Here is a 57,220-nt window from a genome sequence, read left to right as displayed (position 1 = left end):
CGGTCACTTCCTAGATAAGGATGTAAATTCATATAAGTCCAAGCTAGAAGCAACAAATCTTAGAATGAATATTTCATTTGGAGGTATATACGCAGAACAAGCAAAAGCCCTATCTAGTCTTTATAAACATATGCTGGAACTTGAACTGTATGCTGAGTCCATACGTGAACCAAGCGAATGGAATGAATACCGAGACAAAATCAGAGCTGCTGCGAATCACTATCACACAGTAAGAATATACATCCCAGAATCGATGGATAACTTAATTCTAAATGTAATCACAGCGGCTCATGGTGTCCTTACCCAATCTCTTGACGGGCACACTCCCTCAGAGTTCGTGAAAAAGTTTCGTGAAGCGAAGGAATCTGCACTAGTAGCAATGAGGCGTCTTATGTCGGTAGAGGAATATTCATCCTAGTGCTCCAAACAAGGTGCTGAAATCGCTCATTTCATTCACTGTGACGGAGTTCCGTCACCCTTTAGCTTAATCGTTATGAATAGGGACACCATTGATAAACAGTCTTTTATCTCAATCTGCTGAACTTGAAAGTAAACTCTTGGAGCTTTTATCGCTCGCTCCTTTCGATGATTCGGAGAGAATCATGGCGAGCAGAGTCATGTGTAGTATTGTATTCGAGCATGCGGAAAGTGCAAAGATGCTGATTTCAGCTGGTAATTTAACCTCAGCGACGGGACTTGTTCGTCTTCAATATGAAGCCGTAGCCCGGGCAATGTGGCTCCTCTATGCGGCATCTGACGCCGATGTTTCAAGGTTAACCAGCGAGCTGACACAAGATACGGCCGGCAGAGCGAATAGGCTTCCGATGCTCAGCGAAATGCTTGAAAAATTGCAGGGTAAAGCTCCCCAAGGCCCAGTGGATATGCTGCTTGAATTCAAGGACTACTCTTGGAAGCCACTTAGTTCGTTCGTACACGGCGGTATTCATGCAATCCATCGCCACAGTAAAGGTTATCCAATTCCTTTACTCGAGCAGATAGTCCGAATATCCAATGGTGTGTCGGTAATGGTGGGTATGCTATTGATCATATTGCATGGCGGTACTGAGCATCGGGGCAAAATACCATCGATTCAAAGAGAATTTGCGGACTGCCTACCTGACACCAAGTCGCAAATCTCATAAAAAATGCAGACAAGGGACGCTCCCGCTGCAAGCGTTGAGTCTGTATAAAAACCCACCAACTTCCACCCGATTTGAGATTTCTTAGCATCAGCTTTTTACCATAAATTTCCCCCAGCGAACACCTTAAGAATTAATCAACAAGACAGCGCTATAAATGCTGGTACTAGGCGACCAATATCACGCAAAAATCTCTAAAGCCGCGGGGGATCTTGGGCGGCCTAAGCCAATATACGGATAAGCTATTTGAACTCAGCAGACTAAGCCATATCCAATCCAGTATGCACCAGAATTTTATGGCGCTCGGCCTCATTACAGTTGGTTTCGGAATCAGATAACCAGGTATGAATATGTAGGATGGCAATTCATTGTAACCATCCTTATCATGGTACTGAATTTCATTTCGCTTTTTCATGTATGTGAACCACCTACGAACTTTCGTCACTAGCGCTGGCCAAGTGCTAGATTAATACTTTAACAACACACAATTCACGCTCTTTTTTAGACCGCCATAAGCAAATGATCATTCGTTAACCCTTGGCGCTTCGACTCCAAACTTCTTAGCTAGGAGTCCATTCGCTTGTGCTCTTAAATACATATGCCTTGAACGCAGGAGTGCGCGCCGCCTATACGAACAAGGGGCCAACAGAGCACGCTTAAGCGCCTCCTCCGCCTTATCTCGTCGGCATATAGCTCGACCATAGGCGTCTTGTAACTTTGAGTAGTACGTCAGTTTCAGGCAATCACGACAGTAGAAACGATTTACCGTCGCCAGATAAAGCACTAGGCGCCGACGGGAACACTCCGGGCACAAGAACCACCAGCGCTCCCCACCAAAATTTGGGAGCGTCGTCGTCATTTCAACAAACTGCGTATAGTTCAAATTTCCGCTCACGGGCCATTTTAATTTTATACCGCTGCTTCGCATACGCCACTCCAGTGCTCCTTTCTCATTTCTAATTCTACCTACCCAGCTTAAAACCCCAGACGCTCCTGAACACAGTACCCAATCGCGATTCATCTGACGGAGATCAATGCGACATGTGTTTTCAACGTAATTACTAATACGGGCTCTAGGCCCACTGCCAATTCCACCCACTCTGCCCCCTTTTCATCGAAATGATTAGCAAAAGACCTATATTATTTGTTCAACTCGCCTTTCCGATTTGAACTCCAGAAGTCTAAATACCAATCTGGCACATTCCGCTTTGAATACAGGTCTCGCTAACTCCGCGCACTGCATGCACCCCTCTCACCTACCCTGACCTCGCAACAATCATGCTACGGCTCCATTGTTCTCGTATAACTCTTGAAGTTTGGCCAACCCTTTTCCAGTTATTAAGGTAGTAACCGAGTGCTGCAAGCCCTGATTTGGATGGTTCCAGCTTCTTAGCTTCACGTAGAGGTAGCCCCGTTCAATCATTAATTGGTAAGGTTCGTTTTTGTCATTAATCCATCTATTTTGGCGCAGAAACGAGAACAAACGTTTACTGCCTGTATTAAGCACTTTGGCAGCCTTGCCCACAGAAATAGCGTCGTCAGCAAGCACAACTCTGTCGTAAAAGTTGACTTTAGGACGGTTGGTCTCAAGCTCAGCTGAAAGGCGCTCCTGCGCTGCCTGCGCCGCGATGCGCATGACCTCGGTTTCTCTCATCATATCGATTAGATCAAGCCTAGTAGGTACCTTAGGCTGCTGCAGCTTGCCAGTATGGTAATTAATAAACACTTGATTAACCCTAAGCTGAAACACAGAACTGATCCATCCTGCGTAACTAACCGCCAACAACTCATGAGCGAATGTGCCGGGCGCTATTCCTCCCTTGATCGTATTGATCGGATTTTGGGCTAAGCCCTCTGACGGGCTTAGGGTTTGAAGCACCAGAACAAGGTCTTGCGCCTGTTCGGTTGCCAGCCACTTTGAGGGTCGCTTGTGATCAGCCAGCCCACTTGCGTGGTGAAGTGCATTTAAATTGAACCGCCCCTCGTTGTCGGTAGTTATCTCAACACCCGCAATCACAGGAAATCTAATAATATTACTCATTACAAAAGCCCCTTCGCCCAATCACTGTCTGCGTGTTTATCGATAAACCCGTTAACACTCCCATTAATAGGAACCACGCCGCCCGACTTGCTGCGAGCGATCAGCTCATCATTCCAGCGTTCATTGTTCAGGTATGTTGACGCATGCGGGATATAATCTTTCTTATCAAGCGACCAATCGCCAATACTCAGTCGTTCGGAAATATTGTTCCTAATATCGGTGGCTAACTGCTTGTTGGGTTTAAGTTTTCTCCATGCTTTCTCGGCCTGCTTTTTCCCGATATTTGTTGGATAGAGACCCCAAAACTCTTCAAACATCCGCTGTTCTTCCTCTCTAGCGACGATTTGAGATTGGCTCTGCGAATCGCCGGGCTTCCAACCGAAGGAATCAGGAATCAGATTAAGGGAATCAGGAATCGGGTTAAGGGAATCAGCATGATCACTCCCGTATGTGCACGTTACAGCTCCGGATTTATCTCGATTAATCGTGAGACTTGTAAAATCAATGATTTGGCGAGCCCCCTCAGTAAAAGGTGGTACTGACGGCCCCTTATCTCGCTCATTCTTATGCGGATTCTGATGAACGAGAAAGTTGGGTATGTTGAGGTAGATTTTCTCGCCGTCGGAATAGAACCGAACAAATCCAGATTTATCCAGATCAATAGCGAGTTGATCGATGTCGCAGTCATCATAGGGAAGCAACTGAGCTTTTACCCGCCGACCTCTCCACTCCAGATTCCCTGCACAATCGGCCAGCGTCCAAAGTCCGCAGAAAAGCAAGCGGCCTAGCGGCGAGTTGCTTTCCGCTAGAGCGTCGTTAGTAAAGAATGCTGGCTTAATATTCCTAGCTCTGGCCATTGTTTACCCCCACTAACCCACCGTCGGTCTTTACTAGGTGCCAAACATGTACATCAGAGGTGCCACCATAGCGGTTCGTAAGAGGTATAGCGGGCCGCTGACATAAGGCATAAAGTCCAACCCGAGCCAAAACACCATGGTTTAACTCACCAAGGCGGTTCGGCGGCCAACATACAGCACAATCGCGTGCGATTTCATGGGTGTAAGCACCTTCAGGGCGGTCAACCAAATAGTTTAGAATCCGGATTTTCTGTGGGGCAGTTACAATCCGCAACGCAAGGGAAACTCGGCCGCTAATTGTGTCCGGCAGCACTTCGTGATGCAAAACCTGCAGGTTGGTGATAGAGTTGGTATCGGTGGTACTTGCTGAGCCACTATTCTCATGGAGTCCGGCGGTTGCACCCGCTGGACTTTCATTCGCACTAAGCTCGTTCGCTATTTTTGTCATTGAGCCAACCCTCCTTGGAGGATAGCCGCATGTGCTAATTGTCGCTGACCAGCAGAGTAGTAATTCCTGCTTTCAATTAAAATATCCGGGCTCGGAATAATCTTCTTTTTCTTCCAGCGCCACCAAGTAACATCACTGCGGTTTCCGCACTCTCTGCGAACTTGAGACTCAGGGAACATAAGTACCCCGTCATCTTTTGACTTCTCAGCTTCTAAATTGGATTGAGACATTCGATACTTCCCATGTGAGTTGGACACGGGTATATCTTGGTCAGTGAAGCCTTGCTAATCCACGTATAACTACATGAAATATAATAACAATTTAAAAAAGGCTGCAGCCTTTTCGTGATTTGCAAAAAGTCTGGTAGCCTTTTTACAGTCCCCTCAATATTTTACGGGCCTCCTCTATCGCATCGGTCACTATTTTCAATAATTCTCCCGAACCCTCCTTATAATACTTAGCCGCCTTCCTAACATTTAAATCGGCTGCTTCCTCTCTCATTCTTAAAATGCGTCCGCTGATGTCAGCATGAGGATTAGCTCGCACATCACCAGTGATCCAAACCCGAATGTCATGCTTTCGTTTCTCTGCACGCTCTTTGGTTTTCTCTGTTCCCGTTTTTTGACGCACCTGCAAACCTCTAATTGTTTTAGCCTGGTCAGCAACAACGTCCAAATAATTAATTTCTGCCACCGACATACCTAACTGATACATGGAAACAGCCAAGCCAGCAAAATCATCTTGCCTCATTGAATCTATTGCTCCCCAATGTGCGAGGGCAATAGCGACATCGACTGGTTGATTAGTTCCAAACATATCGCTATGTAAACGTTGTTTGGGGCAATTTGCCTTATAGCGTACTAATTCATTGCCGATGTTTTTTACCACTTTGAACAAGTATTCCTCCGCCGACATAGGTATTGGTTTACCGTCAGAATCAAAAAAACCTGGGGGGTGGAACGGTATTTTTAATTGAAGGTATGTAAACTCTCCGTCAATTTCGACATGGTGGATATTCTCTTCGCTATCAGGATTATTCATCTTGCACCCTACGTAACACCCCAAAACCCCGGTAAGGTCACTAGGTAGGCGCCTTACCAGTTGGTCGACCTATACCGGAGATAACCTCAATAATTAGCTACGAATAGCGCTAACAATAGTAGCGAGAGCCAAGGTTTCCATTGGTAACGTTCACACTAAATGCCACGTCCCCGCACTCGAATCGTGCTCTGCAACACCTACCGCAACAAGCGACTTCAAGCCTTCCTCTACGGATTTAATCGGTTTGCGCTTAAATAGCTCGGCTAAACTGTCCGTCGTATGTGAGCGCTGCGCTAGTTCCTCACGGAGTAACCGCAACTGCTCAGGGATCGCTTTTGGAAAAGTTGCCTTACCTTTACTTGAGGCAACCTCTAATTTCGCCGCCACATTACGATGGGTAATATCTGCCTGTTGCAGGCGTGAGTCGGGAGCTTGGAATTCAGCCCGAAGCCAATGTACAAGTCCTTGGGCTTCGTCTTGAATACGCCGTTTATTAAGCTCGACCATACGTATTAGCAGCTCTTCCTCTGCTTTCATTTGATCAAATCGTTTATCCGGCAGCAGTGTCGTGGCACCTGGTCGGCCAACCAATCTATCAGCTAAGTCGGCCCAGCCGTAGGCGTTAAAAACCGCCCTATCAAGCTCGTCATGCAGTTCCAACAGAACAGAAACTAGGCCTTGGCGATGAAGAATCTTTTCTTTTTCCGACAGCTCTTCATCAGCCCTAAGTTTTTCGAGTACGTTGTACATGCCTGTTAGGGTAAGACCGGGGTATTCCGATTGCTGTTGTTTTCTAAGGGCATCGAGTTTCCCAGCTAAAACCCCTATTCCATTTTCCTGAGAATTTGTTGCGGCGGGAAATGGGAATGTCTCGAAACAACGAGTTTTGTTGTACCTGGAATCATTCCCTACGCCCAATCGACCGCCAGCGGAAAGCGCCCAAGCAATATGTAATCGACTTGACAAAACTCCTAGAACGTAACTTGAGTCGGAGCCTATATTGACTAACATTTGGTCTGGAAGCACCTCCCCATCGAGAAAAACAAATAGCCGATGCTTAGCTGTCATAACCGTAGCAATATAACGTTTCAATCCTCGTAATGAAGCCCGAAGATCGTCGTTGTTTCTCCTGTGGAGCCACCACTTCTTCCTAAGGTCCGAATCTCGGTTAACGTCCCGTTCGGGTTTAACCTTGTTTAGTAGCCATTGATATAGTTTAGGGTAGCGATCTAATACTTGTTCGGAGCTCAGGCCGTAGCAATCGATAACATATAGGCCTCTAGATGTGCCAGACACATCTTTACCATTTAGGTAGGGCCTAATTGGCGCGTCACGCTCAAACTCATGCCGATCACTAGAATGAACCAACATTCCTGATCCATGCGGAATCACGCCTGTAGCGCTAATCATAGAGTTCGCGGTTAAAGGCTTGGTTGACGAAATATCTGCACCTATAGTCAGAGTACTGTAGATATGTCCAATTCGCGTCGAAAATACAACGTCATAAAAATCTCCGGACGAGACCTCCTTTTGAGCAATATTTAGCACGCCAGGCTTGATTCCTGATTCACATGCAGTCATTGATATTCTAACAGCAGCACCATTATTACCATCAACCCATGGGTGATCAGGAACCGCAAATACAAGCGAAATTGCTTTCGTAGCATCTTTTAATCGAGGCTCTAAGACTCTTCGATTATATGTTTGACTAATACTGTTAGTTGTTATGAAGCCAAACCTTTGAATACGATTATCTCTTAGCTTGTTTGCCGCAATAGCCCACCAATACATTACAAAGTCGACTGAGTCCGGGACCTCTCCTTTGTATGCTTGACGTAGTGCATCAACATAACCACCCCCAAGTGCGGATCGAATTCTAAGTTTGCCTATAAAGGGTGGGTTCCCCAATATATAGTCGGCTTCTGGCCATTCCGCCTGACGAGGGTTATCGTAGCTGTAGACAGGTGCCCTACCTGCCTCATCGGGAATCAGCTCACCAGTAGTGGGACTTCGTTTCATACTAATACCATCCCAGATTGTCACTGGATCGCCATTTACGTCTAACTCAAGATCACGGCTGTCGTAGGTTATTAGTGCGTCGCGACATTCAATATTTTTGAAATCGCGGAGGATGGGCTCAGGTAAATCCAGTCTGTCGTTCAACCGGTAATGCCACTGAAGATAGCCAATCCAAAGTACCAATTCAGCAATCTGTGCGGCGCGGGGGTTAATCTCCAGCCCCAAGAACTGATGCGGGTCTACGGTTAGGCCATCACCTTCCAGAAGTGCCTGCCCCTGGGTTAGCTCCGAAAGGAATCCGAGGACCTCCCCTTCTAATCGCTTCATGTGTTCTAGGGCCACATATAGAAAGTTCGCGCTGCCGCAGGCCGGATCTAAAACACGGATTTGGCAGAGTCGATAATGAAAGCCCTGTATTTCTTGTAACGCTTTATCTTGTTTACCTTGACGCAATAGGGTTTCTGCAGCGCCGCGAACATCACCCCACTGCTCTCGCAGGGGGTCTATCAAGGTAGGCATCACCAAGCGCTCAACATAGGCCCGCGGCGTGTAGTGGGCGCCTAGTTTGTGGCGTTCACGAGGATCTAGTGCCCGTTCTAATAGAGTTCCGAAGATTGCAGGTTCAACAAATCGCCAATCAGCCTTGGCTGCGTCAATCAGTAATTGAATTTGATCAACATCGAGTGGAATAGGATCAATATCTTTGAACAAGCCACCGTTAAAACGCTTAATGGTTTTCATCAAGCGCTCACTATAGCCACCGGTGTTCATGGTTTCCCAAAGCGCCTTTACGGCATGCGGGAAAGCTTCAGGATTACGGTCTTTCACGTCCACGAGCAGATCATGGAACGATGATTCAGGGAGCAGCTCTACGTCTTCCGCAAACATGGTAAACAAACAGCGCTTTAAAAAGCTAGCAACCCGCTCAACGTCATATCCACTCTGCTCTAGTGACTTCGCCAGCTCTGCAAGCTTGGTACTGACTTGCTTAGTAACCAGAGCTGCACGCTTGCTAGGGTCAAGCTTTTCAGGGTCCAGCCACAACTGGCGCAGTCGATTCTGAATCTCTGGGTCGTGTAGATCATCAAGGCGAATTTCATAACTACGAGGATCAGGGAACGGAACGTAATTGCCACCTGTCCGTGTAAACTCCGAAAAAGTGTAAATTGCATTACCAACGTCTACCACGACGATAAACGGGGGCCGGCCATGTTCAATCTCGCTCTGAGGCAGCCCTCGGATATAGCGCTCGGCTTGGGCCACAGCGGCGTTTATCGCGTTCTGATGGCTTAACGAGGCCAGCTCCTTACCAGTTTGCTTTCCTTCAAGTATGAAGCAGTCACGGCGATAAAGGTCTATAAAACGGTTGTCGGTATTGCCATCGACACGGGCAGAAGCAATAAACCGCTCAAACACATAAGAGTTCTTGCTAGTATCGCCCTCCCCAGGTTCCGGCAGCGGGAGTTCAAGCAATGTACATAGGTCGCGCATGAAGGATTGGAAGTTCGAGCGCTCACTCCCTGAGTTACCTTTCCAGCGATTGAGAAAATTATCTATGGCAATGGGATCTGCAATGACCTCCAAGTTAGCTACTCCTTAGCAACGCGTTTTTATTGCCAATGATTCTACCTGTATTCAAACCGACTTGGGTACGCATACAGCGCTAATTTTCAACATCAGAATTCAGTACAAGTAATGCGCATTCATTCAAAAACAAAGCTCGGTTGAAATGACAATACCAGGCCATGACTGCGCCGCACCTTTAGCTGCACCGACGGAAAGTCGGCGCCAACAAATAACACTGCTATTTCATTGATTTATCTTGAAGTAGGTTTAAGATCGAGAGAAATGGATTTTCACAACTATAATAGGGAACGTATCTTGCTACCTCAAGTAATCTTTATGGCCTGTAACCCGCTAATAAGTCATTGTTTTTAGAGATTAAGCCAACTGTAGTATGAAGCAAAAATCAATAGACCAGCACAGCTAGCAGCCTAGGAATAACTAATGCCATCACAAGCCTATAGACGGTTCATACATAATGCCGTTGACGTCGATCGTCTAATTACATCGCACGGCACGCTATGTAGTGGCACAAGTGGAAAGAAAGCGCTTGGCCATATAACCAGAAGTGGCATAGTCATGTTATGTGCAGCGTGGGAACTATATGTCGAAGACCTCCTCATTGAATGCTCAAAATATTTAGCTATTCAAACAGAAAAACCGCTCAACCTTCCAATGCCTGTACAGAAGCACTTAGCAAAAAAAATACGTGAGAATAAAAACGAACTAAAACCATTAGAGCTTGGTGGATCTGGTTGGCGCGATGTTTATGTTGCTTACTGCCAAAATGAAGTGCGGGCAATAAACACCCCCAAGACAACGATACTCATACCGATTTACCAAAAATTTATCGGACTCACAGATATTTCAAGCATGTGGACCATTGGCGGGCAATACATAACCGACTTTGTGTCAGTGCGTGGAGATATTGCACACAACGGTAGATCATCGTCTTATATCAATCTTTGGGAACTGATTCAGTACAATGACTGCATAAAACTTACCGCCAAGGAAATGGATAATAAAATTTGTGATTACGTGTTTCAGCTGGTCTCTTACACCAAACAGCCATGGCGTAAAGTCAGTTGAAATGATCCATAACAAAAAACGCACTGGCAGCAATGCGAGTCTATTTTAGGCCTCAACGATTCATGACTGGTGTCAGGTGTAAGCCAGTAGGCACTCATCACATTAAGCCTGCATTTACAGAATGAGGCCGCGTTTACCGCGAGTGGTAATAACATTGGAGATGAATTTAATGCCTTTTGGCAAATCAATCCGCATATTCCTACCAGATGCGACCGTGACAGGGATTCGACACGCAGAAATACTGAATCGTACCGGGCAAGCGATTGCTTGCCCAAGAAGTCGTCTCGACGAGCTAAAAAAATGGCCTGAAACCGTTAAGCCTGGAGTCTATTTCCTGTTTGAAGCTAGATTGGGCGACTCCAAACCAATGGCCTACATTGGAGAATCAGAGAATGTTGCCGAGCGATTACTCGCACATGATCGGAAAAAAGATTTTTGGAATGAGGTCGTTATCTTTTCAAATAAAGATGACAACCTGAGTAAGTCACACATCAAGTATTTAGAATCGAGGCTAGAGTCGCTAGCCAAAAATGCTGACCGGTACGAGCTAGAAAACGGAAATTCTCCAACACAATCAAGCCTATCTCGTTCTGAGCGCGATGCGATGGAGGAGCTGCTCGAAGATATTCGATTGTTTCTCGGCACACTTGGCTATCCAATCTTAGAGCCCCTTATCCAATCACCTCACTCCGCATTAATTACTGATGGCCCCTTAATCCCCAGCGGTGCGTCGAGTGATGAATTTACCTTTAAGGTACATAAGCTTGTCGCGAGAGGAATACAATCAAACGAAGGCTTTGTGCTTAAAAAGGGCTCTATTGCCTCCAAGACAAACACCGATAGCTTAAGCCCAAAGCTTGTTAAACTGAAGGAACAGCTTGTTATTGATGGAAGACTAGTCAGAGAAAATGAGCACCTCCGGCTTACAAGGGACCTCCTCATGAGTTCATCAAGCTATGCAGCTGCACTAATTGCCGGTACGGCGCGCAGCGGCCCGCAAAGCTGGTATTCCGTGAACGGTAAAAGCCTTAAGGAATTAGAAGACCAAGCTGCAGAAAGTTTAGAAGTACAGCTTCGCGGGGACAACACTTAGCCGCGCGCCGCTGACACCTCAAAACGTCCTGCTACGCTGGCAATTATGTATTGCCTAGCAGGCATTATATGCCGCTTAGAAAAGGTTGCGAAATTGAGACATATTAATGAGTAAAGCAACATTCCCGCCTACATTTTTACTATTGAAACAGGAAGGCTACCTGATTAGCTCATCTCTTACGAATGGGCTGACAGCATTGAGGTCCGCTCATGTGCATAACAAAGGAGCGTTTTACACATCATTATTTAATCTGTCAGTTGGTTTTGAAAGACTGTTCAAAGCAATTGTTATTATAGACCATATGTTATGCAACCAACTCTCCGTGCCAACCAAAAAACAGCTTCAAGCTCGTGGGCACAATATCATCGACCTGTACGACGAATGTTTGAAAATCGGCATAAGCAGAAACTCAATAATTCCAGCTAGACCCCAACTCGACTCAATAGATAATGAGCTATTACAGCTGTTAAGTGATTTTGCCAGCGCTACGCGGTATCACAATTTAGATGCACTAAGCGCATTTGGCACAAACCACGATCCGCTGGCCAAAATAAATGAAGTACTTATCTCGATTCTCGCTACTGACGTATCACAAAACAAAAAAGACAAGATACACAAGGACACTAGTGCCGTGGCAAACCAGATTGATGATATTACTGTTACATTAATGCATGGACTTGACCAGCGACCGCTAACCACCTCTGATGCACTAACTCTGCCCGAACTGCACCAGCAAGCTGTCCAATTCGCAGTGCTCCGCCTTGTAAAGCTGCTTTCACCAATTAGAGACCTTCTGGGAACGGTTAGCCATGAATCTTACGGTCTGGGCCCTGTTCCCGCAATTCCACAAATGCAGGAATTTTTAGAATGGCTATGGAATGATCGTCAATATGTACTCAGAAAGAAAAAATGGCCGTAAACTAGAATCTTACGTGATATTTGACGCACCATAACTAGCCTAGTAACCAAGGATGTATCATCGCAACTAAAGAAGACTTAGCAGATTGGATCGCCGCCGGACTTAAAGCCAATGGCGTAGCGCGCGCCTACTCGAAGTAGCTAAATATATCTGTGTTAACTGAGAGTCTGAGCTTCGCCGCTCAGGAGACCTTTTCTACAAATGGCAATATGACATGCGATGGGCCGCAAATCAGCTGCGAAATAGCGGCGTAATGAAATCGGTGTCCGGATCACCAGCTGGAGTCTGGGAGCTAACGTAATAAGCCCACTAGGCTAGTCGAGTCTCAAAATCATTAATTTAGCCGCCTCTTTGCTACTAACAACCGTATGAGCTTATGCATCATGCCCATTAAAATAGATAAGTTGGAAATTGCTGATCAAATGCTTGAATCTGCCATTGAGGAATTTCTCGATAAAAAGAGGTTCTTCACAGCGTTCAATTCTGCGGGAGTAGCCTCAGAAATCTACGCTAAGGCGATTCGATTAAAAGGCAGTACAGAATCTCAGCGCGAAGTAATTGATGCCGCGATGGCCTTAATGCAGAAATGGAATGTCCCAGACTCATCGCTCAGAGAAATGAAAAAAATTGCCAACCGCCTAAAAAACGGCATAAAGCATTTTGATTCCGAAAATGATAGGTATATTGAACTAGCCCCTGAAGAGGAGGCTATGTATATGATTGCCGAAGCGATGACCAACAGTGAGAAGCTATATCGGGCTCAGACTCACTTCCATCCAAAGGTTTACCGAGTTCGAACGAGTTAAATCCATCGAAATTGTCGCTCAGTGACGTCGCGAAGAGGGTTAAACAATGATGATCAGACAAGCGCAGCAACACACTCACTTGATACACTTCATTTGCTTCGCGTTTCAGGCCGCGTGATTCACCCGCTACGCCCTTAACTTTATTACGTTTCCGTTAACGGGAACGCAATAAGCAGCCCAGGCATCCATTAAATCAGTCCGCTTTTTAATGAGGTCACCTCGCTGATAGGCCGCCTCCGCTCCATCTTTCAACTTATGCGCGAGGGCCATTTCAGCGACACGTCGAGGAAAGTTGGTTTGCTCTGCCACCCAATCTCGAAAAGTCGACCGAAACCCATGGACAGTGATGTCTTTTCGCTCCATGCGGTGAAGCACCTTAATCATTGCCATGTTCGAGAGCGGCCGGCCAACTTTTTGACCGGGAAATACGTAAATATCGCCGGTGATACCGTTCTTCATTTCGTGCAAGATTGATAATGCTGGTTTTGACAATGGTATGCGCTGTTCTTTTTCTCCCTTCATACGCTCGGCAGGTATCGTCCAGACAGCTTTTTTTAAGTCAAACTCTGACCAAGTTGCCTCAATGGCTTCTGAAGTACGCGTCGCCGTTAAAATAACCAACTGTAAAACCTTAGCTGCGCTCCCCGGCTGCTTTTTGAGTGCGGCCATAAAGACTGCGGCCTCGTCATAAGGGAGCGCATTGTGGTGCTTCACTTTTTTCAGCTTAGATGGTTTCGGTAAAACCTTGTCTAAATTCCCCTTCCAGCGCGCCGGATTATTACCACTTCCATACTTACGCACATTTGCCCAATCAATAACTAGCTCAATTCGATTACGCACCCTTGTAGCAGTCTCAGTCTTTTCCAGCCAAATTGGCTGGAGGATCGCCAAAACATCGTCTAACTCAATATCCGCAGCCGGCTTATCACCGATGACAGGGTAAGCGTAAGTCTTTAGCGTGTTACGCCACTGCTGTTCATGCTTCCGGTTTTTCCAATGCGGTGACATATCGTCAATATAAGTTTCGGCGCAATTTCGAAAAGTCATTTTCCGCGCAGCTTCCGCTTTTCTCTCTGCTGATGCTTTGGCTACGTTATCCGCCTTTTCATCGAGAGGATCTATACCGGCCTTTACCTTTAGCCTGAGCCTGTTCCGCTCCTTCCTTGCCTCTGACAAAGATATTGCAGGAAACCCACCTAAACCCTTAAAACGGCGCCGCCCGTTAATCTGGTATCGATATATCCAGCTCTTTGTTCCGGCCTTCGCAACCTGAAGGTATAAGCCCTCACCATCGCCATACGTCCCCGGATCACTTAGCTCTTTTATTTCCCGTGGATCTAAATTCATCTATTTAAACTCATACCCGCCACTTTACCCGCCACTTTATACGCAATACTTTGAGTTATCAAGAAATGAAATGAAACACCTCAATCAGAATAGTCAGCTAAAAATACCGCTATATATAGCGATAATACAGAGTTAATTGGTTTTATTTTGTTTCAATCTATTTCAAAGTATGTAGGACTGCCCCTCCGCCACTTTTATCGCTCCTCGCTACACCAATCTTCCTTTGCAAGTTACTCCACACACAGTATGATGAGACCTGTTATCATTAACGTTGTTTGCAATTAATGTATAGCAATTAGTGTTTAGCAATTAACGGAGTAAAACATGCAAGATAAATCAGTCTTCCAGACACACGGGCACGCGTTACCCGCCCTGGAAACTAGTAAGGTACTTCGCAACACCTATCTATTGCTCGGTATGACCCTAGTTACCAGCGCAATCTGCGCAGGGATCGCAATGGCAATGAATATCGGCCATGGCATTGGGCTTGTTTTGTCTATTCTCGGTTTTGTAATGCTATTTGTTGTTAATAAAACAGCAGACTCAAGCAAAGGCATAATCGCTATATTTGTGTTTACCGGTTTATTAGGCGCTGCTTTAGGCCCGATGCTTAAAATGTACCTTGCCCTGCCCAATGGCGGCGAGCTTGTTATGCAGGCGCTTGGCGGTACCGCATTAGTATTCTTCGGCTTGTCTGCCTATGTGCTGACCACCCGCAAAGACTTTTCCTTCCTAGGCGGCTTCTTGATGATCGGCCTGCTGGTTATGGTCGTTGCAAGCATTGCCAATTTGTTCTTCCAAGTTCCCGCAGCGTCACTTGCCATATCTGCGGCCGCTGTATTTATTATGTCTGGCCTGATCCTGTTTGATACCAGCCGCATTATCCACGGCGGGGAAACAAACTATATTCGTGCAACTGTCGCACTGTATCTAGACATTTATAACCTGTTTGTTCACCTACTACATTTACTGGGCATATTCGGAAGTGATGACTAATCACCAACCTAACCACCATGTAAAAACGTCAAAACAGAGGCCCTAATGAGCCTCTGTTTTGCAATTCTGGTTACGGGCCAACCCTATTCAGACCAATCGAGTCATACCGCACTTAAATTTTGCAAGGCTGTCATTGAACGCAAACACCGAATTTACCGAGTGTTTTTTTTCAACGATGGCGTTCACTGTGCAAATAGCTTCATAACGCCACCCCAAGACGAGCTGTCTATTCCGGTTCAGTGGCAATCACTTCAAAAAGAGCATGAACTCGACTTAGTCGTCTGCGTTTCTAGCGCCCTTCGTCGCGGCGTCGTTGATGAAAAAGAGGCGCAACGTTATGAAATCGACGGTCACAATATGAACGAGAGCTTCAATATCGGCGGCCTTGGTCAGTGGGTTGATGCATGTATAAATGCTGACCGTATTGTCCGATTCGGAAATTAAATGCATTTTTTATATTTATTTACTCGCCAAGCATACGGACACAGTCTCGCTCGCGAAGCAGTTGATATGGCTTTGGCCACGGCCGCATTTGATCAAAAAATCAGCTTGGTATTTTTACAAGACGCGATCTTTCAACTGTTAACCGCCAAAGATGCAACGATTATTGAAGCAAAACCCCATTCTGGCATCATAAATGCCCTGCCCTTGTATGACATCGAAAAGATTTTCTATCTTAAAGAAGATCGCGAGGCACGACAGCTAAGTCAAAACTCGCTAGTGGCACACGCGAGCGAAATTTCAGCCGCCAAGCTGCACGAATTATTACGCAGCGCGGACCGAGTACAGAGTTTCTAATGCATCTCCATATTTTAAATAGCCCTGCCAGTTACGACAGGTGTAAAAGCAGCTTATCAGATACCGACGCCATTATATTAATTGAAGATGCGGTCACGCTAAGCCCGTCGATACTGGGCAGCACGGGACAAGATATAGCATTTTACGCACTGAGAGATGATCTCCTACGCCGGGGAATTACCCCAAACCAGAAAATAAATCTTCTAGATTTCCCAGAGTTCGTAGATTTATGCGTAGCCCACCCACAGTGCATCAGCTGGTAAGATGGGCGCTCTCATTGTAAACGGCCAAAAGATCGCCACTGACAAAGACGGGTTTTTAAAGAACCTAGAGGATTGGTCGCCAGAAGTTGCCTCGGCTTTAGCGGAAGATAGTGCGATATCACTAACTGAGCAACACTGGGAGCTAATTCAGCTAGTCCAGAGCTATTACAAACAGTTCGGCCTATCGCCCGCGATGCGGCCACTGATAAAATACGCGAAACTTGAATTTGGATCTGACAAAGGCAACAGTCTGTATTTCTTGACGCTGTTCCCTGGTAGCCCAGCAAAAATTCTGAGTAAAGTTGCAGGCCTACCCCGGCCGGATAACTGCCTTTAATCCTAAGAGTAGCAATATGTCGCTAGAACATCCCTTTGCGCAATACGTACGCATTTTAGGTAAAGGCAAAACCGGTTCTCGATCACTCACAGAGTCAGAAGCTCGTCATGCCATGGGCATGATACTGCGAGGCGAAGTTGAAGATGTCCAGCTCGGCGCCTTTCTGATGCTTTTACGGGTGAAAGAGGAAAGCTTTGAGGAACTCGCGGGATTCGTAAAGGCCGTAAGAGATACCATCTCGGCGCCAGTAATTAGCGTTGATTTAGACTGGGCGAGCTACGCGGGGAAACGGCGCCAATTACCTTGGTATTTACTGTCAGCTCTCGCACTGGCAGACAGCGGTCTGCGCATCGTTATGCATGGTGCATCGGGCCACACCGCGGACAGAATTTACAGCGAACACGTCTTAGCAGCTCTTGGTGAGGTCCCCGCGTCGTCCTGGCCTGATGTAGAAGAAAAGCTCAATCGATCCAATTTCGCTTACATGCCCTTAGCTAACTTTTCGCCAATGCTGCAGCGCATGATCGATCTTCGCAATCAATTTGGTTTACGCTCTCCAGTACATACTTTATCCCGTCTACTAAATCCGTTATCTGCGCCCTTTTCTATGCAGAGTATTTTTCATCCCGCCTACGCAGAAAACCATCAACAGGCCGCCGCCTTACTCGGGCAAGCCCATGCGGTGGTATTTAAAGGTGAAGCCGGTGAGGCGGAACGCAAACCTGAAGCGGTATGCAAAGTTAAGATGGTTCACAATGGCGTGCTGTCAGAATCTGAATGGCCAAAGCTACTTGATGGACGTCAGGAAAAACTCGATTCCCTCAATATTACAGAGCTAGTATCAGCTTGGCAGAATGACATTGTTAGTGAATATGGCTACCTAGCCATTATTGGTACTATCGCGATTACCCTGCAACTGCGCGCCCCTGAATTAGATCAACAGCAATGTATGCAACAGGCTGAAGTAATTTGGCAGAACAGAGACCGCATGCGAATCAAGTCCCGCTGAAAAGCGCTATCCAATCGGAACGACTATGAGCTTAGCACCCATCGACGTAAACAACTATTCCACCATTCTCGAAAAGAAGGCGAACGAGGTTTCTGCGCTTTTTGACGACCTTGCATTACCCTCGCCAACCATATTCCCATCTGAGCCGGAGCACTACCGATTGCGGGCAGAGTTCCGTTTATGGCATGACAACGGTGACGCTTATTACGCCATGTTCGACCCGGCTGAGCCGAAAATACCTGTACGCATAGATCAGTTTCCTATCGCGTCAAAAGCTATTTACGACCTGATGCCAACACTTTTGGGCGAGCTGAATGGCAACATAATTTTAAGCAAGCGGCTTTTCCAAGTTGAGTTTCTGAGCACCTTAAGCGGCGATATGCTTGTCAGCCTGATTTACCATCGTCGTCTTGACGAAGAGTGGGAAGCCAGCGCCCGTGAATTGGCGACGAAGCTGGATATTCAAATTATTGGTCGTAGTAAAAAGCAAAAACTTGTACTTGAGCGCGACTACGTGGTCGAAGTTTTGCCTATAGGCGACGAACAGTATACCTACAAGCAATTTGAGGGAGGCTTTACCCAGCCAAACGGCAAACTCAATGCCACCATGATTGGCTGGGCAAAATCTCAGGTAGGCGATAATCAAGATCAAGATTTACTGGAACTCTATTGCGGTAACGGCAACTTTACCGCGCCACTTTCTAAGCACTTCAGAAAAGTGCTGGCCACAGAAATCTCGAAGACCTCGGTTAAGGCTGCGCATGAAAATTTCGACTTAAACGGCATTACCAATACCAACGTGCTCCGTATGTCGAGTGAAGAACTTACCTCAGCGCTCAATAAGGAGCGCAGCTTTCGACGACTAGCTGATATCAACTTGGATGACTTCAACATTAAAACGGTTCTGGTAGATCCGCCACGCGCGGGTTTGGACGAAAATACCCGCCAACTGATTTCCAATTTCACGGATATTGTCTATATCTCGTGCAACCCAGAAACGCTACACCGAGATTTGCAAATATTAACCAAAACTCATGCGGTTCAGGCCTTCGCCCTCTTCGACCAGTTCCCGTACACTCATCACATGGAATGCGGCATATTTTTAAAAAGTAGAGACAAGCCATGACAGTGAAGCTAACCGATTTAGAAATCAGTAATGCACTTAAAGAACTAGTGGGCTGGGAATTAAGTGACGGGAAATTGTGCCGAGTGTTTGAATTCAAGGATTTTATAAGCGCGTTTTCATTTATGACCCGCGTAGCCATTCGTGCAGAGAAAATCGACCACCATCCCGAGTGGAGCAACGTGTATAAAACCGTTACTATTGCTTTGACAAGTCATGATGCCGGTGGCCTGACCGCAAAAGACTTAGCACTAGCAGAAGCGATAAAAATCGAATTTGATCGTTGAGTACCGATTCATTTCTGAATGCTAGTAAAAGTCCACGCCTAACTGCTGAAGATGTCGACTAAGATAATCGTCTAAGGTCGCAATATCTTCAGGATGAATGTCTAAAACCAATAAACCCAAATCTTCGCACAACTCCGCACGTCGCATACGGGCGGATATCGCATCAGAATGGTCACTGGCACCCCAATACTCAAGGCAAACCCTGTTATCGGGCAAATAGAAGTCACTGACCTGCAGTTCATCTACAGGCAAGGGTCGATAAATGCTATACCGTACACCAGCTAAATAAAGCCACTGCGCAATATGACAATGCTCACGGGTTTTACAGGCAACGCCATCTAAAGCAATCCAGCCATCAGCCTTATCGTCGAATAAGTCTTCGGTGGCCTTCTCTTCTATCCGACACTCTTTGAGCAAACGAAGAAAAGCCTCACGACTCCGAATCTCTTCAGGCCAGAGGACATAACTTAAGCTACTCTGCTGATTTTCAAAGAGCTGTCCGCCAATCGCACTGCCAGTCGGGGTTAATTCCCAACCGCGCGAACTAGGCTTTAACCAAGCTAATTCAACAAACACCCGATTTAACTGCCGGCCACTGAGGCCTTCCATTCTGCCAAGCGCAGCCGCAGACAATAACTTATTACTCTCCATCGCCTTGAAAAGTTGGTGTTCCAGCAAATTTTGTGGCCACACAATATAACGGCCGTAGCGCTTACTGCTTTGGTAGCTACCGCCTTCAAACTCACCCTTGCTTGTTAGCACCCATCCATCTTCAACCTTGCGTATCCAGCCATAATCCTTAAGTACAGAAAATAACTGCTGAACAGGGATTTCTCCCTGCTTGGCTATTGCTGAAGTAGATAGCTTGTCTGATGACATTCTAAATCCGCCTAAGCCCTTGGATAACGCGCAGCGAGGCCTTGATACACATCGTCGGCAAACTGGCTGGATGTCACGTCCGACTGAGCCAATATCTCGACTAAGTGCACATTATCTTCCTCTCCCTGCCATACCTTTTTATAGCTTCCGTCTTTATAACCATGATCTTGACGGAAAAAATTCAATACATTTTTGCCAACATACTGTTTATACAGATCATCAAAACTCAGCTCAGAGGCCGTCATCAAATCCCAAAACAGCGGAACCGAGAAACCTTTGGTACGTAAACAGTACTCTGCAAGCGCCTCAGTGGCAGCGAGCACATCTAAACCAGAAGGCTGATGATCTGCAAGTTCGGACTCAATCGCGCTGGCCATGCTAGCTATATCAACGCCATCTTTAAATAACGCACTCATGCCAAAGTGCCAAATATCAACCACTTCTAACTGAACCTGTGCCAAATCAGGATGTTGCTTCTTCCACCACTTATAACCGTAATGATCCATTAGCTCGCCACACTCTATCCAAGCGGCACGATACCAAGCAAAACCTTGCTTCATCCAATCGCTATGTACTTTGCTATTCATGCGGTTTTGCAAATCCAGCATAGTGATAAATGCTGCTCGACGCGTTGAATCAGACACTATTAAATCCACCCATCAAAAATCCGAGTGCACATGATAAACAAGGAAGAGGTATTAAGCAGCGACTATTTGCGGCTTTGTTGTATGGGTGGGTAATCCAACTTAGTAGGCTATTGCGATAAATTCTCGCCCAGTTCGATGAAATAACTCAACAAGTCTGCATTTAGAACTTCGCGATAATCTTCACTGATACGGTCGGTAATAGTTTCAGGAATTTGCGCCATAAAATTAGCCGCATAGCTAACACGACGATCCTTAAGACATAAGCTGATCGTCGAATGTGGGCCGTGTACTGAATAGTGCATCGCCTCCAAAGGACGACTTTTTTGCATGTAACCCACTTTATGCGCAACGCTGCTGATCATGGGTGTACACCACTGATAACTTTCGGCCATGGGCAAAGTCGACTACCTGCAAGGGCATACCGGCTAATAAGTGTGACACAGCATTTTGCGGAAGTGCCGGCAAACACACTATGTTTTGTGGCGCCGCAGCGCCGGGAAATAATAGTAGAAGGTCTGTAATTTTTGACGCGCCATCGGCGCTTGCTCCACGGGAGAACAGTCGTATATCAGCACCCTGCAACTGATCCGGCAGGATGTTATCGACAGCGAGATGTTTCACGGTGTCATTTTTGTTGTAACCAAGCAGATAACTCGCTACCAGCATCGCGGCTCTCTCACATTTCAGATTAAACACGATTATGCGCCAATAGAAATGAGAAACTATCCGGTTATTTACCTACCGAGATAGGAGGTATAAAAAGCGAACGCCTACTGACGTGCACCACGGGCATTCAGCGCAACGACACTAGAATCGGTGCTACGCCAAGGGTTTATATCCAAACCGCCTCGACGGGTATAGCGAGCGTATACCGTTAGCGACTCTGGCTGAAGCCGACTAATTAAATCGCTAAATATGCGCTCCACGCAGTGCTCGTGGAACTCATCATGCTCACGAAACGACACGATATAAGCCAATAATTGAGACCTATTAATCTTCGGGCCGCGATAGTGAATTTCAACAGTGGCCCAATCTGGCTGAGACGTTACCGGGCAGCGTGAACGCAACAAGTTGCTGTATAACTTTTCACTAACCACTTCCCCGCTTACTGCCTGCAATAATTCCGGCGCAGGCAAAAAAGACGATGGACTAATGTCCAGTTCGTCTAAACACTCACCCACCGGCAGCGAAATCCTAGAGACCTCCGCCCACACATTCGGCGTATATACCTCGACCTCAACGTCTGCGCCCGTAGCGCGACTTAAATCTGCAAGCAATAAGCGCTTTAGCGCATCAACATCCTTAATTCGCGATTGGTTAAAGGAGTTCAAATACAATTTAAACGACTTTGATTCGACGATATTGGGGCTGTCAGCAGGAAAACGAAACTCCGCACAGGCCACCTTTGGCATGCCCGACTCAGTTAACCAAGACACCTCATAGGCATTCCAAATATCAACGCCCGAAAACGGTAAGCTCGAAGCTCCGCCTAGCCCTAAAGTTTCGCGCCCGGCGTCCCTAGAAATGGGGTGCAAACACGAGGGGTCGTACTCTTGCGGGTAATCGACCTTTTCACCCAGCGGCCCATGATGTTTTTTATCGCTCATTGCAGCTTTTTAACTCACTAATGACGCAGGCGAGTGCCGCTCGCCAACAAATACATACAATAGGCGTAAGCCGCCACAGTAAAACCACCCACCATCAAAAATGCCGTGGTGACATTCACGTCAGATACACCTAATACGCCGTATCGAAAAGCGTTAACGATATACAGCATGGGGTTTAGGCGGGACACGCCCGCCCAAAAATCTGGCAATAGATCAATCGAATAGAAAACGCCACCAAGATAGGTTAAGGGCGTTAATACAAATACCGGCACTATTGATACATCGTCAAAATTATTGGCGAAAACGGCATTAATAAAACCCGCCAAAGAAAACATAATGGACGTCATCAGCACGATACCGATAGTCACGCCAACGTGTTGAATATGTAGACTAGTGAAAAATAGCGACAACATGGTCACGATCAAGCCAACAAGCAAACCTCTCGCCACACCACCTATGACAAACCCCCACAACACAGTGTTATTCGACATGGGTGATACCAGAATCTCTTCTACAAAGCGCTGAAACTTGGCACCGAAGAACGAGGACACCACATTTGAATATGCGTTGGTTATGACCGACATCATAATCAAACCGGGTACCACAAATTCCATATAGGTAAAGCCACCCATTTGGCCAATTCGCGAGCCAATTAAGGCTCCAAAAATCACGAAATACAGCGACATGGTTATTGCTGGCGGTAATAAGGTCTGCATCCAAATACGTAAAAAACGTCGGATTTCTTTGCGGACAATGGTGTAAAACGCCACCCACTGCTCTGCTAATGTCATTCAATACTCCATCTATTCAAGGCTGGCGGCCACCAACAGTTTTACGCCAACAACATCCGGTTTACTTAGTCGCGAGCAGGCCCACAAATAATTCTTCTAAACGATTCGCTTTATTCCGCATACTGGTCACCACCAAGCCCTGCTCGTTCAAGGCGACAAAAACCTCATTAAGTGAACTGCCTTTTTTGAGGACAAGCTCCAACATATGGTCGTCAACATAGCGGGTATCAAAGCCTTCAATTTGAATATCTGGCGTGATCACATCGCGGGTATCTAAAATAAACACTTCCTTTTGCAGCTGCCTCAGCAAGGCCTTCATACTGGTATTTTCGACAATATTGCCACCATCGATTATCGCAATATGGCGACAAAGACTCTCCGCTTCTTCTAGGTAGTGAGTCGTAAGAATAATAGTGGTACCGCTGCGGTTTATTTCCGTGAGGAACTCCCACATAGATCGGCGCAGTTCAATATCGACACCCGCAGTAGGTTCATCAAGAATCAATAAACGGGGTTCATGGATTAAAGCGCGAGCAATCATAAGCCGCCGTTTCATACCGCCGGAAAGCATCCGCGACGCGACATCGCGCTTATCCCAGAGACCAAGCTTTTTAAGGTATTTTTCAGCGCGCGTACCGGCAATCGACCGACTCAATCCATAGTAACCAGCCTGATTAACGACGATATCCCACACGGTTTCAAAATTTGAAAAATTAAATTCTTGAGGAACGACACCGATCTCGCGCTTGGCAGCGGCCATATCAGTTTGAATGGAGTGGCCAAATATGTGAACGTCTCCAGCGGACTTTTTAACGAGAGACGAAACAATCCCTATTGTTGTCGACTTACCCGCACCATTAGGGCCAAGAAGCGCAAAAAAGTCCCCCTCCTTCACTTCTAAATCTATGCCTTTTAGAGCCTCAAAGCCGTTGTCATAGACTTTTCGTAACCCTTTAATCTGCAGGGCAATTCCCATAGTATCTACCTAAATCAGTTTCTGCCTAAGCACAATGAGTCAATTAAGGCCGACCAACTCTCATTAATTTTTACTGCAAATATCCGCGAACTCCCTAGAATACCTGTCGTTTTTGGGTAAACAACGTGGTTTTTACGTAAATACGACTGTGATGCGCAGCGCTAAATGAGTATGGACAGGCGACAATTAATTAGCCGCCTATTCTGCCACGCCGAGGCGATGGAATACACAACAGCCTGAAATCTAGCCTAAATGGAGCCACAGTGACGACAAGATTAGAATATTATCGCCAACTCAGTAATACACTCAGCGACGTATGTAAAAAGGTGATAGATCAGCACCCTAGCCATAGCGAAGAAAGCAACAGCGAACTTCTCGCATTATGCGCTGATCTTGACGCAAGTTTTATAAACCAGGGCGACTACGCTGTCATTGGCCAAAGTATCGTTACCCGCATCATTAGTCATTATCCCGATATTACGCCGCAAATTCACCGCGACCTACTTTGGTTTTTCGGTGGCGATTGCCTTCATTATTTGGGGGACGAAGAAATACAAAAATACCAAGAAATCGAAGAGCGCTATTACGACTTAAGTGAAGTCCAAGGTGAGGACAAAAGCTGCTACCGGAATCTTCGCGCCCAAGTCTTCAATATGCATTGAATCTCAAATTACTACGCAAAGCAGCCATTAAAGTGGTGGTTTGCGTAGTAAAAACGAGAGGCGAAAAAAAAGCGAAGCATTTGCTTCGCTTTTTAAAATTTGGAGCGGGAAAGGAGGCTCGAACTCCCGACCTCAACCTTGGCAAGGTTGCGCTCTACCAACTGAGCTATTCCCGCAAACACCGGTCGCTTGTAATCTATTGGATTAACAAAACTACCGTACAGCCTTGATAAAAAACACTTTTTTGCGACCCTATCAAGACGGGCGCATCTTAAAAAGTTTTTCTTACACTGTCAATACACCGTGGCGGGTGTTTATTTAACAGATCTCTACGTGCTGCAACGTAGAAATTGGCGTCCCCTAGGGGACTCGAACCCCTGTTACTGCCGTGAAAGGGCAGTGTCCTAGGCCACTAGACGAAGGGGACGCCGCGAGCCTTTCAGAGCGATAATGCTGTCCCTGAAAGAGGGCGCAATTTTAGAGTGACTCCCCCACCCCGTCAAGGCCAAATTAGCACTATATCGAGGAAAAATAACAAAAAAAAAGAGAAGCATTTCTGCTTCTCTTTTAGCGCTGCCGACAGTGTCAGCACCGCGGAATAATGGCGTCCCCTAGGGGACTCGAACCCCTGTTACTGCCGTGAAAGGGCAGTGTCCTAGGCCACTAGACGAAGGGGACGCCGCAAACCTTCCAGACTCCGAGTCACTTGACGTCTGAAAGTGGCGCGAATTCTAGAAACCTTATGCCCCGCCGTCAAGCCGCTTTTTACAGTTAAGGCCAAAAAAGCGAAAAAACCTCACAAATCGACTACTTATGCGCCAAATTGACCACAATTCAATCAGTTGACTCGTCGAGTTTCAGGGAAAGCGAGTTAATGCAGTACCGCAATCCCGTCGGTTCAGGTCCATCAGGGAAAACATGACCCAAATGTGCCTCGCATTTCGCACAGACCACCTCTTCACGAACCATGCCATGACTCGTATCTCGGTTCACTCCAACGACCTCCTCCGCAACCGGTTTATAAAAACTCGGCCAACCAGAACCAGAATCGTATTTAGTCTGCGAATCAAACAAAGGTTGACCGCAGCAGCGACACAGGTAACTGCCCTGCGCCTTTTCATTGTAGTACTCGCCGGTGAACGCACGCTCTGTTCCCTTCTGTCTACATATGTAAAATTCCTCTTCAGATAGAAGCTCCCGCCACTCCTGCTCAGTTTTCACTACTTTTTCCACGAATACCTCTCCACCTAAATGCCTGCAAACCCGTATACTTAGCGTCCAATCTATTTACGCACTATAAGCTACAGTAGTTTATACGGCTTTAAATAGCACACAAGATCTATCAAGCAGCTCGTCAGCTAATCGGTTCGACGAACTGACCATTAAAACGTCGGTTGCGGCCGACTAAGAAGGCGGGACATGGTTCAGCATTTAAAATCTAAAAAACTCAATAACGTCTGCTATGAAATTCGCGGGCCCGTGTTACAGCGCGCGAATGAATTAGAAGAAGAAGGCCACCGCATTCTTAAGTTGAATATCGGCAACCCCGCGCCGTTTGGCTTTAATGCGCCTGACGAAATCATTCAAGACGTGATTCGTATGCTGCCAGACAGTGAGGGCTATAGCGATTCAAAGGGCCTATACAGCGCGCGCAAAGCGGTTATGCAAGAATGCCAAAAGATCGGCATTCCCGGTGTCGGCGTTAACGATATCTACCTTGGAAACGGCGCTAGCGAGCTGATCAGCATGGCGACCCAAGCGCTGTTAAACCAAGGCGACGAAGTACTCATTCCCGCGCCAGACTATCCGCTATGGACTGCTGTTGTGTCGCTGTCGGGCGCGACTCCCGTGCACTATTTATGCGATGAAGATAATGGCTGGCAGCCGTCTATTGAAGACATAGTGAGTAAAATCACGCCAAACACTAAAGCGATTGTCATCATCAACCCGAATAACCCAACGGGTGCCGTGTATAGCCGTGAAATGCTTGAACAACTCGTGGCCATCGCTGAAGCCCACAGCCTTGTGGTATTTGCCGACGAAATTTACAGCAAAATCCTGTACGACGATGCCGTGCATATTCCGATTGGCAGTTTAAAAGCCGACATTCTATGCCTAACCTTCAATGGCTTATCAAAAGCCTACCGGCTGGCGGGCTTTCGCAGCGGCTGGTTGATCGTCTCCGGTGCAAAAGACCGCGCCGCAGACTATATCGAAGGACTTAATATACTGTCGTCTATGCGCTTGTGCGCCAACGTCCCAGCTCAACACGCCATACAAACAGCGCTAGGCGGTTACCAAAGTATTAACGAGCTAATCCTGCCCGGCGGACGCCTGCTTGAGCAGCGTGATTTGGCGCATAAAATGCTGAACGAAATACCTGGGGTAAGTTGCACGAAGCCAGCCGGCGCAATATATATGTTCCCGCGACTGGACCCAGAAATATATCCAGTTCGCGACGACGAGCGTTTGGTTTTAGACTTGCTGAATCAAGAAAAAATACTCTTGGTACAAGGCAGTGGTTTTAATTGGCATGAGCCAGATCATCTTAGAATCGTATTCTTGCCGAACAAGCTTGATCTCGCCGACGCAATAGAGCGCTTTGCTAACTTCCTAGCGTCTTACCGCAAGCAGCTATTACTGACGAAACAAGCCTAGCTTGATTTGCCGACCCACAACAGCCGCTTTACGGCTGTTGTGCACTGTCCTCGTTCGATGGGTTGAGTGGCGGCCCAGTAAACTCCGCCTCAATGATAACCTCTACACTATCGCCCACACCCATCGTCGAACCCGGCGCTGGAATACCGAAAGAAATACCAAAATCAGACCGTTTAAAGCTAGCTCTTGCTGAAAAGGCAATCCGTCCATGTGGGTCCATGGGATGGCCAGCGTAACCACCGTTAAATGTCGCATCGAGTACAACTGGTTTAGTAATGCCATGTAGGGTCAAAACACCGGTGATCTGCACTGCACTGGAACCTGTCGCCTCGACTTTTGTCGACTGGAAAATGATCTGCGAATATTGCTCTGTATCTAACCATTCGGGACTCAACAAGGTCTCAAGAAAGCCCTCTGGCGGCGACGGTAGAGCGAGCGAGTACGGGTCAATCATGGCAACCACACTCATTTCAGCGGGACTAAGCGGGTCAAAATTAAGCTCCGCAGTGAATTTGGTGAACCGCGCGGTATACAAGGAAAAACCTAAATGACTAAGCCGAAATGTCAGGTCAGCATGAGAGGGATCGACGCGATAAGCCCCCGCAGGCGCTTCTGTAACAAAAGCTACGTTAGCTTCCGCCTTTATCATCATTTTATGATTCTGCCCCTACATCCTGTTTATATTTTAACCGCGTGGCTTCGCCACGGATTACAAGTTCACTTTATTTCTTAGCAACACCCCCCTAGTCGATTGGAACATTATAATTTCGACAGACACCGCCAATGTTTTTGTGCCCCTTGGCATTCCCTAGCAATGAATCAAATGTACGCGAAATCAAACGTCGACAGCGCAATTAAAGACGGTAATGCAGAACTTTCAAGGCCGCATCAGAATCTGCCTCTGGAAAATCTGCCCGGCCCTTGAGACGAGATATAAATTTAGCAGACGGGCAACCCTCCGACATCAACTCCCGCAGAAATTCTTCCCCCACATAGGGTGCATTTAGACACACTAAGACATCGCCCCCCTCTGACAAAAGTGCAGGAAATTGTCGAACCAATTTACGGTAATCTTTGAATGCGTCGAAGCTGCCTGGCTGACGCGAAGGCGGGTCACAGATCACAATGTCGAAGGGGCCCAGTTTTTTCAGTCGCCCCCAGGATTTTAGAATATCGTGACTGAGATAGCTTATATCTGCCGGCATCTTCGGCGCTGGATTCAATCGATGATTTTCACGCCCCTGCAGTAGCGCGGGCCTACTGGTATCGATATTCACAATTTTATTCGCGCCAGCCTGCTCAGCAGCGACCGAAAATGCGCAGGTGTAAGAAAACAAGTTAAGCACGCGACGTCCTTCCACCCGCTCCGCAAGCCACTGCCTTGCAGGCTGCATATCCATAAAATAGCCGATATTCTGCTTGCTATTTAAATCCAGTTTAAATCGGCAAACGCCCTCTTCAGCGAAAACGTTTGCCGGAATCTCACCCCATAGGCAATAAGTTGACGCGGTCTTTTCATAGCGTTTTTGAACCACTGCAGCGTCACAACATGCACTAAAACGAAATTTTAATGCATCACAGAAATCCGCCCAGAACCCTTCATCTGGCTGCCGATATAAGACAATCCACAGTATCGGCTGAAAGAAGTCTACGGTGAAATATTCAAAGCCTGCAAAGCACTGCCCGCGACCGTGAAACAGGCGTTGAGCGCCTTTGTCCGCAGATAATGTCCAATCAGAAAACCCAGAAACGGCACTGAACTGCGCAAAGTCACTCACCGCTGGCACTGACCCTATACATGACGCTGTCACGATAGCCGGTGATCACCTTAATAAAGCCCAGCCATTCCCGGTCGACCTCTTGGTCATTACTGTCAACCAGTAAAGGTCGGCCATTAAGTTCGGTAATCTTGGTTTTTGTCGCGATGATGATGAAGTTATCTCGACCAATTCGTTTAATGATGGCCGGTGTTAATTGCTGATTTCCACGCCCAAGAATATGACCTTGACCACCAATGGCGGTAATAACCGCCTTAACTGGCCCATCGTGATCAGTGATACTTTGCATTAGAGACGCTGCGCTGACGTCGCTGGCTTTTAGCTCAAAATTAGTGATGAGATCTACACCCAGTAAAGTATTGTCTAGACCGAGCTGCGCCATTATCGCTGCAGTAGTGCTGCCGGGGCCTATCACGTAGAGCGTTTCGGGTTCCATTTCATCAATGATTTGGTCAGCAATATCCGCCAGCACAAGCTCCTTTTGCTCACGTCCACCCGCTTTTACATGTTGTAAGAATCCGCCAATACTCGGCACAGTGAGTTCACCGAAATACTTAGAACGCACATTGCCAGCTCTAAACGCGTCTTCATCGATATCTCTGACTTCTTGCTGGCTTACATCAACCAATTTTCCAGTGACCAGCGCGATCACAATATCCGCCGCGCTCTCTGGGCTGACGGCATAAACACCGGAGTGCATTTTCACACCAGCGGGTACGCCCAGGCATGGAATACATGCTCCAACAGCACTGTAAATGTCCCGCGCGGTGCCATCGCCACCCACAAATAGCAAAAGATCGACGCCGATTTCCGCCAAGGACTGCGCTGCTTGCTGGGTGTCGGCCTGAGTCGTCAGGTTCGCATTAGCAGCATGGCCGACCGAAACAAACGGCAGGCCGCCAACAGTCAGTGCATCGTCTGACTCGCTTTGCGCAGACATCAAGCCCGAGAAGCCGTAGACGGTGACATCTTGAATTCCACTAGATGCAATTCTGGCAAGGCAACGCAGCGCACGCGCGGCAGATCGGCCAAAATCACTCGACTGGACAGTCGCTAAATCAAGCCCATCACTCCCCTTCATTGCCATTGGCCCACCGAGGCCCGCAAAGGGGTTAACCACTAATCCAAGTTTAAACATCGCATCCTCTAAAGCACACCAACTTCAGCTTGGCGCTTAAGTCTTTATTAAAACCGCATTTATTCAAGATCATCACTCGCCGGGACATGCTCGAAACGCTATCTGATACGCTGGCTCCTTCCAAGGATGATCAACAACCGCTCTGCAGGGCGTGAAGTAACGGCAGGAACTTTGCACTAGCCGTTGTTAGATCAGTAAACGCTAGTTCTCTGCGAACGGGATAGGATTTGCGTAGTAGATCGAACTCATCACCCCGAGCGGGTGACTGGATGATCCCACGAAAACGCAGATTATCTTCCTCCACATCGTAGACCGAGGTGACTGCACAGCGAATAAAATCGACTTCATCTGCACCGTCACAGGAAATTGGCGCGGTTGTAGCCAAGTAGTCAGGTGTATCAAAGGGTTTCAACTCCTCATTCAAAAACGCCGCCAGTTCTGATGCCACCATACGAAGACCTGTTAACTTGCCGTCGGCGCTATACCCCGCAATGTGAGGTGTAGCAATCTGACAAGCTGACGCAAGCGCGACAGGGAACGCCGGCTCCCCTTCCCAAACATCAAGCGCCAATCTAATATCTGGTCGTTGCGCAACAAGGGCCTGTAAGACCTCAGTCGCTACAACCTCACCCCGCCCAGCATTTATGAGCGCGGCATTCTTTGGCATCGCAGTTAATTGGTCGATGCTCAGCATATGGAAGGTTGGAAACGGGCCGTCACGGGTTAATGGCGCATGCAGACAAAGCAAATCACTGCCAATAACCGATTCCAAATTACACAACCCAGAAAATTGAGACTGATCCAGCAACGGGTCATAGGCGCGCCAAGCTATGCCCAGCGCGCTCAAGCGGCGCCCCAAACGGCGCCCTACGTTGCCATAGCCAATAATGCCGACGGTAGCCCCTGCGAGTAAACGATCAAGGATGTTATCGATACGACAAATCGCACTAAGTACATAATCCACCACCGATTCTGCATTTGAACCAGGGGCATTGCAGTAGCGAATGGCATTGGCGCTCAAGTATTTAAGGTCGAGGTGATCGGTGCCAATGGTGGTAGATCCGACAAAGCGTATGCGGCTTCCCGCAAGTAACTGCTCGTTGACCTTAGTGACTGAGCGAACAATCAACACCTCGGCGTCGCCAATACCATCCTTTGTTAATTGCCTACCATTAACCTGCTGCACCTCACCAAATTGAGAGAAACACGCCACAGCCGCAGGTATATTTTCGTCAACCAGTATTTTCAATCGCGCTGCAACTCCCAAAACCACTTAAAATTTTATCTATAATTTACTATATATTTGTTTCATAAGATTATAATTTAATTAATAAATTTAAATTCATAATACTCAAAATCAGTACAAGGCATCGAACCAAAGTGCGTGCCTAGCGCCTGACAAAACTGCGCAGCTCTTGGCGGGAGCCCAAAGGCAAGATAGCGACGTACGTTTTGCCACACCGCCAGTCGAAATGGAAACGGATCAATTTCGTCACCATCGAGATTATCAACGCTCACTCTAAACTGACGGCCCGCGGCAACACTGAATAGCCACTCCAAAGCCTGCGGTTTAGCCTCTACAGATTCGAAGATTCGCTGCTGCTCCACCCCTCGGCCATCTGGCTCGTACCAATAACCATAGTCAACTAGCAATCTTCGCTGCTCGCCAGCAATGCACCAGTGCGCCGCCTCGTGCAGTGCGCTGGCGGCATAATCTGAGCGAAAAACAATCTGATGGTAATCGATCTCAGCATCAGCCGGTCGATATAGCGGCTCTTCGCCTCCACCTACCAAACGGGTTCGATTCGACGCCCAAAAACACGATTCAAACACAGAACAGATGCGGTCAGCGTCGCTAGGAATATATTCTGCCGCCAAGTTAGCCTCAGGCATTTCGCAACAAGCCTTGCTCACCAGCGATCGGCTCAGAGTATACACTCTCATGCCGGGTCAACATGTCGATGTATTCACCAGACAAAAAGTCACGGCCGGCCAATAAATGCGCCAAATAGCTGCTTTCTGGCAGCAGATTGTTGTTGATATAGGCTGGATTCGCCATATAGATCCATGTGCTACGCGGACCTGAACTGGTATTCACATGAACACACTCACGGCTATATCGGACTGGGGTGCCTTCAAAATAATCCATTAGATCTAAGTCTTCGGCCTTCGCAAGTGTGTATAAAACACCTTCAACGTGATAGTCAGACGCGTGCTGAACATTGGCGTAAGCGATGGACGGCTTACAATGCGACTGTTTGTTAAACACCAGGCGGAATCGCGGCAATATCGCGGCCTCTGCCTTAACAAAGTTTAAGCCCCGCGCCCGCATTCGGGCCGAGTTCATATTAGAGCCGTAGGCAAAATAGCAAGAAGTCATTATCAAACACTTGGCAAATCGATAAACAGAGAGTAATTTTAACAGAAAGGGACATCGCCGCGACCGAGTTTGCACCAACTCGGATTTCAAATGAGATTTCCTTTTGAAAGATTTCGCCGAAAGTCACACTTTTAGCGAAATCCGCTGGCATGCACCGCCCGCTACGTGAGGAATTATTATGGCTCCACGTAACCCCGGTAAGCCTTCGTCCGCGAAGATAATCCCCTTTCCTCTGCGTTCTTCACGCGATGAGGAAAACAGAATTTTACGCGTATCCCCCGAATACGAGGGACTTTGCCTCCTTTATGCCCATCACGCCCTAAGTCGAGACAAGCTCTACGCCGTAAAAATATTATGCTGGGCGCGCTTGGCCAATGGCCAGAATGTCGCGGTGCTACCTTGGCTGAATGGCGTATCACGCTGTATTGACCTAACAGACCCCCAAACCGGATTATCACAAGGCTATTACGACCCCCGAAGCACACGTCATTTTAGCGAAGCACCACCCCATCACATTGCGGCCCTAGATGCGATGCTGGAATATCCCGCTCCGCTTAGCGCTACTGTTGTCCAGGAAGTACCCGATCTCATTGGTAGCCATGCCGCTTTACTTAGCGATGAGCAACAATTCGCGCTAGAACCGGTGATTAGTTGGCGATTATATGAGGACGGCAAGCTGGAGGCGCTAGTCGCAGATATGGATTTGGCGCGCCACTCACCCGTACTAAGTAATGATGAGAGTCTTTACCCTGTGCAGAGGGAGTCAAACTTCCGCTACTTCTTTCAATATCACATTGCCAACCAAATTAAGGCTGGCGGACAAATTGCCACACGGGCACTGAGCCAATTATTAACCACCTAAGATTAACCGGCGCTAATATAGCGCCGGTTAATCTTAGGCTTTTTTAACGAAGTAGTGATATTTCCCGGCGCTGTCGTCTTGGGCCATGAGTTCATGACCCAAGAAATTACAAAACTTAGGGATATCACGGGTTGTAGCCGGGTCGGTTGCAATAATTTCTAAGACGTCACCTGACGTTATATCCCGAATCTTATTATGTAACAACATGACCGGCTCTGGACAAAAAAGTCCGCAAGTGTCTAATGTATGATCTGCCTCTATCGCCAAACGCCCACTCTCCAAATACCAATTCTAATGCGTGAGCAATATCACCCAGATTCTGCCAAACCGAGCTTAGTCTTTTGCAATAACTGACCAACTTTCCGTATCAGGACTAAACACGATGGCAGCCCTCTTCGTCTCAAGGGCCTTGCGTAGCTGACTAATCTTTTCCTCTAAGCTCACTTCACGTTCGCCATAATCAGTGCCGTCGCGGGTCGCTAACTCCTCTAACATTCCCTGAAAGGCATCCGGGCTAAGCTTTTGCCACGGAATTTCTACGTAATCATTCATGTACCGGTTTACCAAATTTAAGTGTCATCCGATCACTCTCTCCAATCGCCAAATAGTGATCACGCTGCTCTTCACCCAAGCGCAAACTGGGCGGCAAGGTCCATACGCCTTTAGGGTGGTGGTGATTATCCTTGCTGTTGGCGTTGATTTCACTACTGTCTAACAATAAAAATCCGGCTGATTCCGCCAGCGCAATAACTTGCTTTTCGGAAACATAACCGCTCTCAATCATAGTGTCTAAGCTTGCGTCGGCATCGGCTCGATGCTCAACCACCCCCAGGATACCGCCGGGTTTTAAGGCTTTGAACGCCGCTGCGAATACATTTTCTGCCACACCCGCTTTCAGCCAGTTATGTACATTGCGGAAGGTAAGGACCTTATCTGCAGTGCCCGCTGGGGCAATATCACTATACCGTGGAGGTTGCAGTGTAGTGATCGATATATTGCCGTACACCTCTGGATTCGCAGCGAGCTTTTCTTCAAAACTTTTACGCGATTTAGTGTAGTAGGCAATGTCGCTGTCTTTCGCGAATTGAGCGGTGTACAACTTTCCACAATCACCAACAATTGGCGCGAGCACCTCGGTGTACCATCCGCCGCCCCCCGGCCACAATTCAACCACCGTATCGCAGGGCTGAACGCCAAAAAATAACAGTGTTTGCAGAGGGTGGCGATATTTATCACGCTCCCTATTCTGCTCACTACGGTGCTCGGCATCGAGTACCTCGGCCCACATTAAGTCGGTAACGGCTGGCGCAGCAAAGGCAGCACCACTCAAAAATAACGACATAAATACTGAAACTGCGCGTAACTTCATTCTATTTCCTCTTTGACCTACCAATGTTCATCATCGCGCCTGATCTGCAATAAATGCACGTACATGTTCGACTTTGTCCGCCATAGTTTGTTCACGATCTGAACGCGTGCCAATTTTTAGTTGGGTTGATAATCTCGGAACGCCCATCTCATGTAAACGCGCATGGCAACGTTTGATTGCCTCCATCACGGTTTCCCACTCGCCTTCTATATTGGTGCCGTAAGCGTGCAAGTGGTGCGACAAGCCCATACTGGAAATGATCACTTGGCATTCAGCAATATAGGGCGTCAATGAGGCCTCGACATTTAAGGGCGTTATACAAAAATCTACAATCACTTTCATGCAATACCTCTAAGGCTGTTTGCCGCGATACAGTCGTAGTATCATCAATCAGCTATAATCTAACACTAACCATTCCGAAAAGGACGACACAGTGAACGACTCGCTTGTCTTTACATTTTTAGGACTGGATCGGCCCGGTTTGGTTGAACGGCTGGCCGATCTTGTCGCCGACCACCACGGAAACTGGCTTGAAAGCAGAATGACTAAACTTGCGGGACAATTTGCTGGGATTGCGCGTGTCACGGTTCCCGAACAAGAAGTTGATGAACTTAGTAATGCCCTGTTAAGCCTTAACGTTGAAGGCTTAACTATTAATATTCAGCCCGGACAACACGCCCCAACAACAGCGACGTCTGCAGCCAAAATATGCAAGCTTCATATTCTCGGTAACGATAGACCGGGAATTGTTCGCGAAGTAAGCCGTGCTTTAAAACAACAACAAATCAATGTGGTGGAAATGAGCTCAAACATTACCAGTGCAGCTATGAGCGGCGATTCACTATTTGAAGCCCACGTAAGTGCGGAAATGCCTCTCGGATGCAATCTTGATGAACTAGAAGAAAGCTTGGACACTATAGCAGACCAACTCAGCGTAGATATTATACTGAGCTAAAACGGCTAGTTCCCCCGTATTTTGTGCACCGCAAATACTAGCGCTGCCGCAAGTAGCGCTATAAAACCTACACCGAACACACAAAGCAACAAATACTCTGCAATATCCCGCCAAGGTACGTCAAAGGTCCACACCGCCGAGCACACCAACATGGTAGTCGCCAGTACAGCGAGAACCGGTGTCCGGTAGCGTTTATAGGCCTTTATATACTGATTTACCACATTGCTTTACCGTTTAAGATTAATTAATACGCGCTTTTGAATTTAGCCTAAAGCATCTTCACGAACCCATTCGCAACGCAATCGCCCCGCTCCCTGACCCGGAACATGACTCTCATCTTCAGCTTGCCAGACAAAAGTGTGGGTGCCGTTATAGGCGGTTTGCAAATGCACTGTGGCCGTTACCCAATACATCTTATGCAGTATTTTTTCGAACTGCTTTATCCATTCATCCCATTCATGCTCTATTGCTTTGTAAGAGCTACCGAAATGAATAACATCTGTTTGGCAATCGCCAAAATCGATTGCCGGCCTAGGCGCAGAGAACATCTCACGGCAAAGCAAGGGCCAGTCTTCCGATGCAGGCAATGAGGCAGTCACCAACTGATTATTGTCTCTTCGTTCAGCGACATCCTCTTTACTGCGCGCATACAACATATCTGTGATGCACCCGTAAACCACCGATTCCTGTGCCATAGCCTCACCCAATTAATGTCTTCTGCGCGAGTCTACAAAAGCAATTAGCCCTCGGCTAGTTATTTTCAGACATACCCTACGTCGCCGCGCCACTTTCCTTAGTCAGGTGAAGATAGCGCCACGCCAGCCAGTAAGCGACTGCTGCGGAAAAAGCTGCCACAACAAAACACAAGACACCGCTGAAATCCCACACCCAGCCACTTAAGATAGCACCAACTGCACCGCCCAAACCAAAACTTAGGCCACTGTACAAAGCCATGCCCTGCCCCTGATGACCAACAAAACATGTCCTAATAATTTCTATACCCGCCGCGTGGTAGCTACCAAAACTGGCCGCATGTAAACACTGTGCAATAATAAGGATCCACGGATAATCGACAAAAAAGGCAATAAGCAACCAGCGCAAGCAAGACAGCGCCAAACTCCAAAGAACAATATTGCGCAAGCTAAACGCCGATAAAACTCGATGCATCCCCATAAACAGGAAAACTTCTGCGATCACGCCCAACGACCAAAGAACGCCTATCTCGGTCTTAGAATATGAGTGAGCCTCAAGGTAAATACTGAAAAAGGTATAATACGGGCCGTGGGATAACTGTAAAAAAAAGCTAATAACAAAAAATGATATAACCGCGGGCCGCCGCAGTATACCGCCAAGGGATTGACGAAGATTTTTATTATGTACCGCGCTCTCACCCTTTTCAGATACCAATAAGCTGGCCAGCCAAATACCAGTGAGTAGTATGCTAATGATATAAAGCAGATGGACAATCGGCTGGCGATCTAACCACCAGCCAACGACAAGCACCGCTAGAATAAAGCCGATGGATCCCCAAACTCGAATAAGGCTATATCGCCCGTAGCGTCCCGATAAGTGGGACAGCGTCAGCACATCAAACTGGGCTAGCACCGCATTCCAAAAAAAGCTGTAGGTCACCACCACAGCGGCAAGCCACCAAAAATCGGAGCGCAAATACACACCGGCAAAAGCGAGAATGGCTGCAAACGCACCAAATCGTATTATGCGAGTTCGATAACCGTAGGTATCAGCCAGCCAGCCCCAAAGGTTTGGCGCAACTATCTTGGTCCCCATGACCAGCGCGGTGAGTATGCCAATATCCTCAGAACTAAAGTCTAAAGATTTTAGATATAAAGCCCAGTAAGGAAGCCACGTTCCAAGGAGCGCAAAATAACAAAAATAAAAGCCCGATAAGCGCCAATAAGGCACCCGACCTGCCATAGCTAGGGGTTACGCCTTGGCGGCGGGTATGACAGGCGTAGTAGAGTGCACACCGACATTCTGAGCACGATTGCGTAACAAATGATCCATTAAGACAATTGCCACCATCGCTTCTGCTATCGGCACTGCGCGAATACCAACACAGGGATCATGGCGACCGGTGGTAATCACCTCTACGGGGTTACCGTCAATATCGACAGTTTTTCCGGGCGACAAAATACTCGACGTGGGTTTTAGCGCCAGATGAGCCACTAGGTCTTGGCCACTGGAAATACCACCCAATATGCCACCCGCATTGTTAGAGGTAAATCCTTCGGGGGTAAGTTCATCGCGGTGGATACTGCCTAAGGCGTCGACACAGTCGAAGCCAGCGCCGATCTCTACACCTTTTACCGCATTGATACCCATTAAGGCGTGGGCAATGTCTGCATCTAATCGATCAAACACCGGCTCGCCCAAACCGACTGGCATACCCGTCGCTACGACCGTCAACTTAGCGCCAACGGAGTCGCCAGACTTACGCAGTTTCTGCATATATTCTTCCATTGCGGGCACTTTGTCAGCATCTGGGCAAAAGAACGGGTTGGTCTCAACAACATCCCAGTCGAGCTTTTCTATGGCGATAGGACCCAGCTGTGAAAGATAACCACGCACTTCCACTCCGCAGTGGCTCTGCAGGTATTTTTTAGCCACCGCGCCGGCAGCAACCCGCATCGCGGTTTCACGTGCCGATGACCGACCACCACCCCGATAATCACGGGTGCCATACTTCTGCTGGTAGGTGTAATCAGCATGCATTGGGCGGAAACGATCTTTAATTTTACCGTAATCTTTTGAGCGCTGATCGGTATTTTCAATAAGTAGCCCGATCGATGTGCCGGTCGTTTTTCCTTCAAACACCCCAGACAAAATCTTTACCACATCATCTTCGCGACGCTGGGTTGTATAGCGCGATGTACCCGGTTTACGGCGATCTAAATCGCCTTGTAAATCCAGTTCAGAAAGCTCTATACCTGGCGGACAGCCGTCAATAATTGCACCGATGGCAAGGCCGTGGCTCTCACCAAAGGTGGTGACTGTAAACAATTTACCGATGCTGTTACCTGACATGGAATTTCCTGAACCTACTTTAATTAACGCTGCTAAATTGCCGACGGATTATACGGTAAACTGCTGATGACGTCAGACACTCACGCAAAACTATCTGCGTACTCGATCAATTGTTCTTTTGTCATGACAAAAACGCCGTGGCCGCCACGCTCAAACTCCAGCCACATAAAAGGCACCATAGGAAAAGCGTCATCTAGAGCAACGCAGCTATTCCCAACCTCCACAACTAGAACGCCACCAGTATTAAGGTGCTCGGCAGCATGTCGTAGAATTTTCCGAGTTATGTCGAGACCATCCGGGCCAGACGCTAGGCCAAGTGCTGGCTCGCGGTGATACTCAGCTGGCATATCGGCTAAATCTTCGGCATCAACATAGGGTGGGTTACTCACAATCAGGTCGTACTGCTCCCCCACCAGCCATTCAAACACATCAGACTGAACGGCGCGTACCCGATCAGAAAGCTCGTGACGGGCAATATTAATGTCTGCCACATTGATTGCATCGAGGGAAATATCAGCAAGATCAACACTCGCATTCTCAAATTGATATGCACAGGCGATACCGATACATCCGCTACCTGCGCAGAGGTCTAAAATTCGCGTAGGGTATACACCAGAAAGCCAAGGTTCGAAATCTTGAGCAATCAATTCAGCGATTGGCGAGCGTGGTACCAACACTCGCTCATCAACATAGAATGACAAACCGGCAAACCACGCCTCTTTAGTCAGGTAAGCGGCCGGCACCCGCTCTTCAATGCGGCGGGCAAGTAGGCGTAATATTGTCTCCCGTTCGCCTAGTGTTAACCGCGCATCTAATAAATCCGCCTCAAAATCGAAGGGAAGATTAAGCACATGGGACACCAAAACCCGCGCCTCGTCGTAAGCATTGTCTGTTCCGTGACCGAAAAATAAACCCGCACGGCCAAATTCGCTAATGCCCCAGCGCAGATAGTCACGGATTGTAAAAAGCTCATCGCTAATTCTGTGTGGTGTGCTCAAAAGGTCATCCAATATTACAAAAAGATAATTTTACACTACCTAAACCAATTGTCCTGCATGATCGTAAACCAATCAGGTAGAACGGGTTTATTAAGAGATTCAACTTATTAAGTTCGTTTGGAAAGTAACCCGGGGTTTGTTACCATTCCGAGCCCAACGACGCACTAAGGATACCCTGTGGAAAAGGCGTTTGCAGACATCATTAAAAAAATCGGCGAAGATCCAAGTCGAGATGGACTATTAGATACTCCCGCGCGTGCGGCAAAGGCCTTTGAGTTTTTAACAGAAGGCTATCGACGAGATGTTAAAGACGTCGTAAATGACGCCTTGTTCGAATCAGATTGCAACGAAATGGTGGTTGTTTCGGACATAGAGCTATATTCGCTTTGTGAACATCACCTCCTGCCTTTTATTGGCAAATGCCACGTCGCTTATATTCCACGTGGAAAGGTACTCGGCCTGTCGAAAGTAGCTCGGATTGTTGATTTGTACGCGAGACGCTTACAAATTCAGGAAGGCTTAACCACCCAAATCGCCAACACCATGATGGAAGTCACCGGCGCAGAAGGCGTTGGGGTTATCATTGAAGCTCGCCATATGTGTATGATGATGCGCGGTGTAGAAAAGCAAAACTCCGTCATGCGTACCAGCGCAATGCTAGGCGCGTTTAAAGATAATCAAGTGACTCGCACTGAGTTTTTAGCTCTTATCAATATGTAAGATGCCTGTGCTCGTAAACTCTTTTTACGAGCCAGCTTAGCCTTCAGAGATTACTTCGTCAGTCTTGATGTTTCTCGTCCTGCCAATAGCTCCTCGAACCATTCAGCTATTTGTTTAGACTGGGTTTCCATATGACAGTGGTGGTGCCCTTCTATTTCACGCAACGCAAAACAGTGGTCAATTTTAATATCGAAACTGCGCAACCATTTACCAAGACCTTCCGACGCCGAGACGAGTATCGCCGGCGCCGTTATCGCATCGAGTGATGCCTGAATCTGTGGAAGAATCAGTTTTACTGGAGACGCATATTTTAAGCGCTTATCACTACGCCAGTAGTAGCGACCATTTTCCGCTTGATAGCTACCCCTTTCAACAATAGCTCTTGCGGCCTCTTCAGTCATTGGCGTTGCCCGGCAGCGAGCAGCAACCGCTGAATCAAAACTCGTATGGCCTTTATCTCCGAGACTAGAATCAGCCGAAAAATCGCTTATATACTTGGCCAACTGAGCGGGGAAATGTCCGGGAGCCTCCGGCTCAGGTATTAAGCCATCAATGCAGAATAAATGACTCACACGGTCAGGGAATGCGGCGCCGAGTAGACCTGCGATAATCGCCCCGCGAGAATGCCCCATAAGGCAAAATTTCTGCCAATCCATCTGACCAGCCACTGCAATAATACAACGCAGATCATCCCAAATAGCGTAATTGCCACTGGGAGGCTTATGATCACTAAAACCGTGGCCCGGCAAATCAATTGCCAAAATATGTAAATGGGGTAAATGCGATGCAAGAGCATCAAAGCTCGCCGCGTTGTCCATCCAACCGTGCAGAGCAATCACAGGTATACCTGAGTCGTCACCCCAGAGCTTCGCGGCTATTGTTAAACCATCGACAACAAAGCGCCTTTCGGTAAACGAAACAGAACTCATCGGCCGTTATGATCGTAGTTTGGGTAGTGCCGCAGCCACTCAAGGTTGCCACAGCCCTGCGCGAAAACCTCGGCGGTAACCATGGCCATACTCGCAGTATGCATTCCCCAATAACTTTTATTTGCCCCGCCATGCCAAAAGTCGATGGCATTGCTCAATAAGGGGTTATGAGACACCAACATTAGCCGCTGTCCTCTAAAGGTTGACAACATTGACTCCAATTCTGATTGCGGAGTATCTGGCGTTAATGACGATTTAAGACGCGGTTTAAGCTGCCAATCACGATTAATAATTGCTGCCGTTTGTACTGCCCGCCGGTAGGGGCTGACCCACAATTCGTCGGGCTGCCAGCCGCTGGCACGAATCCAATCCGCGGCCGCCTGAACCTCTCGCTGCCCCTGCTCTGTAAGCTCGCGCTCAATATCCGTTTTACATTCCCACGATGCAGCGCCGTGCCGAATCAACAAAATTTCCATAAGACCTATTACATTACTTTATAGTGAAATCAACATCGCGGCTTTGTTCAGCACACATCATTGTACCTATGACTTCACTTACCTGACGACCATTGTAGATAATGTCGTAGAGACCGTTTACCAAAGGCATGTAAATATCTAAAGCATCGGATTGTTCTTTCATTAACCGGAGGGTATTCACACCTTCAGCAACTTGACCGAGGCTGGCAACAACTTCATTTAGATCTCTACCCTGCCCTAACTCAAAGCCAACTCGATAGTTGCGGCTCAGTGGCGATGTGCAGGTAACAAATAAATCACCAACCCCAGCAAGGCCCATAAAAGTAAGCGGATCAGCTCCTTTAACAACGGCATAACGACTCATTTCAGCCAAACTGCGGGTTATCAACATACTGATGGTATTGTGACCACAACCCATAGCCGCCGCCATTCCGGCAGTTATGGCATAGACGTTTTTTAAGGCGCCGGCCAATTCAACACCGTACATATCATTGCCAGCGTAAACCCTAAAATAAGAGCACTGCAGTATATCTTGGATGACAGTGTTGACCTCTGGATCCTCGCTCGCTATTACCGTTCCAGTTATCATTCTGGCGGCTAATTCTTTGGCAAGATTGGGGCCACTCATTATGCCCAAACGAACCTGAGGAAGCTCTTCCCGTAAGACTTCACTCATTAATTTATTACTTTCAAACTCGATGCCCTTGGTCGTGCTGACTAATATCGTGCCGGGAGCGAGAAGACCCACTAACTGGCGTGCTACCTCTCTGCTTGATTTACTAGGAATGGAAAAAAACACCGCATCACAACCGGCAACCGTTTCTTCAAGATTACTGCTCGCACGGAGCGAAGGATTTAGCTTTATACCAGGGAGATAAACTTCATTGCTGTGACGTTCATTAACTTCACTAACACGCTCTTCTGTTCTCATCCATTGACAGGTGTCGTGTCCATTGTCCGCCATTATATTGGCAATCGCGGTACCAAAGCTGCCACCACCAATTATCGCAACTTTATATTTATTGCACATGCTACACCCTACTATTGTCTTATTTACCGAGAGTTTATCACTGCTACACAAGACTAAAACAATAAAGGCGGCTTTCGCCGCCCTTTTTGTTAGTCTCTACGCGCTTAACTCAAGTAGTAGTTTATTTAGCTTGTGAACATAACTGGCAGGATCTTCCAATTGCGCCCCCTCGGCTAAATGGGCCTGATCAAATAACACGTCCACTAAATCAGCAAAACGATCTTCATCGCTTTCTTGGTCTAACTTAACGACCAGAGGATGCTCTGGGTTAAGCTCGAAAATAGGCTTGCTAGGTGGCAAGGCCTGACCAGCAGCCTCAAGCATTCGGCGCATCTGCGCACCCATATCATCTTCCGTCACCACCAAGCATGCTGGCGATTCAGTTAAACGGCTAGTTACACGTACCTTCTCAACCTTATCTGCCAAGACCTTGTTTACGCGTTCAACGAGGTCTTTATGCTCTTCTGCCAGCGTTTCCTGCGCTTTTTTCTCGGCTTCGTCTTCCAAATCGCCCAGATCAAGTTCACCGCGACCGACGTCTTGGAATGGTTTACCGTCAAATTCTGACAGGTGATTCATTAGCCAATCATCGACTCGCTCAGACAGTAATAACACTTCTATGCCTTTTTTGCGGAATACCTCTAGATGCGGACTATTCGACGCGGTCTTATGACTTTCGCCAACCACGTAGTAAATCTTGGCCTGACCCTCTTTCATTCGCGCCACATAGTCTTCAAGAGAGTGGGTTTGATCCTTGCTACTGTCGTGGGTAGTCGCAAAACGTAGCAACTTGGCAATTTTCTCTTTGTTGCTAAAGTCTTCTGCCGGTCCCTCTTTTAGCACTTGACCAAAGGCTTTCCAGAATTGCTGATATTTCTCTACATCGCTCTTTGCGAGCTTACTCAACATGTCCAACACACGTTTGGTCAATGCGCTCTTCATTGCGTCAACGGCGGGATCTTGCTGCAAAATCTCACGGGAAACATTCAACGACAAATCGTTGGAATCGATAACCCCTTTCACGAAGCGCAGATACAGCGGTAAAAACTGCTCAGCATCGTCCATAATAAACGTGCGCTGAACATACAACTTCAGTCCACGTGCGGCATCGCGATTCCACAAATCCATTGGCGCCTGACCAGGTAAATACAACAGGCTTGTGTACTCTAATTTACCCTCAACCTTATTGTGGCTCCAATAGAGCGCTGGACTAAAGTCGTGACTGACGTGCTTGTAGAAAGCCTGATATTCGTCATCTGTTACTTCACTGCGCGAGCGTGTCCACAATGCAGTGGCACTGTTCACCGCCTCAAATGTCGGCGCCTCTTGCTCTTCCCCTTCTTTGGCGGCGGGTGGCGTGTTTAACATTTGTACTGGAATGCTGATGTGGTCGGAGTATTTTTTAATGATTGAGCGAACGCGCCAATCATCGGCAAACTCAGAGTCTTCTTTACGTAAGTGAAGCACTACTTCGGTGCCGCGATCTGCTTTTTCGCACTCTTCTACTGAGAAGTCTGCCTCTCCAGTAGACTCCCAATGTGTCGCAGACTCAGGCTTATCACCCGCCCGACGGGTAAATACTTCAACCCGCTCAGCGACGATAAACGCTGAGTAAAAGCCGACACCAAACTGACCAATCAGCTGAGAATCTTTTTTGCCGTCGCCGCTAAGGTTTTTCAAAAACTCAGCGGTACCAGAACGTGCAATGGTACCCAAATTCGCTACAACTTCATCGCGGGACATGCCGATGCCGTTATCGCTAATGGTCAAAGTATTCTTTTCTTTATCGAGGCTAACCCGAACTCTCAAATCAGAGTCATTTTCATACAAAGCGCTATCTGAAAGCGCTTCATAACGTAATTTGTCAGCCGCATCCGAGGCATTGGAAACCAGCTCTCTAAGAAAAATTTCTTTATTGCTATACATTGAGTGAATCATTAACTGCAGCATTTGCTTCGCTTCAGTTTGAAAACCCAGAGTTTCTTTTTCTGCTGTCGACATTGTTTCTACCTTTCTTCAAAAAAATTAAGTGTGGCCGCAGCTTGTACGGTCAGTGCTTATAAGATGGGGCCACAGCTTATTTTTTCAAGACTAGAATCAATGATTCTCTGGTAACACACGCGATAAAATGGCCTGAATATCGAGATTATTAGGAAGGCAGCCATATACACCCTGCCCCCCGCTGAGGCGTGAGCGAATAAAGGCTTCCGCAACGAAAGCCGGCGCGGCTTTAACCAACAAGGCTGACTGCATGGTTAAGGCAAGCTGTTCAACCAGATAACGCGCGCGAAACTCAAGCCGATCAGCCGTGGTAAAAAGCGCCCTTAGGTTCGCAATCGCACTATCCAGCAATTCGTATTGCCCCCAACTTTTTTCCATTTCATCGAACCAGCAAGCCAATACCGCCGGTGTCTTCTGTAGCGCACGCAACACGTCTAAGGCCTGAATATTGCCAGACCCCTCCCAAATCGCATTAATAGGCGCTTCTCTGTAAAGCCTTGGCATGATGCAATTTTCAATAACGCCGTTCCCGCCGAGGCACTCCATCGCTTCATAAGCGTGACCTGGCGTTCGCTTACATATCCAGAATTTCCCAACGGCAGTACCTAGACGCATCAAAAGCTGCTCTGTTGGATCTTCGGCATTATCCAAGGCGCGGGCCATCCGCATCGTCAACGCTAGGGAGCCCTCGACCTCAAGTTGCAAATCTGCCAATACATTTTGCATTAAAGGTTGATCAATAAGACGCGCACCAAAAGACGAACGCTGTCGAGCATGATTTACCGCCTGTGCAACAGCTTGCCGCTGCCCCGCCGTTGACCCAACCATGCAATCAAAACGCGTTAACGCCACCATTTCAATAATGGCCGGCACACCACGCCCCTCCTCTCCTATCATCCAGCCATGTGCCTGCCGCAACTCTAGTTCCGATGAGGCATTTGATACATTGCCCATTTTGTTTTTAAGGCGTTGAACATAGAGGCCATTTTTAAGACCATCTTCGCGCCAACGAGGCACAAGAAAACAACTCAGCCCGACAGATGTTTTAGCCAGCACGAGAAAGGCATCACACATCGGCGCGGACAAAAACCATTTATGACCAGAAAGACTATATAAAGCACCGTTCCCCGAGCCACTTATTGCCACTGCGTTGGTTGTATTTGCGCGAACATCTGAACCGCCCTGCTTTTCGGTCATTCCCATACCAATCGTCACCGCACGCTTCTCGAAATACGGCACGTTCTCAGGCTGATAATCATTGGCAAGAATTTTAGGGAGCCAAACATCGGCCACAGAAGGGCTTAATTTTATGGTGGGTACCGAGGCAAATGTCATGGTTAAAGGGCAACCGTGGCCGGCATCAATCTGTGCCTGCATATAACTCAGAGCAGCACGCTTTACGTGGGCATTCTTCTCGCCTGCTTGCCACGGACCTGAATGTAGTCCTTCGCTAAGCGCCATGTTCATTAACTGATGATAGCTAGGATGAAACTTAACAAGGTCTACCCGGTGGCCAAATCGATCATGACTGTCAAACTGCGGTTTATTTTCATTGGCATCAAAGCCCCAAGCGATGGTCTCTGCACGGCCGCATCGTTCTCCGTGTCTAGAAACGGCAACTGTGTCTAGCAAACCTGCATACTTCACCGCTTCTTGAAGTGGAATATCACTACAATAAAGATTGTAGTTTTCCAATGCCGACGATTGATTGAAGACCTCGTGTGTCTCTGTGCTTGAGTCAACGAGATCAAAGTCTGGTTTGTTGTGAATCAACGACATAGATACATTCCTAAAGAATTTTTACGGACACTTGCTTTCGACTACCACCCCGACCGCTCGCAAGCAAAAATCACGCAGCGCTGCAGTGGTTAACTCACGACATTCAAGGTGATCCAATGGCCCCAATAAACTTTCTGCCATTGCCCCAACCAAGGCGGCAGCCGACAAGGCCGGTATTTGAGGTACTAACTCGCCGCTATCGACACCTTTTGCGATAACTTTTTCGAATAGGGCCGCATACTTCTTACGGTACTTAAGGCGCGCAATATCCACTGCCGGCTCGACGGGCTCGGCAATAAGTGCCCATGCCAGTTTCGGCGCAGCAAAAGCTCGTTGCGAAAACACTTCTGCTGCGGCAGCAAGACGATCTGACATAGTTCCGTTGATATCTAAAACAGCCGATACAGCGTCTACCTCGCGGATAGTCGCCCGCCTGAACACCTCGGTGGTCAATTCATCTTTATTACTAAAATATCGGTATACCGTGCCCACACCGACACCTGCGGCTGAGGCTAATGCCTGTATCGTTAATGCACCGAATCCACCTTCCCTCACCAAGGATTCTGCCGCATGAAGCAGGGCCGACTTTTGCGCCAGTTTGCGCTGCGTTACTAAGGGGGTTTCGCGATACGCCATAGAGACTCCGACAAGGATCAAACAAGTGAATCATGATTCACTTGTTTGATCAAGAATTAGATGCGTGATTTACTCGATGCCAAAAACGCAAAAAGGCGGCCGAAGCCGCCTTTTCTAACAAAACATCTAAACCTTACCAGCCGGTAATTTCTTTTAGAGCTTTGCCAATGTCCGCCAGTGAGCGAACGGTTTTAACGCCTGCATCTTGCAGCGCGGCAAACTTCTCATCAGCAGTACCTTTCCCGCCAGAGATGATCGCACCAGCATGACCCATGCGCTTACCAGCAGGTGCAGTAACACCGGCAATGTAAGACACAACAGGCTTGGTCACGTTTGCTTTGATGTAAGCAGCCGCTTCTTCTTCAGCGGTACCACCAATCTCACCGATCATAACAATCGCTTCGGTTTGTGGATCATTCTGGAACATCTCCAGAATATCGATGAAGTTAGAACCAGGTATCGGGTCACCGCCAATACCTACGCAAGTAGATTGGCCGAAACCGTAATCAGTTGTCTGCTTAACCGCTTCATAGGTTAAAGTACCTGAACGAGATACGATACCTACTTTGCCTGGCAAGTGAATGTGACCAGGCATAATGCCGATCTTACATTCGCCTGGGGTGATAACACCTGGGCAGTTTGGTCCGATTAGACGCACGCCTAACTCGTCGCACTTCACTTTACATTCCAGCATATCCAACGTTGGAATGCCTTCTGTAATACAAACGATCAGCTTGATGCCAGAATTAGCGGCTTCAAGGATAGAATCTTTACAGAATGCTGCAGGCACATAGATAACAGATGCTTCAGCACCCGTCGCCACAACAGCGTCTGCAACAGTATTAAATACTGGCAAACCTAGGTGCTCTTGACCGCCTTTACCCGGCGTCACGCCACCAACCATTTTAGTGCCGTATGCAATCGCTTGCTCAGAGTGGAAAGTACCCTGTGCGCCAGTGAAACCTTGGCAAATCACCTTGGTGTCTTTGTTAATTAAAACGCTCATTATTTACCCTCCGCTGCTTTAACGACTGTTTCAGCCGCTTCAGTGAGGCTGTTTGCAGCGATAATGTTCAGACCGCTTTCTGCAAGAATCTTAGCGCCGACGTCTGCATTGTTACCTTCTAGACGAACAACAACAGGAATCTTCACACCAACTTCTTGTACAGCACCGATGATACCGTCAGCGATCAAGTCGCAACGTACGATACCGCCAAAAATATTTACCAGCACAGCTTTAACGCTGTCGTCTGACAAGATAATTTTGAATGCTTCAGAAACACGTTCTTTAGTTGCGCCGCCGCCAACGTCTAGGAAGTTAGCCGGTGCACCACCGTGTAATTTAACGATATCCATGGTGCCCATAGCCAAACCAGCGCCGTTTACCATGCAGCCGATGTTGCCATCGAGCGCGACATAGTTCAGCTCAAAGCTAGCGGCATGCGCCTCACGTGCATCTTCCTGTGAAGGATCATGCATTTTTTTCAATTCAGGATGACGGTACATCGCGTTGCTATCGACAACCAATTTGGCGTCTAGGCAGTGCAGATTACCTTCGCTAGTAATAACCAGCGGGTTGATTTCCATCAACGCTAGGTCTTTATCTTGGAACAATTTAGCCAAACCCAAGAAAATATTTACAAACTGCTTAACCTGAGTTGGGTTTAAACCCAATTGGAAAGCAAGCTCGCGACCTTGATATGGCTGTGCGCCAGTCATCGGGTCGATAATTGCTTTGAGAATCTTCTCTGGAGTCTCTTCTGCAACTTTCTCGATTTCAACACCACCTTCGGTAGATGCCATGAAAACGATACGACGTGATGAACGGTCTACAACCGCGCCCAAATACAATTCTTGATCAATGTCAGTGCACGATTCAACCAAGATCTTAGATACTGGCTGACCATGCTCATCTGTTTGATAGGTTACTAGGTTTTTACCCAGCCACTTCTCAGCAAATGCTTTGATCTCTTCTTTGCTGCTAACTAGCTTAACGCCGCCAGCTTTGCCACGGCCACCAGCGTGAACCTGGGCTTTAACAACCCATTTGTCACCGCCAATTTTATCAGCTGCAGCTGCAGCTTCTTCCGGGGTATCACAGGCATATCCTGTTGAAACAGGTAGCCCGTATTCAGCAAACAACTGTTTGCCCTGGTACTCGTGAAGGTTCATGTTGGAATTACCATCTCGGTCTGTGGAAGTGTTAAGCGAGTTAGATCCTGTCAGTGACTTGGCCCGCTCCCTCTGCACATTGCAGTAACAACGCGAAATCGGGATGCGTATTTTCCCGAATTTCGCGCACTACCGCAAATCTATTTACGCTTCTTGCGATTCGGCATGTGTATAGCGTGTCCATTTACCGCCAATGCGGCCTCATGAACTGCTTCAGACAGCGTTGGATGACCAAATACAGTCAGGCCAATATCTTCTGCTGATGAGCCGAATTCCATAGCGATAACAACTTGTTGCACTAAATCTGCGGCACTGGCGCCGATGATATGGCAACCAAGAATACGATCAGTGTCTTCGTGGGCAAGCATTTTTACCATACCCACTGAATCATTTGCGGCAACCGCCCGGCCAATGGCCATAAACGGAAACGTACCTACTTTATAAGGAATGCCGTCGGCCTTTAACTGCTCTTCCGTTTTACCAACACCGGCTACTTCAGGGTGCGTGTATATAACCGAGGGAATACAGTCGTAATTCATCGCCACTTTATGGCCAGCAATACGTTCCGCAACCATAACGCCCTCTTCCGAACCCTTGTGAGCCAGCATGGGGCCACGAACAATATCGCCTACAGCAAAAATACCTGGCGCGTCGGTCTTGCAGTGATCGTCGACAAAGATAAAACCACGCTCGTCTAGATTTACGCCGCAATCTGGCGCAAGTAAGCCACTGCTTAGCGGTTTACGGCCAACGCAGACGATTAACTTATCAAAGACCTCAGTCTTCTCTTCGTCATTGAGGGTGTAACTTACCTCTACCTTGCCATTCTCGATCTTGGTCGCGGTAACCCGGGCACCTAAACGAATATCTAAACCTTGCTTCTTAAATACCTTGGCCGCTTCTTTTGCTATTTGGCCATCTACCGCAGGCAGGAATGAATCCAATGCCTCAAGGACTACAACTTCACTGCCCACGCGGGACCATACACTGCCTAACTCTAAGCCAATAACACCAGCGCCGATTACGCCAAGCTTGGCAGGCACACTTTGAAATTCCAGCGCGCCCGTTGAATCAACAATAATGTCTTGATCGACTGGCGCGGGCGGTATCGCAACCGGAATGGAACCAGCAGCAATAATAATATTCTCCGCATCTAAGATGCTGGTGCTACCATCAGCAGCGGTAACTTCGACCTTTTTCCCCGCCAGTACTTTGCCAGTGCCCTCGATCGCAGTCACGCCATTCGCTTGGAATAGACCGCCGATACCACCTACCATCTGGGTAACGACTGCATCTTTGCGTTTTATCATGGTGGGAATATCAATACTCACATCACCGGTGCCAATACCGTGAACAGCAAAGTTGTCCTTAGCTTCGTGGTACTTGTAACTACTGTCCAGCAAGGCTTTTGAAGGGATACATCCGACATTCAAGCAGGTTCCACCAAGGGCTAACTTGTCGTTTTTGTTGCGGGCTTTTTCTATACAGGCAGTCTTCAAACCGAGCTGCGCCGCACGAATTGCTGCAACATACCCCGCTGGGCCAGATCCAATTACTACCACATCAAATTTCGACATTTCCACTTCCTATTCTTTAGTTCGTATTCGGCCATCGCATACAATGGCCAAGCACATCTAAATGGGTCACGCACCGGATTGGCCGGCGTCGGCCATCACATCGTTAAACTTCTAGCAAGATTCGAGCTGGATCTTCGAGTAGATCCTTGATGGTCACAAGAAATTGAACAGCGTCCTTACCATCGACCAATCGGTGATCGTAAGACAGCGCTAAATACATCATCGGCTGAATAACAACCTCACCGTTGACAGCCATCGGACGGTCTTGAATTTTATGCATACCCAAAATAGCGGTTTGCGGAGGATTCAAAATTGGCGTCGATAACAAAGAACCAAAAACACCGCCGTTAGTGATAGTAAAGGTGCCGCCGGTCATATCTTCAATCGATAGCTTGCCGTCTTTAGCGCGCAAACCGTACTCGCGAATTTTCTCCTCAATCTTGGCAAGGCTCATATTCTCTGCGTCGCGAAGCACGGGCACAACCAAGCCCTTCTCAGTAGAAACTGCCACACCGACATCTTGGAAGCCATGATAAACAACATCGTCGCCATCAATTGAGGCATTTACCGCAGGATAACGTTTAAGCGCTTCACAGGCTGCTTTTACAAAAAATCCCATAAAGCCAAGGCGCGTGCCGTTGTGAGACTTTTCAAACAAGTCCTTGTATTGATTGCGCAGAGACATAATTGGCTCCATGTTGACCTCGTTAAAGGTGGTCAACATGGCGGTGGTGTGCGTCGCCTCAAGTAGTCGCTCGGCGATACGCTTACGCAAGCGAGTCATCGGCACGCGTTTTTCTACGCGCTCCCCTGCAGGCACATCCACTGCCGGCGCAGCGGCTGGAGTAGATTTCGCTGCTGGCGCCGCCGCAGGAGCCGCTGCTGCAGGTTTAAAGTTAGCAACGTCTTCTTTTGTGATAACGCCACCTTTACCGGTGCCCGTTACCGCCGCCGCTTCAATGCCTTTTTCTTCCAGCATTTTGCGTGCAGCTGGACTGATTTTTAAGTCAGCAGACGCGGGTGTGGCGGCGGCTTCCTCTTGGGCTGGAGCCGAAGTAGCGCTAGCTGCAGCGCCTTCTTCAAACAGCGCAATAAGCTCATCGCTCAGTACGGTATCGCCTTCGCCCTTAATGATTTCCTTCAGGACGCCATCGGCAGGCGCAACGACCTCAAGAACAACTTTATCGGTTTCTATATCAACAAGCGGTTCATCACGTGTTACAGCCTCGCCGACCTGCTTATGCCATGTTGCGATGGAGCCATCTGCGACTGATTCTGGAAAAGTTGGCGCTTTTATTTCAGTACTCATCATTCTTCCTGTCAATTAATATCGCTGTACAAGACAGTCTTTATAAGTTGATTAAAACCTTAAAGTTTCAATGCCTGTTTAATGAATTTTTCTTGCTGTGCCATGTGCAAGGCCATGTATCCCGCAGCAGGCGAAGCAGACGGTTCGCGCCCCACATAACCCAACAACAGATTCTTATCAGGCTTAAAGCTGCGAATCACGCGCGTCATACGATGGCGACTGTTATACCACGCACCTTGGTTACGCGGCTCTTCCTGACACCAAACCACTTTCTTAAGGTTTGGATATCCAGCAATAGCGTTACGCAAATCGTCATACGGGAAGGGGTAAACTTGTTCAAGACGAACTATCGCTACCGAATCTTTACCGTGTTCACGACGTGCGGCGCGAAGATCGTAATAGACCTTACCACTGCACAGAATCATGCGCGTGACTTTTGATTTATCGATATCATCAGTCTCGTCAATCACATTCTGGAAGTGACCGTCGGTTAATTCCTCTAGGCTCGACACTGCTTCTTTATGACGAAGCAAACTCTTTGGCGACATGACAACCAGCGGACGACGCAATGGACGAATCGCTTGACGGCGCAGCATGTGATAAACCTGAGCAGGCGTTGACGGCACGCAAACCTGAATATTGTGCTCCGCACACAGCTGCAAGAATCGCTCTAGTTTTGCCGATGAATGCTCAGGACCTTGGCCTTCGTAACCGTGCGGCAGCAGCATCGTTAAACCACACAAGCGGCCCCACTTTAATTCACCACTACTAATGAATTGATCGATAACAACTTGGGCACCGTTGGCAAAATCACCAAACTGCGCTTCCCAGATAACCAAAGCGTCTGGCTGGGTTGTTGAATAGCCATATTCGAAAGCGAGTACCGCCTCCTCTGACAAAAGCGAGTCAAAAATCGAAAACGCTGGTTGATCTGGCGCCATATTTTGAAGTGGCACGTAACGGCGAGCATCAGTCTGGCTATGCAAAACAGCGTGGCGGTGAGAGAACGTACCACGACCAACGTCCTGACCGGTTAAACGCACTTTATGCCCTTGCTTTAGCAAGGTACCGTAGGCCAGTGTTTCAGCAAATCCCCAGTTGATCGGCATTGCGCCAGCGGCCATTTTGTTACGGTCTTCGTAGATCTTCGCCACTTGTCGCTGCACAACGATGCCCTCAGGAATCGCGTTAACAAGCTCAGCAGTTTCTTTTAAGAGCTTAGGATCTATCGAAGTATCGCCGGCAACATCCCATGCGTGCCCAAGATAAGGAGTCCAATCAACAAACAGCTCAGTGTTCGGCTGCATGACGAGGCTTTTCGCGACATGCTCACCATTGTCGAGTGCTTGGCGATATTCGTCAGCCATTTTATCGGCCAGCTCTTTGGTTATCGCACCTTCTTCAAGCAGTTTATTAACATACAGCTCGCGGGTGGTTTTTTGTTTACTGATTTTGTTATACATCAGCGGCTGGGTGCCAGATGGCTCATCAGCTTCGTTATGGCCGCGACGACGATAACAAATAAGATCGACAACCACGTCTTTTTTAAACTCTTGACGGAAATCAGCGGCCAGCTGGCTAACAAACCATACAGCTTCAGGGTCATCGGCATTCACGTGGAATATTGGCGCCTGGACCATTTTGGCAACATCGGTACAATATTCGGTAGAGCGTGCATCTTCCTGCAAGCTCGTAGTGAAACCAACCTGGTTATTTATCACGATATGAACCGTACCACCGGTTTTATACGCGCGGGTTTGAGACATTTGGAACGTCTCCATAACCACACCCTGCCCTGCAAAAGCAGCGTCACCGTGAAGCACGATAGGAACAACCTTGTCACCGATTGGGTCGTTGCGACGATCTTGTCGTGCGCGCACAGAACCTTCAACAACTGGCGATACAATTTCTAAATGCGATGGGTTAAACGCCAAGGCCAAATGAACTTCGCCACCGGGCGTCATAACATTTGATGAGAAACCTTGGTGGTATTTAACATCCGCTGACCCTTGGTACTTCACCTTGCCTTCAAATTCATCAAATAACTCGGCGGGGTTTTTACCTAGGATATTCACCAGCAGATTTAGACGGCCACGGTGCGCCATACCTATAACCATTTCCTTTGCGCCATAGGAACCGGCGCGCTGAATAATGGCATCCATCATCGGAATTAAGCTTTCGCCACCCTCAAGACCGAAGCGCTTAGTGCCTGGATATTTCGAGCCCAGAGACTTTTCCAAACCTTCGGCAGCAGTTAAGCGTTCCAACAAGTGCGTACGAATATCGAGGCCGTATTGAGGCTGAGAGCGAACACTTTCCATACGCTGCTGAATCCACGTGCGCTCACGGGTATCAACAATATGCATGAACTCCGCGCCGACAGAGCGACAGTAAGTCGCGCGTAGAGAGTTGTATATCTCTTTCAGACTAGCCTGATCTTTACCGATATACAGACTACCGGTCTGAAAGGTGGTATCAAAATCCGCTTCGCTCAACTGGTGATATTGCAATTCAAGATCGGGCACGCGCTTACGCTGCCACAAACCGAGAGGGTCGAGTTCCGCCTCTTGATGCCCGCGCTGACGATAGGCGCTCACCAACTGAATAACTCTTACCTGCTTGCGCTCATGAACACTAATATCGTTGTTCTGGGGGCCGCTATAGCGGATAGGGGTTTTTGCAAGCTGGGCAAAATGATCGCGAACCGGCGAGTGAGGGATATCGTGTGTCGTGTTTTCACTTACGCGGGGTAATTGCTGAAAGTAATTGCGCCATTCGTCAGAAACGGCATTTGGATCTGTGAGGTAGGCTTCATACAACTCTTCTACGTAAGTCGCATTACCGCCTGATATATGTGAGCTTTTCCATAGAAGCTCCATCGAATTTTTCTGCATTCCTGTCCACCTAAAAATAAGGGAAGTGGCAGTCTGAATGATCATTGCCCGATAAGGCTCTTCTCATCCTGTTTAGCCCAGCAGCATTCAGTGTACGCCGCAGAACCGACTCGCACCACAGGGAACGTCCCTTCCCTCTTATACGCTTTAACGCTCATATAGTGCCGGTAAGCACCGAGTTGTATTTTATTTGGCGCTGTTCGTAAACAGCGCCAGAGGACTAACTTTACGCAGAGTTTTATTTCTCGGCCGAAGCCGAGGGAATACTTAAGTTGCTCTGCTTAGCAACATATTCCGAATATGACCAATGGCCTTTGTAGGGTTTAGACCCTTAGGGCAAACGTTGACGCAGTTCTGAATGCCGTGGCAGCGGAACACGCTGAACGGATCATCAAGATCGCTCAAACGCTCCTCGGTTGCGGTGTCGCGGCTATCTGCTAAAAAGCGATAAGCCTGTAACAAACCACTTGGACCAATAAAGCGATCAGGGTTCCACCAGAACGACGGGCAAGCGGTTGAACAGCACGCACAGAGAATACACTCGTACAAACCATCTAACTTCTCGCGATCTTCTGGAGACTGCAGACGCTCAATTGCCGGCGCAGGCGTATCGTTTATCAAGAATGGTTTAATCTTTTCGTACTGCTTGTAGAAAAGACTCATATCTATAACGAGATCGCGAATAACCGGCAACCCAGGTAACGGACGCAACACTAATTTATTGCCACCTTTACCATTTTTAAGCGCTTCAGAAATGGGTGTAATACACGCTAGGCCATTTTTGCCGTTGATGTTCATGCCGTCAGAGCCACATACACCCTCACGGCAAGAACGACGGTAAGACAGTGACGGATCAGCACGTTTTAGCAGTTCGAGGACGTCCAGCACCATCAGGTCTTTGCCTGCGGTATCCACTTCCACTTCCTGCATGTACGGTTCCTGATCAGTTTCAGGATTGTAACGGTAGAGACTGACTTTCAACATATTCGTTTTCCCCTGAATCAGTACGTACGAATTTTTGGCGCAAACGCTTCACGTGTTTTAGGCGTAAAGTTAACCGCCCGCTTACCAACACGCTTATCATTAGGGAAATACACAGAGTGACATAGCCAATTATCATCGTCACGCTCTGGGAAGTCGTCACGCGCGTGAGCGCCGCGACTTTCTGTACGTGCTTCAGCAGCAATAGCTGTCGCCTCTGCAACTTCAAGAAGGTTGTGCAGCTCAAGCGCTTCAATACGAGCGGTGTTATATACGTCACTCTTATCTTCTAGATGAGCATTCTCTATACGAGTACGCAAATCTTGTAGCTTCTTAACACCCTCTTGCATGAAATCACCACGGCGGAATACGCCGAAATGGTTCTGCATTACGTTCTGAAGCTCTTTGCGCAGATCGGCAACTTTCTCACCACCGGTTGAACTGTTTATGCGATCAAGACGCGCAGTCGCTTGAGCAATCTCCGCTTCCGTCGCATCGCGCAATTCGATACCTTCACGCAGTGATTTCTCGATAAACAATCCTGAGGCACGACCAAAGACAACCAAATCTAGCAGTGAATTACCACCTAGACGGTTAGCTCCGTGAACAGATACACAGGCAACCTCACCGCAGGCATACAAGCCTGGGATGACGACATCGTTGCCTTCTTCGTCAATCGACAGCGCCTGCCCATTAACATTCGTTGGAATACCACCCATCATATAGTGACAAGTAGGTACAACGGGAATCGGCTCTTTTACTGGATCCGCATGAGCAAAGGTACGAGACAATTCGC

At 47.7% G+C, this 57,220-nt stretch carries 62 protein-coding genes and 3 tRNA genes (2 of these 65 cut by a window edge); 19 read left to right on the top strand and 46 right to left on the bottom strand.

The window, feature by feature from the left end; translation table 11 throughout:
- Both O9X78_RS08625 and O9X78_RS08620 read left to right on the top strand, forming a co-directional pair.
- Positions 1-418: the 3' portion of a hypothetical protein gene (locus tag O9X78_RS08625; RefSeq protein ID WP_269619230.1), read on the top strand. The gene continues 92 nt to the left of window position 1, outside the view; only the last 418 of its 510 coding nucleotides appear in the window; the start codon falls outside the window, past its left edge; the stop codon is at positions 416-418.
- 184 nt (positions 419-602) lie between these two features.
- The gene (locus tag O9X78_RS08620; protein ID WP_269619229.1) at positions 603-1,142 is read left to right on the top strand and encodes a DUF6988 family protein; all 540 of its coding nucleotides are present in this window, start codon (positions 603-605) and stop codon (positions 1,140-1,142) included.
- Between the two features lie 1,273 nt (positions 1,143-2,415).
- Here O9X78_RS08620 and O9X78_RS08615 read toward each other — a convergent pair.
- The 6 genes from O9X78_RS08615 to O9X78_RS08590 all read right to left on the bottom strand — a co-directional run bounded on the left by O9X78_RS08615 (position 2,416) and on the right by O9X78_RS08590 (position 9,129).
- On the bottom strand, positions 2,416-3,180 hold the full coding sequence (locus tag O9X78_RS08615) for a phage antirepressor KilAC domain-containing protein (RefSeq protein WP_269619228.1): 765 nt from the start codon (positions 3,178-3,180) through the stop codon (positions 2,416-2,418).
- Positions 3,180-4,037 (bottom strand): LvrA C-terminal domain-related protein, encoded by an 858-nt coding sequence (locus O9X78_RS08610; protein ID WP_269619227.1) that lies wholly within the window; start codon positions 4,035-4,037, stop codon positions 3,180-3,182. The genes O9X78_RS08615 and O9X78_RS08610 overlap by 1 nt, the downstream gene beginning before the upstream one ends.
- Positions 4,024-4,485 (bottom strand): hypothetical protein, encoded by a 462-nt coding sequence (locus O9X78_RS08605; protein WP_269619226.1) that lies wholly within the window; start codon positions 4,483-4,485, stop codon positions 4,024-4,026. The genes O9X78_RS08610 and O9X78_RS08605 overlap by 14 nt, the downstream gene beginning before the upstream one ends.
- On the bottom strand, positions 4,482-4,715 hold the full coding sequence (locus O9X78_RS08600) for a hypothetical protein (RefSeq protein WP_269619225.1): 234 nt from the start codon (positions 4,713-4,715) through the stop codon (positions 4,482-4,484). The genes O9X78_RS08605 and O9X78_RS08600 overlap by 4 nt, the downstream gene beginning before the upstream one ends.
- A 142-nt stretch (positions 4,716-4,857) precedes the next feature.
- Complete coding sequence (locus O9X78_RS08595) at positions 4,858-5,526, bottom strand: hypothetical protein (RefSeq protein WP_269619224.1); 669 nt, start codon at positions 5,524-5,526, stop codon at positions 4,858-4,860.
- A 150-nt stretch (positions 5,527-5,676) separates the two neighbouring features.
- Complete coding sequence (locus tag O9X78_RS08590) at positions 5,677-9,129, bottom strand: class I SAM-dependent DNA methyltransferase (protein WP_269619223.1); 3,453 nt, start codon at positions 9,127-9,129, stop codon at positions 5,677-5,679.
- Between the two features lie 423 nt (positions 9,130-9,552).
- Here O9X78_RS08590 and O9X78_RS08585 point away from each other — a divergent pair, with 423 nt between their 5' ends.
- The 4 genes from O9X78_RS08585 (at position 9,553) to O9X78_RS08570 (ending at position 13,015) form a co-directional block, all read left to right on the top strand.
- A complete protein-coding gene (locus O9X78_RS08585) occupies positions 9,553-10,197 on the top strand; it encodes a HEPN domain-containing protein (RefSeq protein WP_269619222.1) in 645 nt (214 codons plus the stop codon).
- A 169-nt stretch (positions 10,198-10,366) separates the two neighbouring features.
- On the top strand, positions 10,367-11,290 hold the full coding sequence (locus tag O9X78_RS08580) for a GIY-YIG nuclease family protein (RefSeq protein ID WP_269619221.1): 924 nt from the start codon (positions 10,367-10,369) through the stop codon (positions 11,288-11,290).
- Positions 11,291-11,396: 106 nt separating this feature from the next.
- Positions 11,397-12,209 (top strand): hypothetical protein, encoded by an 813-nt coding sequence (locus O9X78_RS08575; RefSeq protein WP_269619220.1) that lies wholly within the window; start codon positions 11,397-11,399, stop codon positions 12,207-12,209.
- A gap of 383 nt (positions 12,210-12,592) precedes the next feature.
- Positions 12,593-13,015, top strand: coding sequence for a hypothetical protein (locus O9X78_RS08570; RefSeq protein WP_269619219.1), 423 nt, complete (start codon positions 12,593-12,595; stop codon positions 13,013-13,015).
- 126 nt (positions 13,016-13,141) lie between these two features.
- Here O9X78_RS08570 and O9X78_RS08565 read toward each other — a convergent pair whose 3' ends face one another.
- Positions 13,142-14,362: a tyrosine-type recombinase/integrase gene (locus tag O9X78_RS08565; protein WP_269619218.1), complete on the bottom strand. Its 1,221-nt coding sequence runs from the start codon at positions 14,360-14,362 to the stop codon at positions 13,142-13,144.
- A 324-nt stretch (positions 14,363-14,686) separates the two neighbouring features.
- On the opposite strand from O9X78_RS08565, the gene O9X78_RS08560 reads away from it, so the two are divergent.
- Genes O9X78_RS08560 through O9X78_RS08525 form a run of 8 tightly spaced genes read left to right on the top strand, consistent with a single transcriptional unit; the run spans position 14,687 to position 19,175 of the window.
- A complete protein-coding gene (locus O9X78_RS08560; RefSeq protein WP_269619217.1) occupies positions 14,687-15,358 on the top strand; it encodes a Bax inhibitor-1/YccA family protein in 672 nt (223 codons plus the stop codon).
- Positions 15,359-15,403: 45 nt separating this feature from the next.
- Positions 15,404-15,802, top strand: coding sequence for a sulfurtransferase complex subunit TusD (tusD, locus tag O9X78_RS08555; protein ID WP_269619216.1), 399 nt, complete (start codon positions 15,404-15,406; stop codon positions 15,800-15,802).
- Positions 15,803-16,156: a sulfurtransferase complex subunit TusC gene (gene tusC, locus O9X78_RS08550; protein ID WP_269619215.1), complete on the top strand. Its 354-nt coding sequence runs from the start codon at positions 15,803-15,805 to the stop codon at positions 16,154-16,156.
- The gene (locus O9X78_RS08545; RefSeq protein WP_269619214.1) at positions 16,156-16,419 is read left to right on the top strand and encodes a DsrH/TusB family sulfur metabolism protein; all 264 of its coding nucleotides are present in this window, start codon (positions 16,156-16,158) and stop codon (positions 16,417-16,419) included. Before tusC ends, O9X78_RS08545 begins: the two co-directional genes overlap by 1 nt.
- 1 nt (position 16,420) lies before the next feature.
- A complete protein-coding gene (locus O9X78_RS08540) occupies positions 16,421-16,756 on the top strand; it encodes a TusE/DsrC/DsvC family sulfur relay protein (protein ID WP_269619213.1) in 336 nt (111 codons plus the stop codon).
- 16 nt (positions 16,757-16,772) lie between these two features.
- The gene (locus O9X78_RS08535; protein ID WP_269619212.1) at positions 16,773-17,765 is read left to right on the top strand and encodes a glycosyl transferase family protein; all 993 of its coding nucleotides are present in this window, start codon (positions 16,773-16,775) and stop codon (positions 17,763-17,765) included.
- A gap of 25 nt (positions 17,766-17,790) precedes the next feature.
- A complete protein-coding gene (gene trmA / locus O9X78_RS08530) occupies positions 17,791-18,891 on the top strand; it encodes a tRNA (uridine(54)-C5)-methyltransferase TrmA (protein WP_269619211.1) in 1,101 nt (366 codons plus the stop codon).
- Entirely contained in the window at positions 18,888-19,175 is a 288-nt protein-coding gene (locus O9X78_RS08525) for a 4a-hydroxytetrahydrobiopterin dehydratase (RefSeq protein WP_269619210.1), read from the top strand. Before trmA ends, O9X78_RS08525 begins: the two co-directional genes overlap by 4 nt.
- A 21-nt stretch (positions 19,176-19,196) precedes the next feature.
- Here the strand turns inward: O9X78_RS08525 and O9X78_RS08520 are convergent, their stop codons facing one another.
- The 7 genes from O9X78_RS08520 to O9X78_RS08490 form a co-directional block, all read right to left on the bottom strand.
- Positions 19,197-20,054: a hypothetical protein gene (locus O9X78_RS08520; protein ID WP_269619209.1), complete on the bottom strand. Its 858-nt coding sequence runs from the start codon at positions 20,052-20,054 to the stop codon at positions 19,197-19,199.
- Positions 20,055-20,065: 11 nt separating this feature from the next.
- Positions 20,066-20,662: a dUTP diphosphatase gene (locus O9X78_RS08515; protein ID WP_269619238.1), complete on the bottom strand. Its 597-nt coding sequence runs from the start codon at positions 20,660-20,662 to the stop codon at positions 20,066-20,068.
- Between the two features lie 146 nt (positions 20,663-20,808).
- Entirely contained in the window at positions 20,809-21,063 is a 255-nt protein-coding gene (locus O9X78_RS08510; protein ID WP_269619208.1) for a hypothetical protein, read from the bottom strand.
- The gene (locus O9X78_RS08505; protein WP_269619207.1) at positions 21,041-21,397 is read right to left on the bottom strand and encodes a hypothetical protein; all 357 of its coding nucleotides are present in this window, start codon (positions 21,395-21,397) and stop codon (positions 21,041-21,043) included. Before O9X78_RS08505 ends, O9X78_RS08510 begins: the two co-directional genes overlap by 23 nt.
- Before the next feature lie 74 nt (positions 21,398-21,471).
- Entirely contained in the window at positions 21,472-22,308 is an 837-nt protein-coding gene (queF, locus tag O9X78_RS08500) for an NADPH-dependent 7-cyano-7-deazaguanine reductase QueF (RefSeq protein WP_269619206.1), read from the bottom strand.
- A 17-nt stretch (positions 22,309-22,325) separates the two neighbouring features.
- Entirely contained in the window at positions 22,326-23,099 is a 774-nt protein-coding gene (locus O9X78_RS08495; RefSeq protein ID WP_269619205.1) for an ABC transporter permease, read from the bottom strand.
- A 61-nt stretch (positions 23,100-23,160) separates the two neighbouring features.
- A complete protein-coding gene (locus O9X78_RS08490) occupies positions 23,161-24,075 on the bottom strand; it encodes an ABC transporter ATP-binding protein (RefSeq protein ID WP_269619204.1) in 915 nt (304 codons plus the stop codon).
- Between the two features lie 263 nt (positions 24,076-24,338).
- Here O9X78_RS08490 and O9X78_RS08485 point away from each other — a divergent pair, with 263 nt between their 5' ends.
- Positions 24,339-24,737, top strand: coding sequence for a PA2817 family protein (locus O9X78_RS08485; protein WP_269619203.1), 399 nt, complete (start codon positions 24,339-24,341; stop codon positions 24,735-24,737).
- 100 nt (positions 24,738-24,837) lie between these two features.
- Here O9X78_RS08485 and O9X78_RS08480 read toward each other — a convergent pair.
- The 4 genes from O9X78_RS08480 to msrB form a co-directional block, all read right to left on the bottom strand.
- Positions 24,838-24,913, bottom strand: a tRNA-Gly gene (locus O9X78_RS08480).
- A gap of 175 nt (positions 24,914-25,088) precedes the next feature.
- Positions 25,089-25,164 (bottom strand) — tRNA-Glu (locus O9X78_RS08475).
- A gap of 175 nt (positions 25,165-25,339) precedes the next feature.
- Positions 25,340-25,415: transfer RNA gene (locus tag O9X78_RS08470), tRNA-Glu, on the bottom strand.
- 156 nt (positions 25,416-25,571) lie between these two features.
- Positions 25,572-25,970: a peptide-methionine (R)-S-oxide reductase MsrB gene (gene msrB, locus O9X78_RS08465; RefSeq protein WP_269619202.1), complete on the bottom strand. Its 399-nt coding sequence runs from the start codon at positions 25,968-25,970 to the stop codon at positions 25,572-25,574.
- A 186-nt stretch (positions 25,971-26,156) separates the two neighbouring features.
- Between msrB and O9X78_RS08460 the strand changes: the two genes are divergently transcribed.
- Positions 26,157-27,395 carry a pyridoxal phosphate-dependent aminotransferase gene (locus tag O9X78_RS08460; protein WP_269619201.1) on the top strand — a complete coding sequence of 413 codons (1,239 nt, stop codon included), beginning with the start codon at positions 26,157-26,159 and terminating at the stop codon, positions 27,393-27,395.
- Between the two features lie 28 nt (positions 27,396-27,423).
- On the opposite strand, the gene O9X78_RS08455 is transcribed toward O9X78_RS08460, so the two are convergent.
- From O9X78_RS08455 to O9X78_RS08430, 6 genes are all read right to left on the bottom strand, one after another.
- On the bottom strand, positions 27,424-28,047 hold the full coding sequence (locus O9X78_RS08455; RefSeq protein WP_269619200.1) for a YceI family protein: 624 nt from the start codon (positions 28,045-28,047) through the stop codon (positions 27,424-27,426).
- Positions 28,048-28,249: 202 nt separating this feature from the next.
- Positions 28,250-29,173, bottom strand: coding sequence for a class I SAM-dependent methyltransferase (locus O9X78_RS08450; protein ID WP_269619199.1), 924 nt, complete (start codon positions 29,171-29,173; stop codon positions 28,250-28,252).
- Positions 29,166-30,311, bottom strand: a complete 1,146-nt coding sequence (locus O9X78_RS08445) for an ATP-NAD kinase family protein (protein WP_269619198.1) — start codon at positions 30,309-30,311, stop codon at positions 29,166-29,168. The genes O9X78_RS08450 and O9X78_RS08445 overlap by 8 nt, the downstream gene beginning before the upstream one ends.
- 130 nt (positions 30,312-30,441) lie before the next feature.
- Complete coding sequence (locus tag O9X78_RS08440) at positions 30,442-31,560, bottom strand: 4-phosphoerythronate dehydrogenase (protein ID WP_269619197.1); 1,119 nt, start codon at positions 31,558-31,560, stop codon at positions 30,442-30,444.
- A 74-nt stretch (positions 31,561-31,634) separates the two neighbouring features.
- On the bottom strand, positions 31,635-32,204 hold the full coding sequence (locus O9X78_RS08435) for an elongation factor P hydroxylase (protein WP_269619196.1): 570 nt from the start codon (positions 32,202-32,204) through the stop codon (positions 31,635-31,637).
- A complete protein-coding gene (locus O9X78_RS08430) occupies positions 32,197-32,691 on the bottom strand; it encodes a gamma-glutamylcyclotransferase family protein (RefSeq protein ID WP_269619195.1) in 495 nt (164 codons plus the stop codon). The genes O9X78_RS08435 and O9X78_RS08430 overlap by 8 nt, the downstream gene beginning before the upstream one ends.
- Before the next feature lie 178 nt (positions 32,692-32,869).
- Here O9X78_RS08430 and O9X78_RS08425 point away from each other — a divergent pair, with 178 nt between their 5' ends.
- Positions 32,870-33,553, top strand: coding sequence for a hypothetical protein (locus O9X78_RS08425; protein ID WP_269619194.1), 684 nt, complete (start codon positions 32,870-32,872; stop codon positions 33,551-33,553).
- A gap of 33 nt (positions 33,554-33,586) precedes the next feature.
- On the opposite strand, the gene tusA is transcribed toward O9X78_RS08425, so the two are convergent.
- The 4 genes from tusA to O9X78_RS08405 form a co-directional block, all read right to left on the bottom strand.
- The gene (gene tusA / locus O9X78_RS08420) at positions 33,587-33,820 is read right to left on the bottom strand and encodes a sulfurtransferase TusA (protein WP_269619193.1); all 234 of its coding nucleotides are present in this window, start codon (positions 33,818-33,820) and stop codon (positions 33,587-33,589) included.
- 66 nt (positions 33,821-33,886) lie between these two features.
- Positions 33,887-34,105, bottom strand: a complete 219-nt coding sequence (locus O9X78_RS08415; protein WP_269619192.1) for a YheU family protein — start codon at positions 34,103-34,105, stop codon at positions 33,887-33,889.
- A complete protein-coding gene (locus tag O9X78_RS08410) occupies positions 34,098-34,922 on the bottom strand; it encodes a class I SAM-dependent methyltransferase (RefSeq protein WP_269619191.1) in 825 nt (274 codons plus the stop codon). The genes O9X78_RS08415 and O9X78_RS08410 overlap by 8 nt, the downstream gene beginning before the upstream one ends.
- Positions 34,923-34,952: 30 nt before the next feature.
- Positions 34,953-35,264, bottom strand: coding sequence for an MTH1187 family thiamine-binding protein (locus O9X78_RS08405; protein WP_269619190.1), 312 nt, complete (start codon positions 35,262-35,264; stop codon positions 34,953-34,955).
- A gap of 91 nt (positions 35,265-35,355) precedes the next feature.
- On the opposite strand from O9X78_RS08405, the gene O9X78_RS08400 reads away from it, so the two are divergent.
- Entirely contained in the window at positions 35,356-35,877 is a 522-nt protein-coding gene (locus O9X78_RS08400) for a glycine cleavage system transcriptional repressor (RefSeq protein WP_269619189.1), read from the top strand.
- A 5-nt stretch (positions 35,878-35,882) separates the two neighbouring features.
- Here O9X78_RS08400 and O9X78_RS08395 read toward each other — a convergent pair whose 3' ends face one another.
- The 5 genes from O9X78_RS08395 to prmB form a co-directional block, all read right to left on the bottom strand.
- Positions 35,883-36,098: a hypothetical protein gene (locus O9X78_RS08395; protein WP_269619188.1), complete on the bottom strand. Its 216-nt coding sequence runs from the start codon at positions 36,096-36,098 to the stop codon at positions 35,883-35,885.
- A gap of 42 nt (positions 36,099-36,140) precedes the next feature.
- Positions 36,141-36,572, bottom strand: coding sequence for a hypothetical protein (locus O9X78_RS08390; protein ID WP_269619187.1), 432 nt, complete (start codon positions 36,570-36,572; stop codon positions 36,141-36,143).
- A 76-nt stretch (positions 36,573-36,648) separates the two neighbouring features.
- A complete protein-coding gene (locus O9X78_RS08385; RefSeq protein ID WP_269619186.1) occupies positions 36,649-37,812 on the bottom strand; it encodes an MFS transporter in 1,164 nt (387 codons plus the stop codon).
- A 9-nt stretch (positions 37,813-37,821) separates the two neighbouring features.
- On the bottom strand, positions 37,822-38,922 hold the full coding sequence (gene aroC / locus O9X78_RS08380; protein ID WP_269619185.1) for a chorismate synthase: 1,101 nt from the start codon (positions 38,920-38,922) through the stop codon (positions 37,822-37,824).
- 80 nt (positions 38,923-39,002) lie between these two features.
- Positions 39,003-39,920: a 50S ribosomal protein L3 N(5)-glutamine methyltransferase gene (gene prmB / locus O9X78_RS08375; RefSeq protein WP_269619184.1), complete on the bottom strand. Its 918-nt coding sequence runs from the start codon at positions 39,918-39,920 to the stop codon at positions 39,003-39,005.
- A gap of 177 nt (positions 39,921-40,097) precedes the next feature.
- Here prmB and folE point away from each other — a divergent pair, with 177 nt between their 5' ends.
- Complete coding sequence (gene folE, locus O9X78_RS08370; protein ID WP_269619183.1) at positions 40,098-40,640, top strand: GTP cyclohydrolase I FolE; 543 nt, start codon at positions 40,098-40,100, stop codon at positions 40,638-40,640.
- Positions 40,641-40,690: 50 nt separating this feature from the next.
- Here folE and O9X78_RS08365 read toward each other — a convergent pair whose 3' ends face one another.
- The 13 genes from O9X78_RS08365 to sdhA form a co-directional block, all read right to left on the bottom strand.
- Complete coding sequence (locus O9X78_RS08365; protein ID WP_269619182.1) at positions 40,691-41,569, bottom strand: alpha/beta fold hydrolase; 879 nt, start codon at positions 41,567-41,569, stop codon at positions 40,691-40,693.
- A complete protein-coding gene (gene sixA / locus O9X78_RS08360; protein ID WP_269619181.1) occupies positions 41,566-42,045 on the bottom strand; it encodes a phosphohistidine phosphatase SixA in 480 nt (159 codons plus the stop codon). Before sixA ends, O9X78_RS08365 begins: the two co-directional genes overlap by 4 nt.
- A gap of 13 nt (positions 42,046-42,058) precedes the next feature.
- A complete protein-coding gene (locus O9X78_RS08355) occupies positions 42,059-43,075 on the bottom strand; it encodes an NAD(P)H-dependent glycerol-3-phosphate dehydrogenase (RefSeq protein ID WP_269619180.1) in 1,017 nt (338 codons plus the stop codon).
- Between the two features lie 96 nt (positions 43,076-43,171).
- The gene (gene htpG, locus O9X78_RS08350) at positions 43,172-45,076 is read right to left on the bottom strand and encodes a molecular chaperone HtpG (RefSeq protein ID WP_269619179.1); all 1,905 of its coding nucleotides are present in this window, start codon (positions 45,074-45,076) and stop codon (positions 43,172-43,174) included.
- A 96-nt stretch (positions 45,077-45,172) separates the two neighbouring features.
- On the bottom strand, positions 45,173-46,855 hold the full coding sequence (locus O9X78_RS08345; protein WP_269619178.1) for an acyl-CoA dehydrogenase family protein: 1,683 nt from the start codon (positions 46,853-46,855) through the stop codon (positions 45,173-45,175).
- 21 nt (positions 46,856-46,876) lie between these two features.
- Complete coding sequence (locus O9X78_RS08340; RefSeq protein WP_269619177.1) at positions 46,877-47,491, bottom strand: TetR/AcrR family transcriptional regulator; 615 nt, start codon at positions 47,489-47,491, stop codon at positions 46,877-46,879.
- A gap of 133 nt (positions 47,492-47,624) precedes the next feature.
- Positions 47,625-48,497, bottom strand: coding sequence for a succinate--CoA ligase subunit alpha (gene sucD / locus O9X78_RS08335; RefSeq protein WP_269619176.1), 873 nt, complete (start codon positions 48,495-48,497; stop codon positions 47,625-47,627).
- Positions 48,497-49,663, bottom strand: a complete 1,167-nt coding sequence (gene sucC / locus O9X78_RS08330) for an ADP-forming succinate--CoA ligase subunit beta (RefSeq protein WP_269619175.1) — start codon at positions 49,661-49,663, stop codon at positions 48,497-48,499. The genes sucD and sucC overlap by 1 nt, the downstream gene beginning before the upstream one ends.
- A 140-nt stretch (positions 49,664-49,803) precedes the next feature.
- Positions 49,804-51,240 carry a dihydrolipoyl dehydrogenase gene (lpdA, locus tag O9X78_RS08325; RefSeq protein WP_269619174.1) on the bottom strand — a complete coding sequence of 479 codons (1,437 nt, stop codon included), beginning with the start codon at positions 51,238-51,240 and terminating at the stop codon, positions 49,804-49,806.
- 103 nt (positions 51,241-51,343) lie between these two features.
- Positions 51,344-52,549, bottom strand: a complete 1,206-nt coding sequence (gene odhB, locus O9X78_RS08320; RefSeq protein WP_269619173.1) for a 2-oxoglutarate dehydrogenase complex dihydrolipoyllysine-residue succinyltransferase — start codon at positions 52,547-52,549, stop codon at positions 51,344-51,346.
- A gap of 59 nt (positions 52,550-52,608) precedes the next feature.
- A complete protein-coding gene (locus O9X78_RS08315; RefSeq protein ID WP_269619172.1) occupies positions 52,609-55,443 on the bottom strand; it encodes a 2-oxoglutarate dehydrogenase E1 component in 2,835 nt (944 codons plus the stop codon).
- Positions 55,444-55,710: 267 nt separating this feature from the next.
- Positions 55,711-56,427 (bottom strand): succinate dehydrogenase iron-sulfur subunit, encoded by a 717-nt coding sequence (locus tag O9X78_RS08310; RefSeq protein WP_269619171.1) that lies wholly within the window; start codon positions 56,425-56,427, stop codon positions 55,711-55,713.
- A gap of 17 nt (positions 56,428-56,444) precedes the next feature.
- On the bottom strand, positions 56,445-57,220 hold the end of the coding sequence (gene sdhA / locus O9X78_RS08305; RefSeq protein ID WP_269619170.1) for a succinate dehydrogenase flavoprotein subunit. Its footprint extends 997 nt past the window's final position; 776 of the gene's 1,773 nt are visible here — the last part of the coding sequence; its start codon lies beyond the right edge, outside the window — the gene reads right to left on this strand; its stop codon occupies positions 56,445-56,447.

Origin of the sequence: Zhongshania aquatica (assembly GCF_027257955.1) — a bacterium.
GTDB lineage: Bacteria > Pseudomonadota > Gammaproteobacteria > Pseudomonadales > Spongiibacteraceae > Spongiibacter > Spongiibacter aquatica.
The sequence above is the reverse complement of the archived record's forward strand: the minus strand, read 5'-3'. Positions and strand labels throughout refer to the sequence as shown.

Coding starts and splice junctions, on each gene's coding strand:
- O9X78_RS08620 (WP_269619229.1), top strand. CDS start 603: ATGGCGAGCAGAGTCATGTGTAGTATTGTATTCGAGCATGCGGAAAGT.
- O9X78_RS08615 (WP_269619228.1), bottom strand. CDS start 3,180: ATGAGTAATATTATTAGATTTCCTGTGATTGCGGGTGTTGAGATAACT.
- O9X78_RS08610 (WP_269619227.1), bottom strand. CDS start 4,037: ATGGCCAGAGCTAGGAATATTAAGCCAGCATTCTTTACTAACGACGCT.
- O9X78_RS08605 (WP_269619226.1), bottom strand. CDS start 4,485: ATGACAAAAATAGCGAACGAGCTTAGTGCGAATGAAAGTCCAGCGGGT.
- O9X78_RS08600 (WP_269619225.1), bottom strand. CDS start 4,715: ATGTCTCAATCCAATTTAGAAGCTGAGAAGTCAAAAGATGACGGGGTA.
- O9X78_RS08595 (WP_269619224.1), bottom strand. CDS start 5,526: ATGAATAATCCTGATAGCGAAGAGAATATCCACCATGTCGAAATTGAC.
- O9X78_RS08585 (WP_269619222.1), top strand. CDS start 9,553: ATGCCATCACAAGCCTATAGACGGTTCATACATAATGCCGTTGACGTC.
- O9X78_RS08580 (WP_269619221.1), top strand. CDS start 10,367: ATGCCTTTTGGCAAATCAATCCGCATATTCCTACCAGATGCGACCGTG.
- O9X78_RS08575 (WP_269619220.1), top strand. CDS start 11,397: ATGAGTAAAGCAACATTCCCGCCTACATTTTTACTATTGAAACAGGAA.
- O9X78_RS08570 (WP_269619219.1), top strand. CDS start 12,593: ATGCCCATTAAAATAGATAAGTTGGAAATTGCTGATCAAATGCTTGAA.
- O9X78_RS08565 (WP_269619218.1), bottom strand. CDS start 14,362: ATGAATTTAGATCCACGGGAAATAAAAGAGCTAAGTGATCCGGGGACG.
- O9X78_RS08560 (WP_269619217.1), top strand. CDS start 14,687: ATGCAAGATAAATCAGTCTTCCAGACACACGGGCACGCGTTACCCGCC.
- tusD (WP_269619216.1), top strand. CDS start 15,404: ATGAGCCTCTGTTTTGCAATTCTGGTTACGGGCCAACCCTATTCAGAC.
- tusC (WP_269619215.1), top strand. CDS start 15,803: ATGCATTTTTTATATTTATTTACTCGCCAAGCATACGGACACAGTCTC.
- O9X78_RS08545 (WP_269619214.1), top strand. CDS start 16,156: ATGCATCTCCATATTTTAAATAGCCCTGCCAGTTACGACAGGTGTAAA.
- O9X78_RS08540 (WP_269619213.1), top strand. CDS start 16,421: ATGGGCGCTCTCATTGTAAACGGCCAAAAGATCGCCACTGACAAAGAC.
- O9X78_RS08535 (WP_269619212.1), top strand. CDS start 16,773: ATGTCGCTAGAACATCCCTTTGCGCAATACGTACGCATTTTAGGTAAA.
- trmA (WP_269619211.1), top strand. CDS start 17,791: ATGAGCTTAGCACCCATCGACGTAAACAACTATTCCACCATTCTCGAA.
- O9X78_RS08525 (WP_269619210.1), top strand. CDS start 18,888: ATGACAGTGAAGCTAACCGATTTAGAAATCAGTAATGCACTTAAAGAA.
- O9X78_RS08520 (WP_269619209.1), bottom strand. CDS start 20,054: ATGTCATCAGACAAGCTATCTACTTCAGCAATAGCCAAGCAGGGAGAA.
- O9X78_RS08515 (WP_269619238.1), bottom strand. CDS start 20,662: ATGCTGGATTTGCAAAACCGCATGAATAGCAAAGTACATAGCGATTGG.
- O9X78_RS08510 (WP_269619208.1), bottom strand. CDS start 21,063: ATGATCAGCAGCGTTGCGCATAAAGTGGGTTACATGCAAAAAAGTCGT.
- queF (WP_269619206.1), bottom strand. CDS start 22,308: ATGAGCGATAAAAAACATCATGGGCCGCTGGGTGAAAAGGTCGATTAC.
- O9X78_RS08495 (WP_269619205.1), bottom strand. CDS start 23,099: ATGACATTAGCAGAGCAGTGGGTGGCGTTTTACACCATTGTCCGCAAA.
- O9X78_RS08490 (WP_269619204.1), bottom strand. CDS start 24,075: ATGGGAATTGCCCTGCAGATTAAAGGGTTACGAAAAGTCTATGACAAC.
- O9X78_RS08460 (WP_269619201.1), top strand. CDS start 26,157: ATGGTTCAGCATTTAAAATCTAAAAAACTCAATAACGTCTGCTATGAA.
- O9X78_RS08455 (WP_269619200.1), bottom strand. CDS start 28,047: ATGATGATAAAGGCGGAAGCTAACGTAGCTTTTGTTACAGAAGCGCCT.
- O9X78_RS08445 (WP_269619198.1), bottom strand. CDS start 30,311: ATGTTTAAACTTGGATTAGTGGTTAACCCCTTTGCGGGCCTCGGTGGG.
- O9X78_RS08435 (WP_269619196.1), bottom strand. CDS start 32,204: ATGCCTGAGGCTAACTTGGCGGCAGAATATATTCCTAGCGACGCTGAC.
- O9X78_RS08430 (WP_269619195.1), bottom strand. CDS start 32,691: ATGACTTCTTGCTATTTTGCCTACGGCTCTAATATGAACTCGGCCCGA.
- O9X78_RS08425 (WP_269619194.1), top strand. CDS start 32,870: ATGGCTCCACGTAACCCCGGTAAGCCTTCGTCCGCGAAGATAATCCCC.
- O9X78_RS08415 (WP_269619192.1), bottom strand. CDS start 34,105: ATGAATGATTACGTAGAAATTCCGTGGCAAAAGCTTAGCCCGGATGCC.
- O9X78_RS08410 (WP_269619191.1), bottom strand. CDS start 34,922: ATGAAGTTACGCGCAGTTTCAGTATTTATGTCGTTATTTTTGAGTGGT.
- O9X78_RS08405 (WP_269619190.1), bottom strand. CDS start 35,264: ATGAAAGTGATTGTAGATTTTTGTATAACGCCCTTAAATGTCGAGGCC.
- O9X78_RS08390 (WP_269619187.1), bottom strand. CDS start 36,572: ATGGCACAGGAATCGGTGGTTTACGGGTGCATCACAGATATGTTGTAT.
- O9X78_RS08385 (WP_269619186.1), bottom strand. CDS start 37,812: ATGGCAGGTCGGGTGCCTTATTGGCGCTTATCGGGCTTTTATTTTTGT.
- aroC (WP_269619185.1), bottom strand. CDS start 38,922: ATGTCAGGTAACAGCATCGGTAAATTGTTTACAGTCACCACCTTTGGT.
- O9X78_RS08365 (WP_269619182.1), bottom strand. CDS start 41,569: ATGAGTTCTGTTTCGTTTACCGAAAGGCGCTTTGTTGTCGATGGTTTA.
- sixA (WP_269619181.1), bottom strand. CDS start 42,045: ATGGAAATTTTGTTGATTCGGCACGGCGCTGCATCGTGGGAATGTAAA.
- O9X78_RS08355 (WP_269619180.1), bottom strand. CDS start 43,075: ATGTGCAATAAATATAAAGTTGCGATAATTGGTGGTGGCAGCTTTGGT.
- htpG (WP_269619179.1), bottom strand. CDS start 45,076: ATGTCGACAGCAGAAAAAGAAACTCTGGGTTTTCAAACTGAAGCGAAG.
- O9X78_RS08345 (WP_269619178.1), bottom strand. CDS start 46,855: ATGTCGTTGATTCACAACAAACCAGACTTTGATCTCGTTGACTCAAGC.
- O9X78_RS08340 (WP_269619177.1), bottom strand. CDS start 47,491: ATGGCGTATCGCGAAACCCCCTTAGTAACGCAGCGCAAACTGGCGCAA.
- sucD (WP_269619176.1), bottom strand. CDS start 48,497: ATGAGCGTTTTAATTAACAAAGACACCAAGGTGATTTGCCAAGGTTTC.
- sucC (WP_269619175.1), bottom strand. CDS start 49,663: ATGAACCTTCACGAGTACCAGGGCAAACAGTTGTTTGCTGAATACGGG.
- lpdA (WP_269619174.1), bottom strand. CDS start 51,240: ATGTCGAAATTTGATGTGGTAGTAATTGGATCTGGCCCAGCGGGGTAT.
- odhB (WP_269619173.1), bottom strand. CDS start 52,549: ATGAGTACTGAAATAAAAGCGCCAACTTTTCCAGAATCAGTCGCAGAT.
- O9X78_RS08315 (WP_269619172.1), bottom strand. CDS start 55,443: ATGCAGAAAAATTCGATGGAGCTTCTATGGAAAAGCTCACATATATCA.
- O9X78_RS08310 (WP_269619171.1), bottom strand. CDS start 56,427: ATGTTGAAAGTCAGTCTCTACCGTTACAATCCTGAAACTGATCAGGAA.